55 protein-coding genes (2 of these 55 running past the window's edge) are annotated in these 55,629 nt (G+C 66.8%); 27 read left to right on the forward strand and 28 right to left on the reverse strand.

From position 1 onward, the window contains the following. From L2D00_11010 to trxB, 3 genes are all read right to left on the reverse strand, one after another. Positions 1-713 carry the 5' portion of an ATP-binding cassette domain-containing protein gene (locus L2D00_11010; GenBank protein ID WBQ12373.1) on the reverse strand. It extends 10 nt beyond the left edge of the window, so the window shows 713 of its 723 coding nt (coding positions 1-713); it begins with the start codon at positions 711-713; its stop codon lies off the left edge, out of view. A 51-nt stretch (positions 714-764) separates the two neighbouring features. Continuing rightward, positions 765-1,973 (reverse strand): DUF547 domain-containing protein, encoded by a 1,209-nt coding sequence (locus L2D00_11015; protein ID WBQ12374.1) that lies wholly within the window; start codon positions 1,971-1,973, stop codon positions 765-767. Between the two features lie 94 nt (positions 1,974-2,067). Continuing rightward, positions 2,068-3,039 carry a thioredoxin-disulfide reductase gene (gene trxB / locus L2D00_11020; GenBank protein ID WBQ12375.1) on the reverse strand — a complete coding sequence of 324 codons (972 nt, stop codon included), beginning with the start codon at positions 3,037-3,039 and terminating at the stop codon, positions 2,068-2,070. 477 nt (positions 3,040-3,516) lie between these two features. Here trxB and L2D00_11025 point away from each other — a divergent pair, with 477 nt between their 5' ends. Next, positions 3,517-3,933: a hypothetical protein gene (locus L2D00_11025; GenBank protein WBQ12376.1), complete on the forward strand. Its 417-nt coding sequence runs from the start codon at positions 3,517-3,519 to the stop codon at positions 3,931-3,933. Positions 3,934-4,127: 194 nt separating this feature from the next. Here L2D00_11025 and L2D00_11030 read toward each other — a convergent pair whose 3' ends face one another. Then, positions 4,128-5,009 (reverse strand): mitochondrial fission ELM1 family protein, encoded by an 882-nt coding sequence (locus L2D00_11030; GenBank protein ID WBQ12377.1) that lies wholly within the window; start codon positions 5,007-5,009, stop codon positions 4,128-4,130. Positions 5,010-5,162: 153 nt separating this feature from the next. Between L2D00_11030 and L2D00_11035 the strand changes: the two genes are divergently transcribed. Then, positions 5,163-5,561, forward strand: a complete 399-nt coding sequence (locus L2D00_11035) for a BlaI/MecI/CopY family transcriptional regulator (GenBank protein WBQ12378.1) — start codon at positions 5,163-5,165, stop codon at positions 5,559-5,561. Beyond that, positions 5,561-7,120, forward strand: coding sequence for a M56 family metallopeptidase (locus tag L2D00_11040; protein WBQ12379.1), 1,560 nt, complete (start codon positions 5,561-5,563; stop codon positions 7,118-7,120). Before L2D00_11035 ends, L2D00_11040 begins: the two co-directional genes overlap by 1 nt. Before the next feature lie 67 nt (positions 7,121-7,187). On the opposite strand, the gene greA is transcribed toward L2D00_11040, so the two are convergent. From greA to carA, 7 genes are all read right to left on the reverse strand, one after another. Continuing rightward, on the reverse strand, positions 7,188-7,661 hold the full coding sequence (greA, locus tag L2D00_11045; protein WBQ12380.1) for a transcription elongation factor GreA: 474 nt from the start codon (positions 7,659-7,661) through the stop codon (positions 7,188-7,190). A gap of 61 nt (positions 7,662-7,722) precedes the next feature. Continuing rightward, positions 7,723-10,977 (reverse strand): carbamoyl-phosphate synthase large subunit, encoded by a 3,255-nt coding sequence (gene carB / locus L2D00_11050; GenBank protein WBQ12381.1) that lies wholly within the window; start codon positions 10,975-10,977, stop codon positions 7,723-7,725. A 142-nt stretch (positions 10,978-11,119) separates the two neighbouring features. Continuing rightward, on the reverse strand, positions 11,120-11,590 hold the full coding sequence (locus L2D00_11055) for a DoxX family membrane protein (GenBank protein ID WBQ12382.1): 471 nt from the start codon (positions 11,588-11,590) through the stop codon (positions 11,120-11,122). Positions 11,591-11,754: 164 nt separating this feature from the next. After that, positions 11,755-13,335, reverse strand: coding sequence for a peptide ABC transporter substrate-binding protein (locus L2D00_11060; protein WBQ12383.1), 1,581 nt, complete (start codon positions 13,333-13,335; stop codon positions 11,755-11,757). Further along, on the reverse strand, positions 13,301-14,056 hold the full coding sequence (locus L2D00_11065; GenBank protein WBQ12384.1) for an FkbM family methyltransferase: 756 nt from the start codon (positions 14,054-14,056) through the stop codon (positions 13,301-13,303). Before L2D00_11065 ends, L2D00_11060 begins: the two co-directional genes overlap by 35 nt. Beyond that, a complete protein-coding gene (locus L2D00_11070) occupies positions 14,053-16,395 on the reverse strand; it encodes a S8 family serine peptidase (protein ID WBQ12385.1) in 2,343 nt (780 codons plus the stop codon). The genes L2D00_11065 and L2D00_11070 overlap by 4 nt, the downstream gene beginning before the upstream one ends. A 145-nt stretch (positions 16,396-16,540) precedes the next feature. Then, positions 16,541-17,641 (reverse strand): glutamine-hydrolyzing carbamoyl-phosphate synthase small subunit, encoded by a 1,101-nt coding sequence (gene carA, locus L2D00_11075; protein ID WBQ12386.1) that lies wholly within the window; start codon positions 17,639-17,641, stop codon positions 16,541-16,543. A gap of 275 nt (positions 17,642-17,916) precedes the next feature. On the opposite strand from carA, the gene L2D00_11080 reads away from it, so the two are divergent. The 3 genes from L2D00_11080 to rpoD all read left to right on the forward strand — a co-directional run bounded on the left by L2D00_11080 (position 17,917) and on the right by rpoD (position 22,416). After that, complete coding sequence (locus tag L2D00_11080) at positions 17,917-18,384, forward strand: GatB/YqeY domain-containing protein (protein WBQ12387.1); 468 nt, start codon at positions 17,917-17,919, stop codon at positions 18,382-18,384. A 72-nt stretch (positions 18,385-18,456) separates the two neighbouring features. Beyond that, positions 18,457-20,286, forward strand: a complete 1,830-nt coding sequence (gene dnaG, locus L2D00_11085) for a DNA primase (GenBank protein ID WBQ12388.1) — start codon at positions 18,457-18,459, stop codon at positions 20,284-20,286. Positions 20,287-20,337: 51 nt separating this feature from the next. After that, complete coding sequence (rpoD, locus tag L2D00_11090) at positions 20,338-22,416, forward strand: RNA polymerase sigma factor RpoD (GenBank protein WBQ12389.1); 2,079 nt, start codon at positions 20,338-20,340, stop codon at positions 22,414-22,416. Here the strand turns inward: rpoD and L2D00_11095 are convergent. From L2D00_11095 to L2D00_11105, 3 genes are all read right to left on the reverse strand, one after another. After that, complete coding sequence (locus L2D00_11095; protein ID WBQ12390.1) at positions 22,413-22,637, reverse strand: hypothetical protein; 225 nt, start codon at positions 22,635-22,637, stop codon at positions 22,413-22,415. The two genes, rpoD and L2D00_11095, sit on opposite strands and share 4 nt — an antisense overlap. 221 nt (positions 22,638-22,858) lie before the next feature. Next, positions 22,859-23,521 carry a hypothetical protein gene (locus L2D00_11100; protein ID WBQ12391.1) on the reverse strand — a complete coding sequence of 221 codons (663 nt, stop codon included), beginning with the start codon at positions 23,519-23,521 and terminating at the stop codon, positions 22,859-22,861. Positions 23,522-23,648: 127 nt separating this feature from the next. Further along, complete coding sequence (locus L2D00_11105; protein ID WBQ12392.1) at positions 23,649-24,830, reverse strand: porin; 1,182 nt, start codon at positions 24,828-24,830, stop codon at positions 23,649-23,651. A gap of 362 nt (positions 24,831-25,192) precedes the next feature. On the opposite strand from L2D00_11105, the gene L2D00_11110 reads away from it, so the two are divergent. The 3 genes from L2D00_11110 to holA are packed head-to-tail and all read left to right on the forward strand — an operon-like array spanning position 25,193 to position 27,276. Further along, the gene (locus tag L2D00_11110; protein WBQ12393.1) at positions 25,193-25,693 is read left to right on the forward strand and encodes a DUF3576 domain-containing protein; all 501 of its coding nucleotides are present in this window, start codon (positions 25,193-25,195) and stop codon (positions 25,691-25,693) included. 22 nt (positions 25,694-25,715) lie between these two features. Then, positions 25,716-26,213, forward strand: coding sequence for an LPS assembly lipoprotein LptE (lptE, locus tag L2D00_11115; GenBank protein WBQ12394.1), 498 nt, complete (start codon positions 25,716-25,718; stop codon positions 26,211-26,213). Between the two features lie 13 nt (positions 26,214-26,226). Then, positions 26,227-27,276 (forward strand): DNA polymerase III subunit delta, encoded by a 1,050-nt coding sequence (gene holA, locus L2D00_11120; GenBank protein ID WBQ12395.1) that lies wholly within the window; start codon positions 26,227-26,229, stop codon positions 27,274-27,276. A gap of 9 nt (positions 27,277-27,285) precedes the next feature. Here the strand turns inward: holA and L2D00_11125 are convergent, their stop codons facing one another. The 3 genes from L2D00_11125 to L2D00_11135 form a co-directional block, all read right to left on the reverse strand. Further along, complete coding sequence (locus L2D00_11125; GenBank protein ID WBQ14507.1) at positions 27,286-27,900, reverse strand: superoxide dismutase; 615 nt, start codon at positions 27,898-27,900, stop codon at positions 27,286-27,288. Between the two features lie 233 nt (positions 27,901-28,133). Beyond that, positions 28,134-29,126 (reverse strand): glycerophosphodiester phosphodiesterase family protein, encoded by a 993-nt coding sequence (locus L2D00_11130; protein ID WBQ12396.1) that lies wholly within the window; start codon positions 29,124-29,126, stop codon positions 28,134-28,136. Between the two features lie 5 nt (positions 29,127-29,131). Then, on the reverse strand, positions 29,132-29,812 hold the full coding sequence (locus L2D00_11135) for a dienelactone hydrolase family protein (protein ID WBQ12397.1): 681 nt from the start codon (positions 29,810-29,812) through the stop codon (positions 29,132-29,134). Positions 29,813-29,892: 80 nt separating this feature from the next. Between L2D00_11135 and L2D00_11140 the strand changes: the two genes are divergently transcribed. The 6 genes from L2D00_11140 (at position 29,893) to L2D00_11165 (ending at position 35,863) form a co-directional block, all read left to right on the forward strand. Continuing rightward, positions 29,893-30,129, forward strand: a complete 237-nt coding sequence (locus L2D00_11140) for a DUF6489 family protein (protein ID WBQ12398.1) — start codon at positions 29,893-29,895, stop codon at positions 30,127-30,129. A 7-nt stretch (positions 30,130-30,136) separates the two neighbouring features. Beyond that, positions 30,137-31,465 (forward strand): tRNA uridine-5-carboxymethylaminomethyl(34) synthesis GTPase MnmE, encoded by a 1,329-nt coding sequence (gene mnmE, locus L2D00_11145; protein ID WBQ12399.1) that lies wholly within the window; start codon positions 30,137-30,139, stop codon positions 31,463-31,465. A gap of 113 nt (positions 31,466-31,578) precedes the next feature. After that, the gene (gene mnmG / locus L2D00_11150) at positions 31,579-33,465 is read left to right on the forward strand and encodes a tRNA uridine-5-carboxymethylaminomethyl(34) synthesis enzyme MnmG (protein WBQ12400.1); all 1,887 of its coding nucleotides are present in this window, start codon (positions 31,579-31,581) and stop codon (positions 33,463-33,465) included. A 3-nt stretch (positions 33,466-33,468) separates the two neighbouring features. Further along, on the forward strand, positions 33,469-34,161 hold the full coding sequence (rsmG, locus tag L2D00_11155) for a 16S rRNA (guanine(527)-N(7))-methyltransferase RsmG (protein ID WBQ12401.1): 693 nt from the start codon (positions 33,469-33,471) through the stop codon (positions 34,159-34,161). After that, the gene (locus tag L2D00_11160) at positions 34,098-34,931 is read left to right on the forward strand and encodes an AAA family ATPase (GenBank protein WBQ12402.1); all 834 of its coding nucleotides are present in this window, start codon (positions 34,098-34,100) and stop codon (positions 34,929-34,931) included. Before rsmG ends, L2D00_11160 begins: the two co-directional genes overlap by 64 nt. Beyond that, entirely contained in the window at positions 34,928-35,863 is a 936-nt protein-coding gene (locus tag L2D00_11165) for a ParB/RepB/Spo0J family partition protein (GenBank protein WBQ12403.1), read from the forward strand. Before L2D00_11160 ends, L2D00_11165 begins: the two co-directional genes overlap by 4 nt. A 111-nt stretch (positions 35,864-35,974) precedes the next feature. On the opposite strand, the gene L2D00_11170 is transcribed toward L2D00_11165, so the two are convergent. Further along, positions 35,975-36,838 carry an SDR family NAD(P)-dependent oxidoreductase gene (locus L2D00_11170; protein ID WBQ12404.1) on the reverse strand — a complete coding sequence of 288 codons (864 nt, stop codon included), beginning with the start codon at positions 36,836-36,838 and terminating at the stop codon, positions 35,975-35,977. A gap of 61 nt (positions 36,839-36,899) precedes the next feature. On the opposite strand from L2D00_11170, the gene L2D00_11175 reads away from it, so the two are divergent. Continuing rightward, a complete protein-coding gene (locus L2D00_11175) occupies positions 36,900-37,556 on the forward strand; it encodes a tetratricopeptide repeat protein (protein WBQ12405.1) in 657 nt (218 codons plus the stop codon). Here L2D00_11175 and dnaQ read toward each other — a convergent pair. Genes dnaQ through L2D00_11200 form a run of 5 tightly spaced genes read right to left on the reverse strand, consistent with a single transcriptional unit; the run spans position 37,553 to position 41,109 of the window. Further along, positions 37,553-38,263 carry a DNA polymerase III subunit epsilon gene (dnaQ, locus tag L2D00_11180; GenBank protein ID WBQ12406.1) on the reverse strand — a complete coding sequence of 237 codons (711 nt, stop codon included), beginning with the start codon at positions 38,261-38,263 and terminating at the stop codon, positions 37,553-37,555. The two genes, L2D00_11175 and dnaQ, sit on opposite strands and share 4 nt — an antisense overlap. Beyond that, complete coding sequence (coaE, locus tag L2D00_11185; protein WBQ12407.1) at positions 38,260-38,859, reverse strand: dephospho-CoA kinase; 600 nt, start codon at positions 38,857-38,859, stop codon at positions 38,260-38,262. Before coaE ends, dnaQ begins: the two co-directional genes overlap by 4 nt. Next, positions 38,856-39,680, reverse strand: a complete 825-nt coding sequence (aroE, locus tag L2D00_11190) for a shikimate dehydrogenase (GenBank protein ID WBQ12408.1) — start codon at positions 39,678-39,680, stop codon at positions 38,856-38,858. The genes coaE and aroE overlap by 4 nt, the downstream gene beginning before the upstream one ends. Further along, positions 39,677-40,258, reverse strand: a complete 582-nt coding sequence (locus L2D00_11195; protein ID WBQ12409.1) for a Maf family protein — start codon at positions 40,256-40,258, stop codon at positions 39,677-39,679. Before L2D00_11195 ends, aroE begins: the two co-directional genes overlap by 4 nt. Then, positions 40,255-41,109: a kinase/pyrophosphorylase gene (locus tag L2D00_11200; GenBank protein ID WBQ12410.1), complete on the reverse strand. Its 855-nt coding sequence runs from the start codon at positions 41,107-41,109 to the stop codon at positions 40,255-40,257. The genes L2D00_11195 and L2D00_11200 overlap by 4 nt, the downstream gene beginning before the upstream one ends. 522 nt (positions 41,110-41,631) lie before the next feature. On the opposite strand from L2D00_11200, the gene hemE reads away from it, so the two are divergent. Genes hemE through L2D00_11215 form a run of 3 tightly spaced genes read left to right on the forward strand, consistent with a single transcriptional unit; the run spans position 41,632 to position 44,188 of the window. Continuing rightward, a complete protein-coding gene (gene hemE, locus L2D00_11205) occupies positions 41,632-42,657 on the forward strand; it encodes a uroporphyrinogen decarboxylase (protein WBQ12411.1) in 1,026 nt (341 codons plus the stop codon). A 20-nt stretch (positions 42,658-42,677) separates the two neighbouring features. After that, positions 42,678-43,736: a ferrochelatase gene (hemH, locus tag L2D00_11210; protein ID WBQ12412.1), complete on the forward strand. Its 1,059-nt coding sequence runs from the start codon at positions 42,678-42,680 to the stop codon at positions 43,734-43,736. After that, positions 43,733-44,188 (forward strand): CopD family protein, encoded by a 456-nt coding sequence (locus tag L2D00_11215; GenBank protein ID WBQ12413.1) that lies wholly within the window; start codon positions 43,733-43,735, stop codon positions 44,186-44,188. The genes hemH and L2D00_11215 overlap by 4 nt, the downstream gene beginning before the upstream one ends. Before the next feature lie 3 nt (positions 44,189-44,191). Here the strand turns inward: L2D00_11215 and L2D00_11220 are convergent, their stop codons facing one another. Continuing rightward, positions 44,192-44,938, reverse strand: coding sequence for a hypothetical protein (locus tag L2D00_11220; protein WBQ12414.1), 747 nt, complete (start codon positions 44,936-44,938; stop codon positions 44,192-44,194). A 554-nt stretch (positions 44,939-45,492) separates the two neighbouring features. On the opposite strand from L2D00_11220, the gene rho reads away from it, so the two are divergent. Then, complete coding sequence (rho, locus tag L2D00_11225) at positions 45,493-46,749, forward strand: transcription termination factor Rho (GenBank protein ID WBQ14508.1); 1,257 nt, start codon at positions 45,493-45,495, stop codon at positions 46,747-46,749. Positions 46,750-46,840: 91 nt separating this feature from the next. Here the strand turns inward: rho and secB are convergent, their stop codons facing one another. Beyond that, complete coding sequence (gene secB / locus L2D00_11230) at positions 46,841-47,329, reverse strand: protein-export chaperone SecB (GenBank protein WBQ12415.1); 489 nt, start codon at positions 47,327-47,329, stop codon at positions 46,841-46,843. A gap of 184 nt (positions 47,330-47,513) precedes the next feature. Between secB and L2D00_11235 the strand changes: the two genes are divergently transcribed. Genes L2D00_11235 through L2D00_11245 form a run of 3 tightly spaced genes read left to right on the forward strand, consistent with a single transcriptional unit; the run spans position 47,514 to position 49,982 of the window. Continuing rightward, on the forward strand, positions 47,514-48,185 hold the full coding sequence (locus L2D00_11235; protein WBQ12416.1) for a Tim44/TimA family putative adaptor protein: 672 nt from the start codon (positions 47,514-47,516) through the stop codon (positions 48,183-48,185). Beyond that, complete coding sequence (locus L2D00_11240) at positions 48,133-49,404, forward strand: MltA domain-containing protein (GenBank protein ID WBQ12417.1); 1,272 nt, start codon at positions 48,133-48,135, stop codon at positions 49,402-49,404. The genes L2D00_11235 and L2D00_11240 overlap by 53 nt, the downstream gene beginning before the upstream one ends. After that, on the forward strand, positions 49,404-49,982 hold the full coding sequence (locus L2D00_11245; GenBank protein WBQ12418.1) for a Smr/MutS family protein: 579 nt from the start codon (positions 49,404-49,406) through the stop codon (positions 49,980-49,982). The genes L2D00_11240 and L2D00_11245 overlap by 1 nt, the downstream gene beginning before the upstream one ends. Here L2D00_11245 and L2D00_11250 read toward each other — a convergent pair. Beyond that, positions 49,979-50,593, reverse strand: coding sequence for a TetR/AcrR family transcriptional regulator (locus L2D00_11250; protein WBQ12419.1), 615 nt, complete (start codon positions 50,591-50,593; stop codon positions 49,979-49,981). The genes L2D00_11245 and L2D00_11250 overlap by 4 nt on opposite strands. A gap of 189 nt (positions 50,594-50,782) precedes the next feature. On the opposite strand from L2D00_11250, the gene L2D00_11255 reads away from it, so the two are divergent. Together L2D00_11255 and L2D00_11260 are read left to right on the forward strand one after the other, a co-directional pair. Then, a complete protein-coding gene (locus L2D00_11255; GenBank protein ID WBQ12420.1) occupies positions 50,783-51,904 on the forward strand; it encodes a divergent polysaccharide deacetylase family protein in 1,122 nt (373 codons plus the stop codon). Further along, positions 51,901-52,404, forward strand: a complete 504-nt coding sequence (locus L2D00_11260; GenBank protein ID WBQ12421.1) for an RNA pyrophosphohydrolase — start codon at positions 51,901-51,903, stop codon at positions 52,402-52,404. The genes L2D00_11255 and L2D00_11260 overlap by 4 nt, the downstream gene beginning before the upstream one ends. Positions 52,405-52,476: 72 nt before the next feature. On the opposite strand, the gene L2D00_11265 is transcribed toward L2D00_11260, so the two are convergent. Then, positions 52,477-52,995 (reverse strand): hypothetical protein, encoded by a 519-nt coding sequence (locus tag L2D00_11265; GenBank protein WBQ12422.1) that lies wholly within the window; start codon positions 52,993-52,995, stop codon positions 52,477-52,479. Between the two features lie 117 nt (positions 52,996-53,112). Here L2D00_11265 and L2D00_11270 point away from each other — a divergent pair, with 117 nt between their 5' ends. Further along, positions 53,113-53,745: a hypothetical protein gene (locus L2D00_11270; protein ID WBQ12423.1), complete on the forward strand. Its 633-nt coding sequence runs from the start codon at positions 53,113-53,115 to the stop codon at positions 53,743-53,745. 4 nt (positions 53,746-53,749) lie between these two features. Here the strand turns inward: L2D00_11270 and L2D00_11275 are convergent, their stop codons facing one another. Continuing rightward, positions 53,750-54,733 (reverse strand): cation diffusion facilitator family transporter, encoded by a 984-nt coding sequence (locus L2D00_11275; protein ID WBQ12424.1) that lies wholly within the window; start codon positions 54,731-54,733, stop codon positions 53,750-53,752. 99 nt (positions 54,734-54,832) lie between these two features. On the opposite strand from L2D00_11275, the gene L2D00_11280 reads away from it, so the two are divergent. Further along, on the forward strand, positions 54,833-55,629 hold the 5' portion of the coding sequence (locus tag L2D00_11280; GenBank protein ID WBQ12425.1) for an undecaprenyl-diphosphate phosphatase. It continues 4 nt past the right edge of the window; only the first 797 of its 801 coding nucleotides appear in the window; it begins with the start codon at positions 54,833-54,835; its stop codon lies beyond the right edge, outside the window.

The following is a 55,629-nucleotide window of genomic DNA, read 5'->3' on the forward strand; positions in this document are numbered from 1 at the left end:
ACCCCTGCGCGCTGCACATGGTTGAGCGCGGCGAGGTCTTCGGCGCGGTCAAAATGGCCCGCCAGCGATCCGTCATGACTGACAAAGACCAAAGCTGCGCCCGAGGCGGCGCATTCTTCCATCAGCAGGGTGATGAAGGCATCGCGGCTGTCGGCGTCCAGCGCGCTGGTGGGCTCGTCGGCCAGAATCAGGCCGGGCCTGCCGATGAGGGCGCGGGCCGCCGCCACGCGCTGCTGCTGACCTACCGACAGGGCGCGCGCCGGGCGGTTCCAGACCTGGTCCGGATCAAGGCCCAACCGGGCGAGCAGGCGCCGGCCTTCAGCCTCCAGCGCGGCCGGCCCGTCCGGGCGGCGCTGATCGGAGAAGCGGCCCGGCAGGGTGATATTCGCCCCGGCCGGCAGCCAGGGCAGGAGGTTGAACATCTGAAAGATCACGCCCAGCCGGTCGGCGCGGAAGCGGTCGCGGCGCGCCGCGCTCATGGCCGACAGGTCTTCGCCCAGCACCCGCACACGGCCGTCGCTGGCATCAAGGATCCCGGCGATCAGGCCCAGCAGGGTGGATTTGCCCGAACCGCTGGCGCCTTTGAGGAACACGCGCTCTCCGGCAGACACGGTGAAGCGGTCGATGGCGATCACGGCAGGTGCGCGCCGCCCATAGGCGAAGCGCACCTGGTCAAGATCGATGGCGGGGGCGCCGGGCGGGACAGAATTCATGACCCATCACCTAGCGTGAACGGCCGGTCCGGCCAAGCGCCCCGGTATGCCTCAGTTCGAAATCTCGTCACCCTCGGTGGTGACGCGGCGCGCGCCGCCTTCACTTTCCGGCGTGGTGTCCACATCCCGGATGGTGACCGAGCCGAAGCGTCCCTGACGCAGGAATTCCAGGCGGCGTTCGATGACCGTCACGACAAGGTCGCGGGCATGGGGCGGCAAACCGCTGCACGGGTTGGACGCGGTCGCTCCCATTTCACTGCCCGTCGACACGACGTTGAAGCCGCTATCGCCGCCACAGCGGTGCACGCCATTGGTCAGGTCCGCAATCAGCGTGTCATAGGTCAGGAAATCCGGCAGCTGGCCGATACTGATGGACTGGCGCGCATCCCCGTCGGCGAAGGCGGTCAGATGGCTTTCCAGATCCTGGGGCCATTGCGCGAACAGGCTGTCGCGCCATTCCTGATACAGGGGCGAGATCCGATAGCCCTGGTTGACGTCCTCGACACCGCGCAAGGCGTTCACGAACTCGCCCGCGCCGGCGGACAGCTGGGCCCAGACACGCGCGCCTTCAAACGGCTGGCGCTGAATGCTCGGACCACCGACCGACCCGGAAAAGAAGCCATACATCACGCGCGGATCGGACCAGTTGGCCCCGACCACATTGAAGCGGATATCGTTGAGGCTGAGACGCTGACCTTCGATCGTGACCAGCGGCGCGTCATGCAGCGGCTGGCCGTCAATGCGCAAGCGCGCCACATTCGTCACCGGATAGCGCCGGGCGATTTCATCAATCACCACGATATTGTGCAGGTTCAGCCAGTAGGCCAGCTGCTCGTCGGGAGACAGGCTGGCCAGCGGCACATGGCTGGGCAGGCTTTCCAGCTCGGCGCGATACTGGGAGATGACGTCCTTGTGCTCACGCGACATCGTGTGGAACACGACGCGATTGCCTTCATACCGGTAGCGCGACGTGCTGCCCAGATTGATCCGGGTGCCGGTGCGTTCCACGCGGCCGCGGCCCGGAATGCGGTCCGACCGGCCCACTTCGTAGACACTGCCGCCGAGAATCTCGCTCATGGCAGTATAGTCGATCCGGATGCGGCTGTCCTGATCATGCTCGGCAAAGCGGGCAAAGGCCGGATCGGTGGCGGCCATGGCCGCCGGCGCGCTGACGCCCGCCAGAGCAAGGACGCAAACAGCGGCGGCAGCGTGGCGGCGCCAGCGCTGAAGCGCAGGGCGTTGATCGAGCAAGGCGTTCATGGCGGCAATCCCCAAAAAAGGTTGTAACAGGCGCGCTGTATACGCGGGTCATGCCCGCGTCGTTGTTACACCCCGATGAAATTCGTGTAATTCATCAGGCCGCGTCCGCAGCGGCACCGTGGGCCGCCGCAGCCAGATAGCGCTCGGCCTCGAGCGCAGCCATGCAGCCCATGCCCGCCGCCGTCACCGCCTGGCGGTATTTGTCATCGGTGACATCGCCTGCCGCGAACACGCCGGGGATTGAGGTGGCGGTGGAATCCGGCGCGGTGACCAGATAGCCGCCCGACTTGGTCTCCAGCTGGCCGGCGAACAATTCGGTGGCCGGGGCGTGACCGATGGCAATGAACACGCCGTCGGCGGGAATGTCCTGTGTCACGCCGGTTTTCGCGTGCTTCAGGCGCACGGCCGTCACCCCGCGCACCGGCTCAGTGGTGCCCAGAATTTCATCCAGCTCGCTGTCCCAGATCACCTCGATCTTGGGATGGTTGAACAGCCGGTCCTGCATGATCTTTTCGGCGCGCAGGCTGTCGCGCCGGTGCACGAGCGTGACCTTGGAGGCGAAATTGGTCAGGAACAGCGCTTCTTCCACCGCCGTATTGCCGCCGCCGACGACCACGACTTGCTTGCCGCGATAGAAAAACCCGTCGCAGGTGGCGCAGGCCGACACGCCAAAGCCCTGGAAGGCCTCTTCACTGGGCAGGCCCAGCCATTTGGCGCTGGCACCCGTGGCGATGATCACCGCGTCGGCCGTGTAAATGGTTCCCGAATCGCCCACCAGGCGGAACGGGCGGGCCGACAGATCGGCCTCCATGATCAGGTCCTGGGCAAACTGCGTACCCACATGCTCGGCCTGGGCGCGCATCTGATCCATCAGCCAGGGACCCTGGATGACGTCGGCAAAGCCGGGATAATTCTCCACATCGGTGGTGATGGTCAGCTGGCCGCCCGGCTGCATGCCCGTGATCAGCAGCGGCTCCAGCATGGCGCGTGCGGCATAGATCGCGGCGGTATAGCCGGCCGCGCCCGATCCGATGATGACAAGCTTGGCGTGACGTGTCTGGCTCATGGGCAGTTTCCTTATCAATTCGCCATGCCGGCGGGTTTGGCAGAATGCAGGCAAATCTACTGGGCAGATTCGGGCTCGGGAGTCTCGCTTGCAGGGGTCTGTATATCAGCCTCTCCGTCAGTCTGCGCACGCGCCCATGATTGAGCCGCGCGGGCCAGAGCTGCGCCTTCGCCAGCGACAAGCCGGGCGCGCGGCCGGACGCCCCGGCGCGATATTACAGAACCACAGACATGACCCGATGTCGTTCCCGAAGCCCAACATTTCAAGTTCCCGCTGAACCGGGCAGCTGTGCGCCGCGCGTCGAGCCGCGCAAGACAAGACCGGCCGCAGCGCCGCCTGCGTGACATGGCCGGCCTGTTCCGCGCGCACAGATGCAAGGAGGGGCTGGCAGACCTGCAGACCAGCCCCGTCAAATTTCGTATGACAGGGATCGATGCATAAGTATTTATTTATGTATTAAATTATAATTTTCCGCTCATGAATTCCCACGAAGAATACACCTACATCATTCATACAAACCCCAACATTATTTACACAATGGTGGGCGCTTACGAGCGCCATGACGAAATTGTACGAGATATGCTTGTAATATTATCAGATATTAAAGCAAAACGCATAAGTGGAATGATTATTGATTTCCGCAAGGTAAACAATCCACTAGATCATTATGAGCACATTGATCTTGCCAATCGCACGCGTCTATTTTTCAACGACTACACACCGACAGGATGGATTACTGACGCAGCGGGCGCAGGTCATGCCGGGGATATGGTGCGGCTGCTGCGGGACAGGGGTATGAACACCAGGATGTTTACGAGCTGGGCGGTCCTCACAAAATGGCTGGGCTGCCCGCGGGCGGCTGATCCGTCCATCAAGGATACGCTGGAGCTCTGAAAACTGCGCAGCGGTCTCGCCAACCGCCGTGGCAGCAGGCGCTGGGTCGAACACCGGCGGGGTGCCGGTTTTGATTGACCGCTCCAAAAGCACTCACCTGGTCCGGACACCGTGCGTTCCGGGACGCGTGCCGGCATCCTTCGGTCTGGCCGGTTTCGCGTGCCTGAGTCCCGCCCCGGAGACCCCGCGCCGCATCAGGCGGCTCTCATGCCGCAGCGCGCGTCCAGCATCTCAAGCATGCGCTGCGCCGCCCTCTCGGTTTCGTGAAGCGGGACATAGGTCCAGCGCTCCAGCGCGCCCAGAAAGGGACGCACCGCACCATGACCTTCCAGCGCGGCGTAAAGCCGGCGGAACTTGCCGGGATTCCCGTCCACGCCCAAGCGGTAGACCGGCGTTCCGGTGGCCGCCGCCTCGGTGAGCATGTTGGTGGAATCCTCCGTGACGAAAATCCAGTCGGCGCCCGCGAGAAAGGCGAAATACGGGTTCGGACCGTCGTCCTGGTGCAGCCAGATATCGGGCTGTTGGCCATAGCGCGCGCGGATCAGGGCTGCGAACCCGTCCGGCGTGCGCCGCGACAGGGTGATCAGAAGGCCAATGCGATGCGCGCGCAGCGCCTCGATCCGGTCAATCAGATAGGCGCAGGCGCTTTGCGAAAACCGGTGATGCCTGGACTCCCCGCCGATCAGCACCGCCGCGCGGGGCGCGCGGATCTGAGCCAGCCGGTCGGCAAAGGCGATCCGCTCGGCCTCAAGCAGTTCCGGCGTCACCCGGTTGGGCGAGCCGATGAGGGGCAGCACATTGCGGCCTGCGAGCCGGTCATGATGCGGCGGCACGATGAGATCGAACACCTCATGATGCGCACGGGGATCCTGGATATAGACCATCAGCGCCCTTGGATACGCCGCCCGCACCGACGGCGCGGCGCGCACGGCGGCGCGTCCGCACCCGATCCAGATATCCGGCGCCGGGGCGTCCGGAACCGCCCGAGGCCCGGTGCGCGCCAGCGTGACCGGCGTGATCGCCAGCGGCGTCCGCCGCGCCAGCGCCTGCGCCAGGCCCAGCACCTGGCTGGCCATCCCGGCGCGGCCATCCGAAACGGCCCAACAGATGCGCGGTTTTGTCATAGCGCCATGGTGGCTGCGGGCGCGGCGAGGTCAAGCGAGGAGCGCGCAATTGACAGGTGACGCGCACATGCTACACTTGTCGCGCACGTCAGACTGGAGCCGATGATGACAACACCCGAACCCAATCCCAGTGAGCTGGCCGTACTCAAGGCGCTGTGGAGTGCAGAGCGGCTCAGCGCCCGTGAAATCCATGACCGGATCGGCGCGGATCAGGGCTGGAGCCATTCCACCACCCGCACCGTCATCCAGCGCATGGTCGACAAGGGCCTTGTGCTTCGCGAGAGCCTGCATGGCCTCGCGGTCTTCGCACCTGCCTCGCGCAAGGTGGATCTGATCTCGTCGCTGGTGCGCAGTTTCGCCGCCCGCGTTCTGGAGGCCGACCCCGCCGCCCTGCCCGCCTCAGCCTTCGCCGGCAGCCGCCTGCTCGATGCGGCCGAGCGCGCCGAACTGGAAGCCTTGCTCAAAGCCCAGCCGGACTCACCCACAGATGAGGAGACACTCTGATGACCCTTGCACAGATTCTCACCGCGGCGGCGCTGTGCGTGCCGGCCGCTTTGTGCGCCTGGGCCGCCGCCCGCGCGCTGGAACCGCGCCTGTCGCCACGCGCCGGCGTTCATCTCTGGCGCGCCGCGCGTCTGGCGCTTGCCGCGCCGCTCGCCGCGCTCGCCCTGCCGGCCCTGGCCGGGCTCATGCCCGCGCCTGTGGCGGCGCAAGGCGGCGTCCCGGCCGCCCCGGCCCAGCCTGTCGCCGCCCCGATATTCCAGCCGGCGATCGAGTTTGCCCAGACCCTTGGCGGCGGTATTCCGCAGGGCGTGCTCTGGCTGATCGTGGCGCTTTACGCGGCCGGTTTCGCCTTCGCTGTCTCCCGGGCGGTGTCGCGCCGGGCTGCTCTCGCGAAGCTCACCGCAGGCAGCCGGCCGGCCACCGCCGCCGTTGCCGACATCGCCGTGCGCTGGCGGTCCCGGCTCTCCCTCCCGGACAACATAGCTCCGGTGCGGGTGGCCGATTTTGACGGCTCGCCCTTTGTCGCCGGGCTGCGCCCGGTGATTTTCGCCCCCGCCGCGCTGGCCAATGACCCGGCCTGCGAAGCCGCCCTCGCCCACGAGCTGACCCATGTGAAGCGGGGCGACGAGGCCGACCGCCTGCTGGGCGAAGCGCTGGCGGTGCTGTTCTGGTTCAATCCGGCGGTCTACGTCATTGAACGGCGCCTGGCCGGGGCGCGTGAGCTGGCCTGCGACGCCGAAGTGCTCGACCGGGCCGAACCGGCCCTGCGCCGGGACTATGCTACGGGAATCGCGCAGCTGGCGCCCGGCGAAACGGCGGCGACCGCCTTTCTGTCCGATCTGCCGGATTTGCGGCGGCGCCGGGTGAAAGCCGCCCTCGCCCATGACGGGCGCAGGGCCGGATGCGCCGCCGCAGCGCTGGCAGGGGCGCTGGTGCTCGCAGCGGCTCTACCGGCCGCGGGTCTGGCGGCGGCGCTCAGCGAGCGCGTGCAGGCGGCGACGGACGCGCCGCACACGCTCTCCGCGGGGGTGAACGAGGCGATACTCGACGCGCAAGAGGCGATGGAGGCGAGAGATTACCGGCGCGCGCTCGCCATTCTGGACGGCGCACCGGCATCAACACCCCGAGAGCAGAGCGTGGTTCAGCGGATGCGCGCCAACGCACTCTATCTTCGCACCCGCACCGATGAGGCCGCGCAGGCGCTTGAGGACGCGGTCGACGCGGGCGGGCTGACGCCTGAAGAAGAGCGCTCGGTACGGTCAAGTCTGACAGGGCTCTATATCAGCCAGGGCCACAACGACCGCGCTATCAGCACATTAAATCCGCTGCTGGCGGGTGGTTTCGGGCAGAATCCTCAAGAGGCCCGGAGCGCTGCTCTGTACCTTCTCCAGCTCGGCGAACCGGCCCGGGCGCTACCCTTTATCGGGACATTCCTGAGCACAACCGCGAACCCGATTCACGCTGATCTGAATCTAGCGCGGAGGATCTATCAACAAACAGGGCACGAGGCCGAAGCCGAGGCGATGGCCGCCCGCATCGCGGACCTGTACGGCGAATGATATCAGCCGTTACGCAGCGTCAGACCAAAGACGGCCGGCGCCTTGAAGCGCCGGCCGTTTCTTTTGATTAGACCCACTGCACTTTCAGGATCTCGTACGTTTTCACGCCGCCGGGCGCGGTGACTTCCACCACGTCGCCGGTTTCCTTGTTGATCAGGGCGCGCGCGATGGGCGAGGAGATGGAGATCTTGCCCGATTTCACGTCCGCCTCGTCATCGCCGACGATCTTGTAGGTCGCCTCGGCGTCGGTGTCCTCGTCCACCACGGTGACCGTGGCGCCGAACTTCACCGTGTCGCCCGACAGCTTGGAGGTGTCGATGACCTGGGCGCGCGCCAGCTTGTCCTCAAGCTCCTGGAGGCGGCCTTCAATCCAGCCCTGGCGCTCCTTGGCGGCGTGATACTCGGCGTTTTCCGACAGATCGCCATGGTCGCGCGCTTCGGAAATCGCCTGGATCACCGCCGGGCGCTCCACGGACTTGAGGTGCCTGAGTTCATCGTCGATGGCCTTGTGGCCCTCGGCGGTCATGGGGATCTTCTGCATGGATGTCCCGTTTCGCGTATTGAACGCCTGTAAATCAAAGCCTGCCCGGATCAGGGCAGGCTCATTGCGATCTACTAGAATAGGATTGGAGCGAGCGCGGTTCAAGCTGGCCGGCATCAATCACCGCAATTGACTTGATCGCGGCGCGCGCCGCCGAGGCGGTGGTGTAGCACGGAACGCGCATGTCCAGCGCCGTGCGGCGGATGGAATAGCTGTCGATCAGCGAGCGCTGGCCCTCGGTTGTGTTGAAGGCGAGCTGGACCTCGCCATTCTTGATCGCGTCGACGATATGGGGCCGGCCTTCAAACACCTTGTTGACCCGGCGCACCGCCACGCCCGCCGCTTCCAGCACGTCCGCCGTGCCGCCCGTGGCCAGCACTTCAAAACCCAGCCCGGTGAGGGTGCGGCATGGTTCGATCATCGCCGCCTTGTCGGAGTCTTTGAGCGAGACGAACACCCCGCCCGTGCGGGGCAAATTCACCCCGGCGCCCAGCTGGGCCTTGGCGAAGGCGGCCTCGAAACGGGCATCAATGCCCATCACCTCGCCGGTGGAGCGCATTTCCGGGCCCAGCACCGGGTCCACGCCGGGGAAGCGCGCGAACGGCATCACCGCCTCTTTCACCGACACATGCTTGGGATCGCCTTTGGGCAGGTCAAAGCTGCTCAGCATGCGTCCTGCCATCACCTGGGCGGCGATGCGCGCCACAGGGGCACCGATGGCCTTGGCCACGAAGGGCACGGTGCGGCTGGCGCGCGGATTGACCTCAAGCAGGAAAATCTCGCCGTCCTTGACCGCGAACTGCACGTTCATAAGCCCCTTCACCTTGATCGCGCGGGCCAGGGCCTCGGTTTCACGACGCAGTTCGGCCACGGTCCCGGCCGACAGCGAATAGGGCGGCAGGACGCAGGCGCTGTCGCCCGAATGCACCCCGGCCTCCTCGATATGCTCCATGATCCCGGCGACCCAGACGGTCTCGCCGTCACACACCGCGTCCACATCCACTTCCGAGGCGTCAGACAGATAGCGGTCCAGTAGGAGCGGCGATTTGCCCGACACATGCACCGCCTCGCGGATATAGCGCTCGAAGCTTTCCTGTTCGCGTACGATCTCCATGCCCCGTCCGCCCAGAACGTGGGAGGGGCGCAGCACCAGCGGGAAGCCCAGCGTGCGCGCTGCTACCGTGGCTTCTTCCACCGAGCGGGCGATGACGTTGGGCGGCTGTTTCAGGCCCAGCTCGTCCAGCAGCGCCTTGAAGCGCTCGCGGTCTTCGGCCAGATCGATGGCGTCCGGGCTGGTGCCCAGGATCGGGATGCCCGCAGCCTCCAGGTCGGCGGAGAGCTTCAGCGGGGTCTGGCCGCCATACTGCACGACCACGCCGATGAGCTCGCCGTTGGCGCGCTCGGTCTCGATCAGCTCGATCACATCCTCGGCGGTCAGCGGCTCGAAATACAGCCGGTCGGCGGTGTCATAGTCTGTCGAGACGGTCTCGGGGTTGCAGTTCACCATGATGGACTCGATGTCCATGTCGGCGAACGCGAACGCCGCGTGACAGCAGCAATAATCAAACTCGATGCCCTGACCGATGCGGTTCGGACCGCCGCCCAGGATGATCGCCTTCTTGCGGCCTGTGGGCTCGCTCTCGCAGGCTCCGCCGGTCTCGTAGGTGGAGTACATGTACGGCGTCACCGCCGCGAACTCCGCTGCGCAGGTATCCACCCGTTTGTAGACCGGACGCACGCCCAGTGCGCGGCGCGCCGACGCGACCCCGGCTTCGGCGGTGCCCGTGATGGCGGCCAGGCGCGCATCGGAAAAGCCCATGGCTTTGAGACGGCGCATGCCGTCGGCATCGCCGGGCAAGCCCAGCATACGTACATCCTCTTCTGCCGCCACGATCTCCTCGATCTGGCGCAGGAACCAGGGCTCATAGGCGCAGGCGGCCTGGATGCTCTCCATGCTCAGCCCCTCGCGGAACGCCTGGGCGATCACGCGCAGCCGGTCCGGGGTGGGCAGCGACAGCGCCGCCAGCACCGCCTGGCGGCGCGCCGCATCATCCTCGGCGGTGTCGACGCCGGGGATCGCAATCTCGTCAAAACCCGACAGGCCGGTCTCCAGGCTACGCAGCGCCTTCTGGACGCTTTCCTGGAAGCAACGGCCAATGGCCATGGCCTCGCCCACCGATTTCATCGACGTGGTCAGGCTGTCCTTGGCACCGGGATATTTCTCGAAGGCAAAGCGCGGGATTTTCGTGACCACATAATCAATGGCCGGCTCGAAGCTGGCCGGCGTCGCGCCGCCGGTGATGTCATTGTCGATCTCGTCCAGCGTATAGCCCACGGCCAGCTTGGCGGCGACACGGGCAATGGGAAAGCCGGTAGCCTTGGACGCCAGCGCCGAGGAGCGCGACACGCGCGGGTTCATCTCGATGACCAGCATGCGGCCATCAGCCGGATTGACGGCGAACTGCACATTGGAGCCGCCGGTCTCCACCCCGATCTCGCGCAGCACGGCGATCGAGGCCGAGCGCATGCGCTGGTATTCCTTGTCCGTGAGGGTGAGCGCCGGTGCCACGGTAATGGAATCGCCCGTATGCACGCCCATGGGATCGATATTTTCGATGGAGCACACGATGATGCAATTGTCCGCACGGTCGCGGACCACCTCCATCTCGTATTCCTTCCAGCCAACCACGCTCTCCTCGATCAGCACTTCGGTGACCGGGGAGTTGTAGAGGCCCGAGGCGACGATCTCGCGAAATTCCTCGACATTATAGGCGATGCCCCCGCCCGTGCCGCCCATGGTGAAGGAGGGGCGGATCACCGCCGGCAGACCCAGCTCCTCCAGCACGATCTCGGCTTCGGCCAGGGTGTGGGCGGTGCGCGATTTGGGGCTTTCCAGCCCGATGGAATCCATGGCGTTGCGAAAACGCTCGCGGTTCTCGGCCTTGTCGATGACGTCGGCGCGTGCGCCGATCATTTCCACCCCGAACAGCTCCAGCACGCCGCGACGGTCCAGTTCCAGCGCGCAGTTGAGGGCGGTCTGCCCGCCCATGGTAGGAAGGAGCGCGTCAGGGCGCTCCTTCTCGATCACCTTGGCGACCATTTCCGGCGTGATCGGCTCGATATAGGTGGCGTCGGCGAGCCCGGGATCGGTCATGATCGTGGCCGGGTTGGAGTTCACCAGAATCACCCGGTAGCCCTCTTCCTTCAGCGCCTTGACCGCCTGCACGCCCGAATAGTCGAACTCGCAGGCCTGACCGATCACGATGGGCCCCGCGCCGATGATCAGGATGGACTGGATGTCAGTGCGTCTGGGCATGGGCTCGGCCTTTCAGTCAGACGCGCGCAAACCCGGCCCCCGGATGGGTCCCGGGAGGGGCGTGCGGCGCGGGTTCAATCGCTGAAACCCGTGTCTAACGCCTGCCGCCGCGCTTGGCGAGAGCCGGTTTACAGGGCCGGGCTCAGCCCGTCTTCAGCCGCGCCCCGGCTAGGGCCAGCCAGAGGGCGATGGCAGCCAGGAAGACCTGATATTCCATGCCGCCCATGGGGTGGGTTTCGGTGGCCATGAAGGCCCACTGACCCCAGTGAAGGGTCGCAATCGCGCCCAGCAGAACCGGCAGGGCCGCCAGGCCGGCCAGCCGCGTGGCCAGCGCACCGGCTGCGCCGCTGATGAGCCCGCCGGCCAGGATCGCGGCACCGGCGAAGAGCTCGGCAAACGCGACAAGGCCCGCCAGTACGAGCGCGGGGACGCCCTCCACGCCGAAGTTCGGCGTGATCATCATCATGGCGAACGGCTCGAGGCCCATGCCAAACAGCTTGCCCAGCCCCTTGTGCAGGAATACAGCGGCGAATCCGGCGCGCAGCACCCAGTGGGCGGCGGGCAGGGCGGGCGCGGCCGCGCGGTTGAACAGGGTTTCGGCTCTGGCGAACATGACAGTCTCCTGATGAATAGCGATGGCGCAGGGCCTTTCCCCGCGCCGCGGGGGCAAACTCGCCCACGCGCTGCTCACTTGGAAATCAGCTCTCGGAGAGCCGGGCGTGACAATGGCTCACGCCGCTGTGACGGGGCGGGGCCAGCGCCCCGGCCCCCATCGCCCTACCCCAACCGCAAATCCCGCCACAGATGGGGCGGGATGTCATCGCGGGCGCGCACGCGCGGGGCGACCAGCCACCAGGCGCGTTCGTGCAGGAGCGGGATGTTCGGCATATCGGCGAGCAGCTCGGCCTCGGCCTCGCGGTGCAGCTGCGCGCGGCGGGTGCGGTCGAGCTCGCCGCGCGCCTCGCGCATCAGCGCATCAAAGGCGGGGCGCCGTCCGCCTTCCCAGTTGGTATTGTCGGCAAAGCCCTCGCGGGCGAACGGCTGAAGCATGAAATCCGGATCGGATTTCAGCCCGCGGTCAAAGCGCGCGAGCGCCAGATCATACTCACCGCCATCCACTGCCGCATACAGGTCCAGCGGATAGGTGGCCAGAAGCTCGCAGGCCACTCCGGCCCGGCGCCAGTCATCAATGATCGCCAGCGCCACCCGGTCGCGGTCACCGGCACTGGCACGCAAGGTGAGGCGCAGCGGATTGCCCGGGCCATACCCGGCGTCCTCCAGACGCGCGCGCGCCGCGTCCAGGTCCGGCCCGGCGCTTTCGGCCTCGGGATCGGGGATAACGCGGTCTGCAGGCGTGGACAGGCCGTGGAAGAAATGGGTGTTGAGATAGGCCCGGTCGATGGCCAGGCTCAGCGCCTGGCGCACGCGGACATCGCGCAGGCGCGGGCTGGCGCAATTGACCTTGATATAGGTGAGGATCGGCGCGGGAAAGCTGCGCAGCTGGTCGCCGATACGCTCGCGCAACAGGCCCAGCTGGTCGCCCGGCGGGCGGTCCACCAGATCGTAATCGCCCGCGCGGAACCGGCGGGCGCGCGCGGCACCGTCATCGATCACATCCACGCGGATGGTGCCGATGCGCACGCCTTCAACGCCGGCAAAGCGCGGGTTCTTCTCCAGCCGGTAGCTCATGGCGCCCTGGTCGGCCAGCAGATAGGGCCCGGCGCTGACCCAGTGCTCAGGGCGCGTCCAGTCATCGGGCCGCGCCTCCACGGCGTGGCGCGGCAGGGGATAGAACTCGCGCATCAGGACCGGAAACAGGCTGACGGGCCGGTCAAGCTCGAACACCACCGTGTGCGCGTCCGGCGCGCTGACACCAATCTCTTCAGGCGCGATCTGGCCGAGCAGCGCTGCGCGCGCGCCCCTTACCGCGAAGAAATCGCCCAGATCCGCGAACCCCGTGCGCGGGTCCACCGCGCGGCGGGCTGTCCAGACTACATCGTCGGACGTGATCGGCGCGCCGTCGGACCAGACCAGGCCCGGCGTCAGACCGAAGGTCCAGGTGCGGGCATCGTCGCTGCGCCACGACGCCGCCAGGCCCGGTGCCAGCCCGCCTGACGGCGAATACTCTGTCAGGGGCGCGTGCAGCTGCTTGTACAAAAGCGCCGCGGAGGCGAACTGGCCCTTCAGGGGGTCAAGGCTGTCGGCTTCGGAATCGATGGCCACACGCAGCATGTCCGAGGGATCGCCGCTCTTGCCGCAGGCGGCCGCGCCTGCCAGCGCCAGAGACGAGGCCACCAGACCCCGCCGGGTCAGGCGTGCCTGCTCAGGCCACCGGCCGGAAAATGAAATTATTGACATAGCCCGCCTCTCCCGCCCGTCCGCGATGGTCGCGCGCCACATCCAGCGCCTCACGGCTGATGACCGTACGGTCGCGGATCGCCTGCGTGATGTAGCCAAGCGACTCGACAAAATCGAGGGCCGAGTCGAGATCGCTGCCGGTATGGCGCTCCTCGATTTCGATAATCATCACCGGCCGGTCACGGATGATGACGCCGCGCGCGCCCTCCAGAACGGCCCGCTCATGGCCCTCCACATCAATCTTCATGAAGCCCACGGGTGGCGGATCAAGCGCATCCAGCGGCGCGGCGCGCACCGGGACACACATATGGGCCGCGCCGGCGATCTTGTCCGGGTTCAGAGACGCACCCTGGTTGGAATAGCGCCCGTCCGCGCCGGGGATCATCAGCTCGGCTTCGCCGTCTGCGTCCGACAGGGCGATGGCGTGGCAGGTCACGCGCGGACCAGCCGCGCGGTGCAGGAAGTCATAGAGCTTCGGGTTCGGCTCGAACGCCCAGACCGCCGGGCAGAGCCGGGCCATCTCATGGGCCCAGATACCGCGATTGGCACCGATATCGACGGCCAGGCGGTCAGGGTCGACCAGATCGGGCAAAAGCCGCAGGCCGTACTCGCCCTTGTGCCGCTCGCGCGCAACAATGCGTTTGAGCTCCAGCCGCGGGGGCACGAGCGCGCGCTTGAGGCGCTCCTCCAGAGTCAGCGGCGGGCCGGACGCCCGGGTCACCACTGGGTCCGGATTCCCGCCCAGAGCAGGCCTTCGGACGGGGCGCCGGCGATATGGCCGGGTTCACGCGTCAGGCGGGCAGCCAGGCTGGCGGCGGTCGCGCCGCCAAGCTGTACCCGCCAGGCGGCCTCCATGGAGATCTCACGTCCCGACGGGGCGAGACTGGCGTAGCGGCGCTCGTACAGGGTCACATTGTCTTCATCCACCAGCACCGGCACCAGCGCTGACACGGCCCCGCGCTCCACGCGCAGGGGCTGGGCCAGGGTGAACCCCAGACGCCCGCCCGCGAACGCCCGGTCCGCGCCGATGCTCCACGCGCTGGCACCCAGCGCCTGTTCACGCTGCAGGGCCAGCGGCAGGGCGATCTCGCCGGTGACATGTTCGACGCGTGCTGCGCCGCGCCAGCCCAGAGGCAGCGCGCCGCTCCACAGCCCGGCGGCGAAGCGCGTTTCCGATCCGTCCTGCTCGCCAAAGCGCGCCGCCAGGAACCCGCCCAGCGACCGGTAGGTCTCGCGGCCCGAGCCGGTCTCGAAGCCAAGGGTCTGACCCTCGCGCGTGAAGGTCAGCGCCGCAGCCTGGAAGGCCGAGGCGTCACCGCCTGACGCGCGCACATGGAAGCCCAGAGCGCCATCCAGCACCGGCGTACGGTAGCTCACCGCCGCCCAGTCGCGCTGGCCGGTCAGGCGCGCCACCGCGCCGGAAAACTGGGTCTCTGACAGGACGGACACGCCCGCCCCGCCCGCCGGCGCGGGCGTTGCAAAGCCCCGGCCCGCCTGCAGGCTGAGCCCGCCCTGACGGAAGGCGAAGGAGAGATCAGGCTGGGTCTGATAGATGTCGCTGGGCAGATTGCGCAGGGCGTGCGGCCGGTCCGGGGTCAGACGCATCATCACTTCAGCCGGGCCCGCGCGCGTCACGCCGGTACGCGCCAGGCTGGACGCCGCCGCGCTTTCCATGGCGTCCATGGCGCTGGCGTTGGAGACCGCATCGGGGCGCGCGGCGTCAAAGCGGAACGGCCGGCGGAATTTGTCGCGCAGAACCGCGCCCTCCACCAGGCCACTGCGCCACATCCAGTCGCCATAAGGCCCCGTCGGCGCCTGCAGCAACGCCCCCAGCGGCACGGCCTCTGCCGTGGCGAAGCTCACCGAAGAGCTGCCCACAGGCTGGAAAGCGGCGGCCAGATCAATCAGGCCCCGGCCATAGACTTCGTCCGTTCCGGGATCGCCGAGATCGCGCGCAGTCTCGAACAGGATTTGCAGCGCCTCATTGCCCCGAAGATGCGGGAAGGCCTGCAGCAGCAGCGCCAGCGCCCCCGCCACATGGGGTGCAGAGAAGCTGGTGCCGGAATAGCGGGCGAGCTGGGGGTCGCCATCCTCGTTATTGAGGAAGGGCGTCAGGATGCGGCTGCCCGGTGCCATCAGGTAGACGCCGGCCGAGCCGCCCGCGCGGTTCGAGAAAGGCGTGATCACGGCCTCGTCGGGCGAACAGCCCAGCTCCCGGCCGGGACATTCCACCGCGCCGACCGCCACGGCAAAGCCCATGGCCTCGGCGGTGCGGGCAAAATTGGCGGGATAGTTCGGGTTGGTGGCGTCTGCCTCGTCGTCCTCACCGTCATTACCCGCAGAGATGACGAGGAATATTCCGGCGTTGACCGCCCGGCGCATGGCCGCAAAGGTCCGCGACAGCGCGTCATTGTCCCCGACCTCGCGGCCCAGCGACAGGTTGATCACCCGGGCCCCGTTATCGATCGCGTAATCGATGGCGGCCGCGACATTGGTGTCCGAATACCGGCAGCCACCATCTTCCTCATCGTCGTTTTCGCAGCTGTCCGGGGTGTCGGCGCGCAGCGCCATCACAGAGCTCTGGAACGCAACGCCATGGCCGCCACGATTATTCTTGTTGGCAGCGATCACGCCGGCCACGCCGGTTCCGTGGCCGTCAGTATCCTCAAGACTGACGCGTGAGCCGACAATGTCTGTACTGGTGGGGTGGATGCGCCCGGTCAGTTCGGGATGCTCCTGGACGATGCCCGTATCCACCACGGCAACGATTATGCCCTCTCCGGTCGCACCGGCAGCATAGGCGGTCGAGGCGTTGATCAGACCCAGACCGTATTGCTCGTTGTATTCCCCGGTTTCAAACGAGGCCGGGTTGCCCGGTGGCGGCGGTGGCGGTGGCGGTGGTGGCGGGGGAGGCGGCGGTGGCGGAGGCGGTGGCGGCGCAGGACTCGCGATCGGCCCGGAGGCCCCGCCGCCGCCGCCACACCCGGTCACGACGACCGCCGCAGCGGCTGTGAACACCGCCGCCAGCAGCGCCCGGCGCAGGCCCTTGGAGTCAGTCATTGTGCGTCTCCCGCAAGCACGGATATCCCGTAACCGCGCGCATGAAGCCCCTCATCCAAGTGGAGGCTAGACCGCCCAGGGGCCCGGTGCCAAACGGTAACTGCTGTTTCAGGAGACGTCGCTTGCGCCCAGGGCTGATCGCCGGTTAACGCAAACCAGCGACGAACTGGTCAAAGACCGCATAACTGTCCTGTGGGCCCGGGCTGGCTTCCGGGTGATGCTGCACGGCGGAGACTGGCTTGTCGGTGAGCCGGAAGCCGCAATTGGTGCCGTCGAAGAGCGAGACATGGGTCTCGACGGCCGTCGCGGGGAGACTGTCGCGGTCCACGGCAAAGCCGTGATTCATCGACACGATCTCAACCTGGCCGGTCTCGAGATTCTTCACCGGATGGTTGGCCCCATGGTGTCCCTGGGTCATCTTCAGGGTCTTTGCGCCGATAGCGAGCGCGAGCATCTGGTGACCGAGACAAATGCCCAGAACCGGCACGCCTGCATTGATCACGCCGCGCAGCGTGTCCAGCGCATAGGCACCTGTGGCCGCCGGATCGCCCGGCCCGTTGGAGACCACCACGCCCGCAGGCTTCATGGCCAGCACATCAGCCGCCGAGGCCGATCCCGGCGCGATGCGCACGCGGGCACCGGCGCTGACGAGGCGGCGCAGGATATTGGCCTTCACACCGTAATCGAGCACCACCACCAGCGGGCCGGCTTCAGGCCCGCCGGTGTAACCGGCCGGCCAGTCCCATCCGCCTTCAGACCAATCGGCATTTTCGGTATTGGCGACGGCGCGGGCCAGCTCGCGGCCCTCCATGGACGGCGCACCGGCGGCCAAAGCGGTCAGGGCGTCGATATCAAACTGGCCGTCACGGGCATGCTGCAGTGCGGCCATGGGCATGCCGGTTTCGCGAATGCGCCGGGTGATGGCGCGGGTGTCAACCCCGGTGATGGCGGCGATGGCGCGCGAGGCGAGCCATTCATCAAAACCCTGCTCGGCACGCCAGCTGGCCGGCGCGGTGATAGGCGCACGCGCGACCATGCCCACGGCGGCCTTGCGGCCCGGCGCACTGGCTGATTCCTCGTCCTGGGCATTGGCACCCACATTGCCCACATGCGGGAAGGTGAAGCAGACGATCTGTCCGGCATAGGACGGGTCGGCCAGAACTTCCTGATGACCCGTCATGGCGGTGTTGAAGCACAGCTCGCCCACGACAGTTCCGGACGCGCCGGCCCCCTGTCCGTAGAACACGGTTCCGTCCGCCAGAACCAAGGCCGCACTGGCACCTGGAGGGGCCGCGCTCACAGGCCCGGACGAGGGACGGTCTTGATTCTGGACCGCTGATGCCATAACTCACCGCCTCCACGCCGCCCGCGCGCTTCCCGGATGGGAAGGGACCCGGCGGTCAAACGCGCGGACCCTACGCGCGCCACGGGCGCGGGTCAAGAATGTGCTGCGTGCGCGAAGACGTTATATTTCAAGGGCTTGACTTGAATGTACAGGCGGCCCTCACACCCGGGTGAACCATGTCGCTCAGAGAGCGGATTACTTCGGACCTGACCGACGCGATGCGCGCGCGCGACGCCGTGCGCCTGTCGACGTTGCGCCTGATCCAGGCTGCCATCAAGGATCGCGACATCGCGGCACGCGCCGAAGACCGGTGCAAGGGCTGCGGCGAGGATGAGATCCTCGCCATCCTGCAAAAACTGGTCAAGCAGCGCGAGGACAGCGCCGCGGTCTATGAGACTGCCGGACGGCTGGATCTCGCCGAGCGCGAGCAGCGCGAAGCGGAGATCGTGCTCAGCTATCTGCCCGAACCCATGGATGACCGCGCGATTGCGCTGGCCGCCCGCGAAGTGGTTGCCGATCTCGGCGCGGCTGGTCTCAAGGATATGGGCCGCTGCATGGGCGAGCTGAAAGACCGCTATACCGGGCGCATGGATTTTTCGCGCGCCGGCAAGGAAGTGCGCGCCCTGTTGCAAAAGCCCGCCTGACGCGCAGGGCGGGTGCGTTCTGGCACCAAGCGCGCTAAAGTCCGCGATCATGCGGGAGCGGCAGCATACAGTATGGCGATACCCGACGGCTTCATTGACGAGATCAAGGCGCGCATTCGCCCGTCCGAACTGATCGGGCGGACGGTGGCGCTCAAGCGTCAGGGGCGCGAATTTGCAGGTCTGTCCCCGTTCAAGAAAGAGCGCACTGCGTCGTTTTTCGTCAATGATGACAAGGGATTCTACCATTGCTTCGCCAGTCAGGAGCATGGCGACATCTTCACCTGGCTGCAAAAAACCCAAGGCCTGAGCTTCATGGAAGCGGTTGAAACGCTGGCTCAGGAGGCCGGGCTGGACGTGCCCAGGTCCGAGCCCGCTGACCCCGAGCGCGAGGCCCGCCGCCAGCGCACGCTGGACTGGAATGAAGCCGCCCAGGAATGGTTTGCCCGCCAGCTGGCTTCGCCAACCGGGTCTGCAGCGCGCGCCTATCTGGAAGGCCGGGGCCTGAAAGCGGCCGATTTCGCCCGGTTCGAGCTGGGCTTTGCCCCTGAATCCCGCCGGGGCCTGACCCAGGCCCTGATGCAGAAAGGGGCCAGCGTGCGCGATCTGGCCGAGGCCGGCCTGGTGATCGAGCCGGACGATGGCGGCGAGGCTTATGACCGGTTCCGCGGGCGGATCACGTTTGCCATCCGCGATCCGCGCGGGCGCATGGTGGCGTTCGGGGCGCGCGCCCTGTCCAGGGACCAGCGTGCGAAATACCTCAACTCGCCCGAGACGGCGCTGTTTCACAAGGGCTCGACCCTCTACCGCTATCCCGAAGCACGGGCCGCTGCCAGCGATCCCAAGTCCGGCGCCTCGGGCCTGATCGTGGCGGAAGGCTATATGGACGTGATCGCATTTGCCCGCGCCGGCCTGAGCCATGCCGTGGCACCGCTCGGCACAGCACTGACGGAAAACCAGATGGCGCTGCTCTGGCGCGCCGGCGGCGAGCCTGTGATCTGTCTGGATGGCGACGGGGCGGGCCAGCGCGCCGCCGCGCTGGCGGCTGAACGCGCGCTGCCGCTGATCGCGCCGGGCAAGACACTGCGCTTTGTCTTTCTGCCCGACGGGGCTGACCCCGATGATCTGTTGCGCGACAAGGGGGCCAGCGCGCTGCGCGACGCGGTATCCCAGCCCCGCCCGCTGATCGATGTGTTGTGGGAGCGCGAACTGAATGCCGGCCCGCTGGACGATCCTGATCGGCGCGCGGCCTTCCGCAAACGGCTGCGCGAGCTCACCGCGCGGATCACCGATCCGGATATGCGCGCGGAGTACCGCGCCGAGTTCGACGCCCGCGTCAACACCCTGTTCGCCCGCGCGCCCCGCCAAACTGCCCGGACCGACCGGCGGTCTGGACGCTTTGAGCCGCCGCCCGCACCGGGTCAGGATGTGGTGAATTCGGCACGTATGGCGGACTCCGAACGCGCTGCGCCCATGGCGCGCCAGCTGCTGGCCGGGGCCGTCGAATACCCGCAGATCGCTGCCGCCGAGGCCGAGACTTTGGCCGAATTGCCTTTCGGGCCGCTTGACAGCCTGCGCGATGCAGTTCTAGACGCCTGCCTCGATCCGGCGTTCGAGCCGGAAGAGGGATTGGCCACGAGGCTGGCAGCGCGCGGGTTTTCCGGTGCGCTGGCCCGTCTGTCTGCCGACCGGGCCGCGGCCCGGGCCGGTCTTGGGGGAGAGGACGCCAGCGCCGATGACCGTCTTGAGGCTTGGCGCAGGCTTTCGGCTTCCTATATGGAGCAAGTTGCATTCGTAGTCCGCAAAGCCGAGGATCGCGCCCGCATCGAGGACGCCTTCAACAGCGGCGACCCTGACGCCTTCAAATCGTGCCTCGCCGCCTTGCGGCGGGGCAAAACGCGTTAGCGCGCCTCACGCCGCGCTTATAAAGCCGCCCATTGGGAGCCCGACCCCCGCATGACGAAAGCCGCTGCCGAGACGCCTGACGCCCCCGCCGAGACCCAGGACGGGCCGCTGCTGGATCTGACCGATTCCACCGTCAAGGCGATGATCAAGGCGGCGCGCAAGCGCGGCTATGTCACCCATGACGAGCTGAACAAGGTCCTGCCCAGCGAAGAGTTCAGCTCCGAGCAGATCGAGGATATCCTCGCTCAGCTCTCGGAAATGGGCATTACGGTGGTGGATTCCGAAGACGACGTGGAAACCGATGAAGCGGCGCCCGAAGAGGCCGAGGACGACGACGACGAGTCCCGCCCGCGCGCCGTCGCCAAGAAGGCCAAGTCGGAAGTCGCCGGTCAGAACACCACATCCGCCCAGGACCGCACCGATGACCCGGTGCGCATGTATTTGCGCGAGATGGGCACGGTGGAGCTGTTGTCGCGCGAGGGCGAAATCGCCATCGCCAAGCGCATCGAGGCCGGCCGCAATGCGATGATCCGCGGGCTGTGTGAAAGCCCGCTGACATTTGAAGCCATCATGGTCTGGCGCGACGAGCTGCAGTCCGGTCAGGTGCTGCTGCGCGACATCATCGATCTGGATGCCACACTGGGCGGCATTCGCGGTGAAGCCGCCGCCGCCGAAGCGGCTGATGACGACGAGGACGCTGACAGCGACGGCGATGACGCCGCCAGCGCAAAGCCGGCCGGCGAGGCCCGCACCGCCGAGGCCAAGAAGGCCGGTGACGACAGCGCGAGCGAAGACGACGGCGACGGCGACGGCGAGAAGACCGGTCGCGAAAGCACAGACGACGACGATGAGGATGACGGCGCCAACATGTCGCTGGCCGCCATGGAGGCCGAGCTGCGCGACGGCGTGATGGTCACCCTGGACGCCATCGCAGTGGATTTCGACGCCTTCCGCCGCCTTCAGGACAAGCTCGTTGCCCTGCGTGTCGCCGGCAAGGATCTGTCGGCCAAGGATCGCGAGACCTATGACGGCGTGTTCGAGCGCATCGTGGCCAATCTCAACTCTCTGCATTTGAACAATGCGCGCATCGAGGCACTGGTCGAACAGCTGGACGCGATCAACAAGCGCCTGGTGGGCCTGGAAGGCAAGCTGTTGCGCATGGCCGAAGCCCATGGCGTGCCGCGCGGTGACTTCCTGGCGGTGTATCAGGGCCACGAGCTGGACCCGGCCTGGCTGGACGATGCCAATGGCCGCTCTGCGGCCTGGACGCGCTTCATCCAGCGCGAAGCGAGCGAAGCCGGCGCCATCCGCGACGAAATCTCGTCGCTGGCGCAGGAATCAGGCGTGCCGGTGGATGATTTCCGCCGCATCGTCGCGACTGTCCAGAAAGGCGCGCGCGAGGCGCGCATCGCCAAGAAGGAGATGGTCGAGGCCAATCTGCGCCTGGTGATCTCGATTGCGAAGAAATACACCAATCGCGGCCTGCAATTCCTGGATCTGATCCAGGAGGGCAATATCGGCCTGATGAAGGCGGTGGATAAATTCGAATACCGCCGCGGCTATAAATTCTCCACCTATGCCACCTGGTGGATCCGGCAGGCCATCACGCGGTCCATCGCCGATCAGGCGCGCACCATCCGCATTCCGGTGCACATGATCGAGACGATCAACAAGATCGTGCGCACCAGCCGCCAGATGCTCCACGAGATCGGCCGCGAGCCGACCCCGGAGGAACTGGCCGAAAAGCTCTCCATGCCCCTGGAAAAAGTGCGCAAGGTGATGAAGATCGCCAAGGAGCCGATCAGCCTTGAAACGCCCATCGGCGACGAGGAAGACAGCCATCTGGGCGACTTCATCGAGGACAAGAACGCGGTCCTGCCCATCGATGCGGCGATCCACTCCAACTTGCGTGAAACCACCACGCTGGTGCTCGCCAGCCTGACCCCGCGTGAAGAGCGCGTGCTGCGCATGCGCTTTGGCATCGGCATGAACACCGACCACACGCTGGAAGAAGTGGGCCAGCAGTTCAGCGTGACCCGCGAACGGATCCGCCAGATCGAAGCCAAGGCCCTGCGCAAGCTGAAACACCCGAGCCGGTCACGCAAACTGCGCAGCTTCCTCGACAGCTAAGGGGCTGCCGCCGGTCCTGCGTCACGAATGTGAGGCGGCTGGCCGGTTTGCTCAGACGCGGCCGCCCGGTCTTGCTGGTTGTGCAGGCGGGCGCGGTCCGATCCGGCGGCGTAGGCGATGGCGAACACCATCGCGACCGTCACCCAGAACCGGCCTGCGAACACGGCGCGCCATAGCGCTGGCAGGGCATCAGCGATGGTCGGACCGTGTGAGCGGCGCATGGCTGTCCTCACGCCTTGGAACGGTTGGAAAGGGGCAAACTTCATGCTGATTGCCCGCGCCGCTACAGGCTTGGCGCGTGTCTTTTGCAAACCCGGATTTCAACGCGACCGAACATATGAGTCAAGCGGGTGAATATCGTGGCCAAGTTGTCCGGCACGCAACCGTTTTCAGGCGCACGCCAGAGGGCGCGCGGCTCAATCAACCCATCAAAAACTGAAATCTAGAACCGGAATGCCGACTCAAAGCGGATTTCCGGGCGGCGCTCATCGCCCTCTTCACCGAAAATCTCGTCTTCGGGGGAGGTGAAGCGCACCTGGCCGCCCAGACGCACCCGGTCGGACAGGCTGAAAAAGGCACCGGCGGAGAAATCTTCAAGGCCGAAACTCTGCTGGCGCCGCTCGCTGTCGGCATAGCCCAGCGTGACACCCCAGCGCGCACCCGCCTGGATCTGGAATTCCTGCACCGAACGATTACCCCAGACCGAGCGGGTTTCCGCCGGCGCGAGGGTGAAGCGCTGATACCAGGGCAGAGCCGAGGCCGAGCCTGTATCGTCGAGGCCGGTCGCGGGCGTCAGCTCGGACGCGCGCTCTTGCGCCTCGCGCGCTGCCTCGGATGCGGCAGCGGCGGCGCGCAGGGCTTCGAACACATCGGTGTCGATATCCGCACCCGTCGCCGGGGCGGCCGCGTCGATCAGGCGCTGCAGATTGGCTTGTTCGCCGGACTGGCGCGAGAGGTCCGGCGCCAGGCGCACGCTGTTCGGAGAGGCCAGGCCCGACAGGGACAGGCGGACGCCGCCCTGATCCTCAAAGGCATGGGCCGACGGCGCCGCCCAAAGCAGGGCGGCGGCGCAGACACTCAGCAAAACAGGTCGTGCCATAGACATGACGGACCGGGCTCCAGCCCTTGATTGCTTGGCGCACACGGCGCTTGGATCAATGATCTATATCGCATCGGGTTTCACGATGTAAGCATAACCCGCTGCAGCACGCGCCGAGTCCCGGCGGACCGTGTCAAAAACGCAACCCTGCCTCCAAGGCAAGCCGCGCGCGGTGCCGGTCTTGCAAGCCGGGGCCTGCTTCGTCGGCCAGGCTGGCGGCCAGTCCGATGACCGCATGATCACCGACAAGGCGCGAGGCGGACAGCTGGACGCTCCGTCCCTCCCGGGGCGCCAGGCCGGCGCGCGCGGTTCCCGCCTCGGCGCTGAACAGCCAGTCGCCGCGTTCCAGCGAGGCCGAGGCGCTCAGCGCCTCGTAATCTGCGCCCGCCAACCCATCATTGGTCTTGAGCCAGGCAAGCCCCAGCGAGACATCGCCTTCAGAGCGCGCCAGCCGCGCCGACACGGCCCAGGGATCGCGCAGCAGGGCCGCATCCGGCCCGGCCGCGCGCCCGGTTTCCGCGCCGGCATAGGCGCGCCAGCGCACGCCGCTTTGCGGGCTGCGCCGGTCGAAGGACGCGGCCAGCGCCCAGACATTGCGCACATCGGCGCGCACACGGTCCGGGCCCGCAGCCCGGGACCGCCCGGCGCTGCGCCAGCCGGCATCCGGGGTGTAAGAGGCCGTCGCGCGCAAGCCGATCAGGCGGCGGGTCTGGATCGACACACCGGGCGCGGGGCCGGCAAGAGACAGCCCGGTATCCACAAGCGCCAACCCTGTTGGATCAATCAGCCCGCCATCGGCGCGCAGCGTGCGCACGGCACCGGGCCGGTCCGGGCGTTCCTGCCCGGCCGCACCTTCGGCAATCCCGGCGCGCATGCGCACAAAGCCGGTCTGCACCCAGACCGCGGCCTGAGACAGGCCAGCCGCTCCGCTGGCAGGCGCGCTGCCCGTTTGACCGGACAGACCGGTGACCAGGCCGGACAGAGCACGGCCATCGGCCGCCCGGGGGCATGCTGAGCAATCAGTGAGCGAGCGTGCCAGACCGCGGCGGCCATCGCCCGAGACCGCTTCGCCCGCCAGATCGATCCCCCACCGCAGGCCCGAGGGCCGCACGGCGTCCGCGCTCCAGCGCAGGGCCACAGCGCCATAGGGTGACGGCCGCGGCGCGCCCGAGCCAGGCACCAGCACCAGATCCACATCGGCCTGCGCCGTCGCCTGAAGGCCTGCGGGCAAGTCCGCACCATGGAGGCCGGGCGTAATCAGGGCCGTCAAAACCGCCGCGCTGCAGGCGGCGGCGAGGCGGGCGGATCGGGTCATGAAGGGGTCCGGTCGGCTAAGGGGCGGCGGAGGGGGCCTGTCTGGCGGTGTCAGGCCCGCTTAGCGGCAAACGTACACGGACCGCGCCGGGTGGGCCATGATTTCCCTGTGCGCGCGGTCCGCGCCGCTCAGCCCCGTCCCCCCGGACGTGCGACGAGAGTTGTGCAGAGCCTGGCAGGCGCTGGTCAAGCCTGTGCACGGGGATGAAGGCGAGCACGCGCGGATCCTGTGGCGCCCAGGACACGGTTCCCGAGTGTATGCAGCCCCCGCGCGCGGCGCTGGCCAGCCCCGTCCAGCATGGTATAACCCTGCAGCATCAGACCTGTTTTTTTTGGCCGCGCCCTGTCCGGAGACGCCACCGCATGACCCTGTCCCGCCTGCCTGCTCTCACCGCCGCCGCGCTGGCTTGCGCCCTTACCGTCACCGCCTGCGGCACCCGCGAGCGCCCCGCCGAGTCGGCGTCTGCCGGAGAGCAAGGCTTTCTGGGCGGATTGTTCAATCGCGGCGCGGCCAGCAATGCCGATGGCAGCGAGGCCGGAATCGGTGTGAACAGCCTGCTCTGGCGTGCGAGCCTTGAAGTGCTGCACTTCATGCCGGTCAGCGAGGCCGACCCGTTCGGCGGCGTCATCATTACCGACTGGTATGCCATCCCCGAAGCGCCGTCCGAGCGGTTCCGCGCTACGGTGTATATTCTGGATACACGCCTGCGCGCCGACGCGCTGAGTGTGCAACTGTTCAAGCAGGTGCGCGCAGATGAAGGCGAATGGCGCGACGCTTCGGTGGACGCTGCGACCCGCCTGCAGGTGGAAAACGCGATCCTGACCCGGGCCCGGCAGCTGCGGATTCAGAATATTCCCAACTGACGGCGAGCCGGAGGCTGCATCCATGATCCGATTCCTGCCTTCTGGTGCCGCCCTGGCTGCCGGGCTGGCCTTGCTAACGGCAGGCGGATGCGGCTTCCAGCCACTCTATGCCGGTGCGGGGTACGCCGCGCTGCCCGGCCTTGCCATCCAGTCGGGTGAAGACCGGATCGACTATCTGGTCGACGCCGCGCTGCGCCGGCACCTGGGAGACGGGGACAGCCCCTATCGTCTTGCACTTGCCACCACATCGCAGGAGGCCCCCATCGGCATTTCCGCCAGTGGTGTGGCCTCGCGCTATAACCTCACAGCGGTCACCCGGTATTCGCTGGAACGCGACGGTGCGGCACCCATACGCGGCCGAATCAGTGAAACCGTCCAGTTTGATGCGCCCGGCGACCCGGCTGCTCTGATTGCGGCGCGCAGCGATGCCGAAGCGCGCGCGGCGCGCGCAATTGCCGAACGCCTGGCCCAGACGCTGGCTGTAGAGCTGCGGCGGCGCGCACCCGCTTCAAACCGGTGATGAAGGCCACACCGTGAAGGTTCAGGCTCGCGACGCCGACCGCATGATCGCCAAGCCCGCGCCGGACGGGACGGTCTTCCTGGTCTATGGGCCTGACGGCGGTCTGGTGCGCGAGCGCGCCACCCAGCTGGCCGCGGCCCTGGTTCCGGATCTGGACGATCCGTTCTGCGTCACCCGGCTCACCGACGATGATCTAAAAGCCGATCCAGCTGCCCTGGCTGACGCCATGGCGGCCCTTTCCCTGACCGGCGGGGACCGGCTGGTGCGCCTGCGCCTGTCCGGCGATATGGCGGCGGTCGCCGGATTTCTGGCCGAGCTGGACTCAGGAGCCGCGCCGGCTGAAGCGCGCCTGGTGATCGAGGCGGGCGATCTCAAAAAGGGATCAAAACTGCGCAAGGCGGCCGAGGACGGGCGCACCAGCTACGCCATTGCCTGCTATGCCGATGAGGCCCGCGATCTGTTGCAGCTGGCCGATGCCATGCTAGCCGAAGAAGGTCTGCGCCTGGAGCCGGATGCGCGTGCCGTGCTCGCACCCTATCTCGAGGGCGACCGGGCCCTGGCCCGTGGCGAGATTGAAAAGCTTGTTGTTTACAAGGGCCTGAAGGCGCAGCGTGGCGAGGCGGACAGCGCTGTGACCCGTGAGGACATCGCGGCCATTTCTGCGGTGGGGTCAGACGCAGCCATGGACCAGATCCTCGATGCAGCCCTGAGCGGCGACGCCGCGCGGGCCGATCTCGCCTATGCGCGGGCCATGGGCGGCGGACTGTCAGCGGTGGGCGTCTTGCGCGCGCTTCAACGGCGGCTCGATCAATTCGATCAGGTACACGCCGCAGGCGGCGACCCCCAGGCGATGATGCGCGCGGGTGCGCCGCGCTTCGGGCCGCCCGCCGATGCGTTCAAACAGGGCCTGCGCGCCTGGCGCGGCCGCCGTCTCGACCAGGCGCGCCAGCGGGCCTTCGAGACCGAGCGGGCGGTCAAGCGCACCGGCGCGCCAGCCGAGGCGATTGTGGGCGATCTGCTCGCCCGCCTCGCCCTGGCCGCCGCGCCGCAAGGCAATCGCTAGGTCCCGGCGCTAGTCCTGAACCGCGGCCGCGTAGCGCTCGCTGGCCACCGACCAGTCCACCACATCCCACCAGGCGCTCAGATAATCGCCGCGCCGGTTACGGTACTGGACGTAGTACGCATGCTCCCAGACATCATTGCCCAGGATCGGCGTGCCGCGCACCGGGGCCACGTCCATCAACGGATTGTCCTGATTGGGCGTGGCAGTGACTTCCAGCGCGCCCGCGTCATTGACGATCAGCCAGGCCCAGCCGGATCCGAACTGGCTGCCGCCGGCGCGGTTGAAGGCGTCCTTCATTGCGTCGAGCGAGCCGAAAGCCTCTTCAATGGCACCCGACAGCTCCGCTGACGGTTCGCCGCCGGTTCCCGGCGCGGTCATCGAGGTCCAGAAGAAATCATGGTTCCAGTGGCCGCCGCCATGATTGCGGAACGCTCCCGGAAGGCCGGAAACCTGCGCCAGAATGTCTTCAAGGGCCACGCCCTGCAGGTCGGGCCGCGCTTCGAGAGCAGCATTGAGCCCGTTCACATAGGCCTGATGGTGGCGGCCATGGTGCAGCTCCATGGTCTCGGCATCGATCACAGGGGCCAGCGCATCAAAGGCATAGGGCAGCGGGGCCAGCGTGATGCGCCAGTCGGCCTGCCCGTGATCATCGCTGGAAACGGCCCCGGCGCTGGCCGCGAAGCCTGCTGAACTGGCAGCCGCGCCGGCCGGTGTCTGGCTCGCCTCACCGCAAGCCGCGGCCGTGACAAGGCCGGCGGACGCCAGCGCCCCCAGCGTGGTGCGCAATAGATCGTGTCGGGTCATGGATCGGCCCTCCTGTTTGGATATTCTGATGGTGTTAAGTGGCGTGCGGCGCGTCAGAGTCCACCCCGGGCGGCGGGACAGGCCTCCAGAAGGGCGCGCGATCGTGCGCGGGCGTCGAGCGCGGCGGCGGCGGCTGGCACATTGTCCACCGAGATGACCTCCACACCGGTTCGCGCCCAGACGGTGTGATCGGCGGCACCTTCGCGCTCGGCGCGGAAATTGCCGAAACTGGTCTCGACGCCCTTTTCGGCCAGCGCCGCATCCAGCGCGGCATTGCCTTCGCCCAGTCCCAGCCAGGCGACAATCCGGGTGAGATCCACGCCGGCCTCTTCCAGCGTGGCGAGGTCCTCCAGCGAGCGGATGCCCGCCGAGATCATGACTTCGGGTGCCATCTCATGCAGCGCGATGGCCTGATCGAGGCGATAGGTGATGACCAGCACACGATCCAGCGCATCCAGCGCGCGCACATCCTGCATCAGGCGCTCATGGGTGAGCGAGCCCTTCAGGTCGAGCTGCGCGATGGCCCGGCCATCGATCTCGGCCATGAATTCTTGAAATTCGTCCGCTCTGCCGTCCAGCGCCTTGCCGTCATTATCCACCAGGCGGAAGGCCGCGATCTCGTCGAACGTCATGTCTTCCACGCGGCCGGTGCCAGTGGTGGTTCGCTCAAGGGTGCGGTCATGCATCAGCACCAGACGGTCGTCGGCGGTGAGGCCGATATCGAATTCCACGAAGACCGCCCCGTCGGCAGCTGATTGCAGCGCCGATTCATGATCATTCTCCGCAAAACCCGGACGTGGTCCGGTGCGGTGAGCGCTGAGCAGCGTGACGCCCTGCTCCCGGGCGCAATCGAGATAGGCCCCCACATCAATGCCGGCCAGCCAGCGGTCAGCTTCAGCCCGGCTCTCTTCTTCCGGCGCCTGCAGCTGCTCCATGGCCGGAGGCGGCGGCGGGGGCGCGTCCGGCGGGGGTGCCGCCTCGGGACCGCATGCGGCGAGCAGAGCCAGGAATGGCAGGCTGGAGGTACAGACGAGGAAGCGGGTCATGGGTCTCATTTCAGATGGGTCTGGAAAAAGGCGCGGGTGCGCGTGTTGGCGAGATCGGCGTCGCCGGCGTGATAATGCGCACCGCCCACCCGGGCAAAGGCATGATCGCGTTCAGGATAGTCATGGATCGTGACGTGAGGATGATCATCCAGAGCGGCGTGGATCTGCGCCTGGGCCTCGGGCGGCACGTATTCATCCTTGCCCGCCACATGGAGCATGAGCGGGCTTGTGATGTGCGCCGCCTCGTCCAGACGGGTCTGGATATTGACGCCGTAATAGCCCACGGCCGCGTCCGCATTGGTGCGGCAGGCCGTCAAATAGGCCAACTGGCCGCCGAGGCAGTAGCCGAGCGCGCCGACCTTGCCGGTGCCGGCACGGCGCGCATGATCGATCGTGGCAGCAAGGTCTTTCAGGCTCGCGTCCACATCGAATTTTCCAAAAAGATCAAAGGCCTGCTTCCATTCCGCATCTGTCTTGTCGGTGATCTGGATGCCCGGCTCGATCCGCCAGAACAGGTCCGGACAGAGGGCCAGCCAGCCCTGGGCGGCGAGATCGTCACAGATGGCGCGCATCACATGATTGACGCCGAATATCTCCTGCAACACAACAATGGCCGGACCCGATCCGGCGGCGTAGGCGGAGAAAGACCCGTCCGGGCCGGTGATGGTGATGTCCTTGGCGGGCATGGAAGCTCCCTTCACGATCGCTTTGAGCGGTGTGTCGGCTATGATAGGGCTGGGAGCCCGGACAGTGAAGCGAGGCCCCCATGAAGGTCAATGTTGAAATCGACTGCACGCCGCAGGAGGCGCGCGCCTTCTTCGGTCTGCCCGATGTGACGCCCCTTAACGAGCAGCTCGTGGAAGAAATGAGCAAGCGCATGAGCGCCAATATGGAGGCGTTGGAGCCCGAGGCGCTGATGCGCGGCTGGATGACATTTGGCGGCGAATGGCAAAAGCAGTTCATGGACCTGATGGGCAAGGCTGCCGGCGGCACCGGGCGCTGAACCCGTCATGAGGGAGACGATCTTTGCCCTGGCCAGCGCGCCCGGCCGGGCCGGGGTGGCGGTAATGCGCCTGAGCGGCCCCAATGCCGGTCCGGCTTTGGACGCCCTCACCGGCCTGCCCCGGCCGGCACCGCGCCGCGCCGTCCTGCGCCGGTTTCACGCAGAGGACGGCGGCGAGATCGATCAGGGCCTAGCAATCTGGTTTCCGGGACCGGCCAGCTTTACCGGCGAGGATTGCGCCGAGCTGCACGTGCATGGCGGGCCAGCGGTAATCGGCGCTCTGGCCAATGCGCTCCTGGTGCTGGACCTGTCACCGGCGGGGCCGGGTGATTTCACACGCCGCGCCTTCGAGCGCGGCAAGCTGGACCTGACGGAGGCTGAAGGGCTCGCCGACCTCATCGACGCCGAGACCGAAGGCCAGCGCGCCCAGGCTCTGGCCCAGATGACCGGGGCCCTGCGCACGCTCTATGACGGTTGGCGCGAACAGCTGATTTCCGTGCTGGCGTCGCTTGAGGGCGAGATCGATTTTCCTGACGAGGACGACGTGCCCGACAGCCTGTCGGACGCGGCGGCTGCGCCGCTGGATGACCTGATCGCCGCGCTGGATGCTCATCTGGATGATGCGAGACGCGGCGAGCGGGTGCGCGAGGGCTTTGCCATCGCCCTGATCGGCGCGCCCAATGCCGGTAAATCCTCGCTTTTGAACGCGCTGGCCCGGCGCGATGCGGCCATCGTCACCGATATTCCCGGCACCACGCGCGATGTGGTGGAGGTGCGCCTCGTCCTTTCCGGTTTCCCGGTGATCCTGGCGGACACCGCCGGCCTGCGCGAGGCCGCCGACCGGGTAGAGGCCGAGGGCGTGCGCCGGGCGCTGGCCCGCGCCGAGGACGCCGATCTGCGCATCGGCGTGGTAGATGTTTCACGTGAAACATCCCTCGCCGCCCTCGCCGGGCATTTGAGGTTCGGGGATGCGCTGGCGCTGAACAAAACCGATCTCGCCAAACCCCAGCTCGCGGCGCCAGACGGCGTGGTGGCGTTCGCCATGTCCGCCGCGTCCGGAGACGGGCTGACCAAGCTGGAGGCCTGGCTGGAGCGTGAGGTGCAAGCCCGGTTGGGCAATCGCGAAGCCCCCGCCCTGTCGCGCGCCCGTCATCGCGAAGGGGTGAGCCGGGCGCTGGACCATTTGCGCAGCGCGCGCGCCAGCCTCGCGCGCGGGCCTGAGCTGGCGTCCGCCGATGTGCACCTGGCCTTGCGGGCGCTGGAGAGCCTGACCGGCCGGGTGGATGTGGAGGACGTTCTGGACCGCGTGTTCAGCCAGTTCTGCATCGGCAAATAAGGCTCCCTCCAAGCCCGGCGCCTCGACTCTGCCGCGATCATCGCCTATGTGAGCGGCACTGGCGGGCGCGCTGACCGCAGACGCGCCCGGACTGGCGAACCGGACCTTTATCCATGACCCTCGACCTCAACCCCGTCCCGGCCCGCGCCTGGGATGTCATCGTCATCGGCGGCGGCCATGCCGGGTGCGAGGCCGCGAGTGCCTCCGCACGTCTGGGCGCGGCGACGCTATTGCTCACCCACAAGGCCGTCACAATCGGCGAGATGAGCTGCAATCCGGCCATTGGCGGGCTCGGCAAGGGTCATCTGGTGCGCGAGGTGGACGCATTGGACGGGTTGATGGGGCGGGTGGCGGACGCGTCGGGCATCCAGTTCCGCATGCTCAACCGCTCCAAGGGCCCCGCCGTGCGGGGGCCCCGCACCCAGTCCGACCGCAAACTCTACCGCGAAGCCATGCAGGCAGCGCTGCGCGAGACCGCCAACCTCGCCATCGTCGAGGCGGCCGCCGAGGATCTGATCATCGAGGACGGCGCATGCGCCGGGGTCATTGATGCGCAGGGACGCGAGTGGCGCGCCGGCGCGGTGGTGCTAACCACCGGCACGTTCCTCAAGGGCGTGATCCATCGCGGGGCCGAGCGCATTCCCGCGGGCCGCGATGGCGAGGCACCGGCCATCGGCCTGTCGGACCGGCTCTACGGGCTGGGTGTGCGCATGGGGCGGCTGAAAACCGGCACGCCGGCGCGCCTGGATGGCCGCACCATTGACTGGGCGTCGCTGGAAATGCAGGCGGCGGATGCCGAGCCGGTCCCGTTCTCCTTCCTGACAGACAGAATCACGGTCCCCCAGATCGCCTGCGGCATCACCCGCACCACAGAGGCGACCCACGCGATCATTGCCGCCAATCTGCAGCACTCGGCGGTTTATGGCGGCGCGATTGCGGGGCGGGGTCCGCGCTATTGCCCGTCCATTGAGGACAAGGTGGTGCGCTTCGCCGACCGCACCGGGCACCAGGTGTTTCTGGAGCCAGAGGGGCTGGATGACGATACGGTCTATCCCAATGGCATCTCCACCTCCCTGCCCGCGGACGTTCAGGACGCCTTCCTGAAGACCATTCCGGGTCTGGAGCACGCGAAAGTGCGCCGCTACGCCTACGCCATCGAGTATGATTATGTGGATCCGCGCGAGCTGTCCGCCACGCTGGAAGTGCGCCGCATGCCGCGCCTGTGGCTGGCCGGCCAGATCAACGGCACGACAGGCTATGAGGAAGCGGCGGCTCAAGGCCTGATGGCGGGCTTCAACGCCGCGCTGGCCGTCTCGGATAGCGCGCCCTTCATTCTGGACCGCTCCGAAGCCTATATCGGCGTGATGATCGACGATCTGATCACGCGCGGCGTCACCGAACCCTATCGCATGTTCACCTCGCGCGCCGAATACCGGCTCACCCTGCGCGCCGACAATGCCGACCAGCGCCTGACCGACAAGGCGATCGCCCTGGGCGCGGCCAGTGTTTCACGTGAAACATCCTGGCGCGCCCGGTCCGACGCGCTGGCCTGCGCCCGCGCCTTGGCCCGCGAGCTGAGCCTGACGCCCGCCGAAGCGGCCCGCGCCGGGCTCAAGGTCAATCAGGACGGCAAGCGCCGGGATTTGCTGGAGCTGTTGTCCTATCCGTCGATCCGCTGGGGCGATGTGGTTCAGGTCTGGCCGCAGCTCCATGACCTGCCCGCCCCCATCGCCGAGCAGATCGAGATTGATGCGGTGTATCACGGCTATCTCGACCGGCAGGACGCCGACATTCTCGCCTTCCGCCGCGATGAGGGCGTGCGCATTCCGGCCGGCTTTGATTATACGGCGGTCGGCGGGCTCTCCAACGAGGTGCGCGAGAAGCTCGTGGCGGCCTCGCCCGCCACGCTGGGCCAGGCGGCGCGGATCGAGGGCGTGACGCCCGGCGCGCTCACGGCATTGCTGGCCCACCTCAAGCGCGCCGACCGGCGCTCGGCCTGAGCCATGACCGATCTCTATGACGCTGCCGCCTTTCACGCCGAAACCGGTGTTTCACGTGAAACAATCGCCCGGTTCGAGCGCTGGCGCGATCTGCTGGCAGAGACCAACGCCCACACCAATCTGGTGGGCCGGTCCACGCTGGAGGATTTCTGGTTCCGCCACGCGCTGGATTCCTGGCAGATCTATCAACTGGCCCCGCAGGCCGTCCGCTGGGCCGATCTGGGGGCCGGGGCCGGGTTTCCGGGCTTCGCGATCGCCTACGGGCTGATGCAGTCGGGCTTGCCCGGCGCTCATGTGACACTGGTGGAATCGGTCCAGAAGAAAGCGCAATTCCTCAAAGCCGTCGCCGCGTCCACGGGCGCGCCCGTGACCGTCCTGCCGGTGCGGGTCGAGACCCTCGCTGACGTCCCCGCGGTGGATGTTGTCACGGCGCGGGCCATGGCCCCCCTGGAGACTTTATTGGGCTATGTGCATCCTTTTGTGGAAAAGGGGGCGCGCGCCCTCCTCCCCAAGGGCGCAAAGTACCGCGAGGAATTGACCCGGGCACGGAAAAGCTGGACGTTTGATCTTGAGGTCATACCCAGCCGGACCTCCCGCGATGCCGCCATCCTGTCCATCAGGGAGTTAGCCCCATGTCCTCCGACCGCGCCGCGCCGCCCAAAGTCATCGCCATCGCCAACCAGAAGGGGGGCGTAGGCAAGACCACCACCGCCATCAATCTGGCAACGGCCCTCGCCGCCATCGGCCAGCGCGTGGTGGTGCTTGATCTGGATCCCCAGGGCAATGCCTCCACCGGACTGGGTGTGTCCCGCGCGCAGCGCAAGGCGACCTCCTATGATGTGCTGGTCTCCGAGCGGCCCATGGACGAGGCGCTGATCGAGACCAGCGTGCCCAGTCTGTCCCTGATCCCGTCGGATGCCGACCTGTCGGGCGTGGAGCTGGAGCTGGCCAGCGCGCCGCGCCGGTCCTACCGCTTGCGCCACGCCATCGACCGCTTCCGCCGCACACTGAGCGCGCGCGGGGAGACCTGTCACTACGTGCTGATTGATTGCCCGCCCTCGCTCAATCTCCTGACGGTGAACGCCATGACCGCCGCAGATTCGGTGCTGGTGCCGCTGCAATGCGAATTCTTCGCGCTGGAAGGTCTGACCCAGCTCATGCGGACCATTGAGCTGGTCCGCGGCAACCTCAATAAAGACCTCGAAATTCAAGGTGTTGTGCTGACAATGTATGACAAGCGCAATAACCTCTCCGCCCAGGTCGCCGCCGATGTCCGCACGCATTTCGGTGACAAGGTGTATGACACGGTCATACCGCGCAATGTCCGCGTCTCGGAGGCCCCCAGCTTCGGCAAGCCGGTCCTGCTCTACGATCTCGCCTGCTCGGGCTCGCAGGCCTATCTGGGCCTCGCCCGTGAAGTGGTCCGCCAGGAGCGCCGGGCCGCTGACATGATGGCGCCGGCATGAGCGGCGCTGACGATCGCCCGCGCAATCGCGGCCTCGGCCGCGGCCTGTCTGCCTTGTTGGGCGAGGGCGAAGAGGCCGACGCCCTGCGCGCCGATGAAGCCGAGACCACACGCGCCGGCGGCGCAGGTCCACGCACGTTGCCCGTTGCGCTTCTGAGCCCCAATCCCGACCAGCCGCGCAAGCAGTTTGACGAGGCCGAGCTCGAGGCGCTGGCCGGCAGTATTGCCGGGCAGGGCCTGTTGCAGCCCCTGCTGGTGCGGCCCATGCCGGGCGATGACGGGCGCTACCAGATCGTCGCCGGTGAACGCCGCTGGCGGGCCGCCCAGCGCGCCGGCCTGCATGATGTGCCTGTGGTGATACGCGAGCTTACCGATCGCGAGACGCTGGAAATCGCCATTGTCGAGAACGTCCAGCGCGCCGACCTTAATCCTGTGGAAGAAGCTCAGGCCTTGCGCCAGCTGGTAGACCGCTTCGGTCATACCCAGGAAGACGTCGCCCGCGCCATCGGCAAATCACGTGCCCATGTGGCGAACATGCTGCGCCTGCTGGCACTGCCGGGTGCCGTTCTGGAGCTGTTGCAATCGGGCGCCCTGACCGCGGGTCATGCCCGGGCGGTGGCGGCAAGCTCCGATCCCGAGGGGCTGGCCCGGCGCATTGTCGAGGGCGGATTGTCGGTCCGGGCAGCCGAGCAGCTCGCACGCGACGCTGTTGGAAAACCCGCGGCGGGAAAGGCCGCCCCCGAACGCAAGTCGATCGCCAAGGATCCTGACACCCGCGCGCTGGAAGCCGACCTCTCCGAGCACCTTGGTCTCACCGTTGACATCCGACATAGCGGCGAGCGCGGTGCAGTCCAGATTCACTTCTCGACATTGGAGCAGCTGGACGAGGTCTGCCGTCGGCTCACCGCCAGCGTGAGTTCAGGTGCGTACTGATACCGAAAATTGCGGCGCTCAGAGGCGCTGAAATCTCATCAAGCGCACCGGTATAGGGCTCAGGCGCTGAAAACGGCGATTTTGCAACGGTAAATCTCCAAGCTACTGATTTTATTTCTTCTTTTCTTCAGTCAAAATCGCCTTTAGACCGGTTTTCCAGTGCGGATAGGCCGGACGCCAGCCCAGGAGCGCTTTCGCACGAACGTTCGAAACACGTCGGCACTCACGATAAAAGCTCGCGAGCATCGGGCTGACAGCGCCAGGATCGAACGTACGCTCTTTCAACGGACGTTCGTTTAACAGCTCTGCCGCGCCGTGAGCGACCTCTGCCTGATCCGATGGCCAATCATCGACCAGGTTAAACACACCCTGCGCATTCGGCTGCTCGAGCGCCGCGACCAGCGCTGCCGCGATATCGTCCACGTGAATGCGCCCGAACACCTGACCCGGCTTCACCCAGACGGACCGCTCTCCGGCACGCACCCGGTCCAGCGCGCTGCGTCCGGGCCCATAAATACCGCCCAGGCGGAATACCCGTGCGCCGAGCGCCTGCCAGCCCGCCTCGGCATGCGCACGGGCCATCGAGCGTGGCTCGCCCGGCGTCGGCGCTTCCCACTCAAACGCCCATCCGCCCTGACGATCCCCATACACGCCGGTGGTCGAGAGATAACCCAGCCAGGTGCCGCCCGACGCCAACCCCAGCAGCGCCGGCAGGACCGGATCGCCGCCTTGACCCGGCGGAACGCTGGAGATCGCCGCGTCATGAGCCTCGACGGAAGCGCGCAGCGCGGCGCATCCTGCTGGCAGGGCAGGATCGGCACGCACCACCGCCACACCGTCAGCCTCCACCAGTGCTGCAGCCTCCCCGGAGCGCGCGGTCGCAGACACGCGCCACCCCGCTGCGTTCAGCCGCGCGGCTGTGGCCCGGGCGACATACCCGTAACCTATGAGCAGGCATGAGCGGGCCTGTGTCATGGACGCATCCTCCCTTTAGGCGCTAGCCTTAGGTGAGAGACCATCCGGAGGGAAGCCCGCCATGAGACGCCTCGTCCTTGCCGCTCTGATCGCGGGCACGCTGCCATCGGCCGCCTCCGCCCTCCAGGACGACGACCGCTACCGCGCCTGTCTCGACCGCGTGTCGACCGATCCCGCCGCAGCCTATGAAGATGCATTGATCTGGCGCGCCCAGGGCGGAGGCTGGGCATCAGAGCATTGCGCCGGCCTGGCGCAGATCGCCGAGGGCTGGTCGGCGACCGGTGCCGCCCGCTTGCGCGCAACCGCTGAAGGCGCAACCGCTGCCAGCGACATGAGCCGGGCCATCCTGTTCGGCCAGGCTGCCGATGGATTCATGCGCGCCCGGCAGTTCGACGAAGCGGCCCGCGCTTTCGCCCGCGGACTGGATTTCGCACCCCGCGATGCCGGCCTTGCCCGCGGTCTGGCCGATGCCGCCTATGCCAGCGGCGATCTGAACGAAGCCGTGGCCGCCGCGGACGCAGCCCTGGTGCTCAATCCGGGTGAGCCGGGTGCACTGGGTGTGCGCGCCGCTGCCCGGCTCGAGCTGGGCGAGTTTGACGCCGCCGCTGCCGACCTCAATCAGGCCCTGGCGTCCGATCCGGACAATGTCGAGCTTCTGGTGCTGCGCGGGCGGCTCAATGAAGCCCGGCGCACGGGCCAGATCCCTGAACGGACCTAGTTGGCCCGCCCATGCGTGTCTGCCAAAACCCGGTCCCAGACAGGGTTTTTGAGCTCCGCCACGAAGCGGGCATGGGCTTCGGCTTCCGCCGCCGTGATCCGCGCGCTGAGAGCCTGAGGGCGCGGACGCCTCGGGGCGAACACCACCACCCCGCCAGCCCTCGCCTCACCAAGAAGCCCCAAAGCCTGTTCGCGCCCGCCGTGCAGCTCCAGCCAGACCTCTGCCAGCAGATAGGAATCCACCAGCGCCCCGTGCTTGGTCCGGTTGTCGAGGGAGATGTTGAAGCGCTTGCACAGCGCGTCGAGGCTGGCCGGTGAGCCGGGAAATTTCTCCCGGGCCAGCGCCGCACTGTCGATAAAGCGCGCCGCGTCCAGTGGTGCCCGCCCGCAGCGGCTCAGCTCCATATTGATGAAGCCCATATCGAAGCTGGCATTGTGGGCAATGATCGGACTGTCCGCGAAGAAATCGAGCACCTGATCGGCCACGGCCGCAAATTTGGGCTTGTCGCGCAGCATGGCCCGCGTCAGGCCGGTGATGCGTTCAGCGTCCGCGTCAATATCGCGCTCGGGATTGACCAGAAGGCGCAGGTCCCGGCCGGTCGGAACCAGATCGACCAACTCCACACAGCCGATTTCAGTGATCCGATGGCCCTCTTCGGGGTGCAGACCCGTGGTCTCGGTATCGAAAATCACCTGCCGGCCGGTCATGCCCGCTCTCCTGTCAGTGCCATGATAACGGCGCGCACCTGCGCGCGGGCCGAGTCGACCCCCTGGCTGGTATCGATCACATAATGGGCCTCAGCCCGCTTGTGCGAATCAGGGGTCTGGCGGGCCAGTATGGCGGCAAGCTTGTCCGCATTCATCCCGTCCCGCCCCAGCACCCGTTCGCGCTGCACATCTTCGGGGGCGCTGACCACGACAATGGCATCCACCCGCTCATGCTGGCCGGTCTCGAACAGGAGCGGCACATCCAGCACGGCCAGCCCGCGGCCCTCGGCCTTCGCCCTGGCGAAAAACGCCTGGCGCTCAGCCTCCACCAGCGGATGAATCAGGGCCTCCAGGCGCGCAAAGCCGGACGGATCCGCCTGCAGCGATGCTGACAGCGCTGCCCGGTCCACGCCGGTGTCCAGGTCCGCACAACCTGGAAAGCCCTGCGCCACTGCCGCCGTCCCCGCGCCGCCGGGCGCGTAGAGTTCTGCAACAGCCGCATCCGCATCGAACACAGCCGCGCCTTCCTCGGCAAACAGGCGCGCAGTGGTGGTTTTGCCCATGCCGATAGAGCCTGTAAGCCCGACAATGATCATCCCCGCCCCTCCAGTACCGATTCCAGACGGGCCCGGACGCCGTCCCCGGCCGGGGCGGGCGTCCCGAAGAAGGCCTCAAACGCCGGGCGCGCCTGACCGATCAGCATGCCCAGACCATCAGCTGTGCGCAGGCCGAGCGTGTCTGCGTCCCGGAGAAGTGCTGTGCGCAGGGGCGTGTAGACCATGTCAAAGACCAGCGCGCCGCGCGCGGCAGCCTCAAGGCTGGCGTGGAGGGGTGGCTGACCTGTCATGCCCAGCACGCTCGCATTGATGATCAGCCGCGCGTCCTCCAGCGCCTGGGCATCTGCCGCCTGATGGATGGCGGCGTCCACGCCGAACGCCTCTGCCAGCGCCTCGGCCCGGGCCGCCGTACGGTTCACGATGCGCACCTCGCGGCCCTGACGCGCCAGCCGCCACATGGCCGCCCGCGCGGCACCACCCGCGCCGATAAGCACCGCCGGACCCGTCCCGTCATCCTCTGCCAGGGCCGCGTCGAGGCCGGTGATATCGGTATTGTCGGCGCAGATGCGGCCGTTGCGGAACACCAACAGGTTGGCTGCGCCAACCGCACGCGCGCGGTCGCTCGCCTCATCGCTCAGCTCAAGCGCCGCCTGTTTGTGGGGCACGGTAACATTGAGGCCGGAGAAACCCTCGTCGAGACGCGCACGCACACAATCGGCGAAGTCCTCCGGACGCGCCGGCACATGGACATACCGTCCGGCCAGGCCCGCCTCACCAAGCCACACACTCATCATCACCGGCGACAGGGAATGTGCCACAGGCCAGCCGCACACACCGGCGATCAGCGCATCCGACATCATGTCTGCAGCACGCCCTGCTGGCGCAGGAATTCCAGCAAAGGCAGCAAAGGCAGCCCAAGGACCGCGTAGTAATCGCCCTCAACCATGTCGAACAATTGCGCCCCCAGGCCTTCGAAGGCATATCCACCGACGGTGCTGGTCAGATAGTCCCCGGCCTCACGGCGATAGCGGTCAAGAAACGCGTCCGACACCGGACGGACCCGCAGGGCACAACTGCTGCGATAGCGCCAGATGATCTCTCCACCGCGCGCCGCGCTCAGGCCACCGCGCAGATAATGGGTCTCTCCCCGCCACGCACGCAGACGCTTGATCGCAGTCTCGGGATCGGGTGCCTTGTCATAGGCTTCACCGTCGAACTCCAAGACCTGATCGGCACCCAGCACCAGATCACCGCGCCGGCCTGATACCGCCAGCGCCTTGGCATCGGCCAGGACCTGCGCCAGCGCAGACGCCTCCCCGGTAAACCCGCTTTTGATGGCCGCCTCGTCCACCCCGGCCGGATCAACCTCGAACGCCACGCCGGCACCCTCGAGAATCGCCCGGCGCGAGGCCGAGCCGGAGGCCAATACCAGGGTCATGATTTCAGCGTTTCCCGGTGCTCGGTCAGCAGGTTGATCACCTTGGCCGCCGTCTCTTCGATGGACCGGCGGGTCACATCAATCGACGGCCAATTATGACGGGCAAACAGACGCCGGGCGTGCACCAGCTCATCCTTGACGGTTTCCGCATCGATATAGCTGGTGGGCGCTTCCTCGCCCAGATTGACGAGGCGGTTGCGCCGGATCTGTATGATCCGCTCCGGGCTCGCGGTCAGCCCGACAATGAGCGGCTTTTTCAACAGCTCCAGCCCTGCGGGCAGGGCCGCGCCGGGCACCAGCGGGATATTCGCCGTGCGGATCCCGCGATTGCCCAGATAGACGCTGGTCGGGGTTTTCGACGTCCGGCTAATGCCCAGCAGGATCACATCCGCACTGGCCAGATCCTCGCCCTGGCCGTCATCATGAGCCATGCAGTAATTCATCGCCTCGATGCGGCGGTAATAGTCTGCATCCAGCACACGCTGCGCACCCGCCTTGCCTTGAGCCGGCGCGCCCAGAAAGCCTGACAATGTCGCCTCGATGGGATCGAGCACCGCCACAGCCGGAACCCGCAGCTCGGCGCAGCGATCCTCCAGTGTGCGGCGCAAATCCTGATTGACCAGGGTGAACATCACCACGCCGGGATGGGCTTCGATATGGTCCAGCACGCGGTCCATCTGGCGCGGCGAGCGGACCAGAGCAAACAAATGCTCGATCGGATGCACGCCGGGAAACTGGGCCACCGAAGCGCGCATCACGGCCATCAGCGTCTCGCCGGTGGAATCAGAGACCATATGGACGTGGAAGTGCAGCCCGTCGGCTTCGGACTGGACCAGGCCGGATGTCGTCATGCGCACGTTCCGTCTGTGAACCGGTCAAGCCGGCGCGGACTCCATCGATAAACCAGCCCCGCGCCCCTGTGAACATCCGCGCGCTTGCGCCGTGCATAAATGCGGTCTTGTTCACACCCAGCGCGGCTGGACCCGAAATCCTCCACATCCACGTTTCCGGGCGCCCGGACACAGGCACCCTGGCGCCCGGATCCTGTTGACAGGCGGGGTGTGTGGAAAGCCGCCGGCCGACAGCGCCAAGCCACTCCTGTCTGTCACGCCGGCGCGTGCGTTAACCTCCCGTCAACTCTGGTTAACGCATGGTTAACACGGATGGATGCAGCCGCGACCGCGCGGTGGACAGAGCGTCTCAACACCCTGTGAACGGCGGGCGCCGCGGTCGACAAACCCCTTTGTCCACATTGGCGCCCAGCCTTGCTACTGATCCCCCTCTTTCATTCTTTCAGGAAATAAAGATAAGGAAGGACCACTTACCTGTGGGGACGTGACGTGCCCCGCCCTCTCAGGACAGTGAAGATCGCCATGACCGATAAACCGCTTCTCCAGGTGCTTACCGGCCAGCCCCTCGCGCGCCCTCCGGTGTGGCTTATGCGTCAGGCAGGCCGATACCTGCCCGAATACCGGGCGGTGCGCGCCCAGCAGCCTGATTTCATCGCGTTTTGCCTGAACCCGGAAGCAGCCTGCGAAGTCACGATGCAGCCGATCCGGCGCTATGGTTTCGATGCCGCCATTGTGTTCGCCGATATTCTGCTCCTGCCCTACGGGCTGGGTCAGAAAGTCTGGTTTGAAGCCGGCGAGGGTCCCAAGCTCGAGCCGGTCACACCTGCCGATCTCGGGCGTCTGTCTGAAGACCGGGCCCGCGATGTGCTGGCACCAGTGTGCGACACGCTGACGCGCCTGCGTGCTGCCCTGCCGGCTGAAACGACCCTCATCGGCTTTGCCGGTTCGCCCTGGACGGTGGCCACCTACATGATCGAGGGTGGCGGATCGAAAGACAGGTTCAAGGCGCGCGCCATGGCCTGGAGCGATCCGGCCGGGTTCGACGCGCTGCTCGATCTTCTGGCAGACGCCACCACCACCTATCTCGCCGACCAGGTGAAGGCCGGCGCAGATGTCGTCAAACTCTTTGATTCATGGGCTGACAGCCTGCCCGATCCCCTGTTTGACCGGGTGGTGATCCGCCCGACCAAGCGCATTGTGGACGGCTTGCGGGCCCAGGGCATTACCGCGCCGGTGATCGGTTTTCCGCGTGGCGCCGGGCCCCAGGCCTTGCGCTATGCGCGTGAGACCGGCGTGACCGCCCTGGCGCTGGACCATGGCATGGATACTGAGTGGGCAGCATCTGCCCTGCCCAAAACCCTGCCGGTTCAGGGCCAGCTGGACCCTGCGGTGCTGCATGCGGGCGGCGCTGCGCTGGACAAAGAAGTCGACCGCCTGCTTTCCGCATGGGCGGACCGGCCCTATGTGTTCAATCTCGGACACGGCATCAATCTCGAGACCCCGCCTGAGCATGTGACCCGTCTGATGGCGCGTCTGCGGCAGGGATAACAAGCCGCAAAAGGACGACCATGACCCGGCGCATTGCAGTGGTGCTGTTCAATCTGGGCGGTCCGGACGGGCCCGACGACGTGCGCCCGTTTTTGCGCAATCTGTTCCGCGACCCAGCAATCATCGGAGCCCCGGGTTTCATCCGCGAGCCGCTGGCATGGTTCATCTCCACCACGCGCGCTCCGTCGGCGAAAGAGAATTACGCCAAGATGGGTGGCGGCTCGCCGCTGGTACCCGAAACGCGCAAACAGGCCGACGCCCTGAGCCGGGCGCTGTCCGATGCCCTGCCCGGTGACGAGGTCAAGGTCATCCTGGCCATGCGCTACTGGCGTCCGTTCGTGAAAGACGCGGTCAAGGAGGTCGCCGCCTTCGAGCCCGATGAGATCGTCATCCTGCCGCTCTATCCCCAGTTCTCCACAACCACCACAGCCTCTTCGCTCAAAGCTTGGCATGATGCAGGCGGGCCTCCGGCGCGTGTCGTGTGCTGCTATCCGCAAGAGGCCGACTTCATCGCCGCTCATGCCCAACTGATCGAAGACAGCTGGCGCAAGGCGGGATCACCGGCCAATGCACGGGTGCTGTTCTCCGCCCATGGCCTGCCGGAAATCGTGGTCAAGCGCGGCGACAGCTATCAGTGGCAGGTCGAGCAGACGGCAGCCGCCGTGGCAGCGCGCCTGCCTGAGGGCCTGAGTGATCACGAGATCTGCTATCAGTCGCGGGTCGGACCGCTCAACTGGATCGGCCCCTCCACCGAAGACGCCATCGAACGCGCCTGCACCGACGAGCGCCATATTCTATTGTCACCCATCGCCTTTGTGTCCGAGCATATCGAGACATTGGTAGAGCTGGACGAGGAATATGCCGAGCTGGCTGAAGAGTATGGTGCCAAGGGCTATGATCGGGTGCCGGCACTGGGCCACCATCCCGGTTTCATCAAGGCGCTGGCCGGGCTCGCGGTCTCGGCGCTGGACGGGCCCAACGGGCTCAAACCCCCGGGCGGTCAGATGATCTGCCCGGCCGGCTTTGGACGCTGCCCGTGCCGTGAGGCCGGGATGGGGCAAGAGGAGGCGGCGGCATGATCGGTTTTCTGGCTCCCGGCGGCGGTGCCTATGAGATCATCAAGGGCCTGCATATCGCCGCCGTGATCTTCTGGATGGCGGGGATGCTCTATCTGCCGCGCCTGTTTGTGTATCATCACCAGGCGATTGCCGGCGGTGAGCTGGAAGGCGCACTGCTGACCCAGGAACGCAACCTGCTCGGGATTATCCTGAACCCGGCGCTGATCGCGGTCTGGCTGCTGGCCATTGTCATGCTGGTGGCCAATCCCGGCCTGTTTTCACAGGGCTGGATGCATGTGAAGCTGCTCCTGGTGCTGGCGCTCAGCGGCGTGCACGGCTTCTACGCCGCCAGCGCGCGCAAGTTTGCTAATGGTGCGCGTCCGAGGACGGAAAAATTCTGGCGCCTGATCAATGAAGTCCCGGCGATCGCGGCGATCATCATCGCCGTGCTGGCGGTGTGGAAGCCGTTCTGAGCCTTACTCGCTGAACATCCAGCGCAGGCCCGCGCGGTAGGCGTCGGCGCTATTGGCGGCATGAGTGCCGCCGGGTATGGTGTGAACACGCGCGCCCCATGGCCGATCCGGACGCTCATCCCACGCTGCGCCCCAATGCAACGCTGCTTGGCGCAAGACCGGCCAGTCATTTTCGCCACTGGCGATCATCAGCTTCAGGTCCGGGCGCGAGGCTGTTTGCGGCTCGGCGAAGAAAAAGTCCCCTGTCGGGGCGAAGGCCGGATTGCTGGCGATACGTCCCCAGAACAGGTCCGGATCGGTAAAGGCCGAATACAGCACGAAACTGCCGCCGCACGACTGGCCGAACAAAATCCGGCGGCCGGGATCAGCGCGGTAGCGCGCCTCGATCAGCGGCAGCAACTCGGCGGCCAGAAACTGCGCAAAGGCCGGCGCTCCCACCTCGCGCCCCTCCGTGCCGGGTGGCATGAAGTCCACGCCGCGCGCATTGATCTCAGGCGAGAACGAACCGTAGGCGATGCCCACGACAATCGCTTCAGGCAGGCCGTCATCATAGGTCAGGAACAAATGGTTCGCCGCCAGGATCGGCCACAGCGAATCCCCGTCCAGCACATAGACCACCGGATAGATTTGCGCGCCCTGCGGGTCGTACCCGTCCGGTACGCGCACATGGATGTGGTAGGTCCGCCCGGTATGCACTGAGGCGAGCGGGAAATGGGCGCCGGTGAGGGCTGGCAGATGGGCGAGCGCCACCGGCCTGTCAGCGGACGCAGGCAGGACGGGCACCGATGCGCAGCTGCCTACGACACAGACCGACACAGCGATCGCACAACACCGCGCCAGAGTGCGCGCCCCATACATTCTCAACATGCTCCGGCCTCGCCTATACGTAACGGTGGCCATCATGCCTCATGGCGCGCATCCGGGCGAGCCGATTGACGGCGGGTCATGGTGCGTCAACGCCGCTTCACCTTGACGCGCGCCCCTGCCTGTGGCACGGATTTTCGGGAAACCTGACATCAGGTTCCCTTCCTTCACCTGCGGCGGCGGCGTTTTGGCGCGCTCCCGGGTCAACCAACACGAAGTCATGTCCCGGGCATCCCGCCTGGCCGGTGCAGTCGGGGCCATATCTGGTCCGGCGTTGAGGCTGGCCCCGCGCGAGTCCCGGCCGCCTTCCGCCCTTTTTCCCATTCGCCTTTGCTCCCGAGATGATCATGAACGACGACCACCGCTACGATGACGATATGGACGATGATGCCGGCGACGAGGACAACGTGTCATCGGATCAGAGCCGCGCCGGCGAGCGCATGTCGCTGCAGGAGCTGAAGGAAAAGAGCCCGGCCGAGCTGGTGGCTCTAGCCGAACAGCTTGACATCGAGAACGCGGCCAGCCTGCGCAAGCAGGGCATGATGTTCGCGATCCTCAAGGCGCTGGCCGAAGAAGGTGCCTCGATCTTTGGCGGCGGCACGCTGGAAGTGCTGCAGGACGGGTTCGGCTTCCTGCGCGCGCCGGAATCCAATTATCTGCCCGGTCCCGATGACATCTATGTCTCGCCCAGCCAGATCCGGCGCTTCGGCCTGCGCACCGGCGATACGGTTGAGGGCGAGATCCGCTCGCCGCGCGACAATGAGCGGTATTTTGCGCTCCTGAAAGTCGCCAGCATCAATTTCGAGGACCCCGAACAGACCCGTCACAAGGTTCATTTCGACAATCTGACCCCGCTCTATCCCGAGCAGCGTTTCCAGATCGAGAACCCCGACCCGACCCGCAAGGACCGCACGGGCCGTGTGATCGACATCGTGTCGCCGATCGGCAAGGGCCAGCGCGCCCTGATCGTGGCGCCGCCGCGCACCGGCAAGACCATGGTGCTGCAGAACATCGCCCACGCCATCGAAACCAATCATCCCGAATGCTTCCTCATGGTGCTGCTCATCGACGAGCGCCCCGAGGAAGTCACCGACATGCAGCGCACGGTGAAGGGTGAGGTGGTGGCCTCGACCTTCGACGAACCGGCTACGCGCCACGTGCAGGTCGCTGAAATGGTGATCGAAAAGGCCAAGCGCCTGGTCGAACACAAGCGCGATGTGGTGATCCTGCTCGATTCCATCACGCGTCTGGGCCGCGCCTACAACACCGTGGTGCCGAGCTCGGGCAAGGTGCTGACGGGCGGCGTGGACGCCAACGCGCTCCAGCGTCCCAAGCGCTTCTTCGGCGCCGCGCGCAATATCGAGGAAGGCGGCTCGCTGACCATCATCGCCACGGCGCTGATCGACACGGGCAGCCGCATGGACGAGGTGATTTTCGAAGAGTTCAAGGGCACGGGCAATTCGGAGATCATTCTGGACCGGAAAGTCGCCGACAAGCGCGTCTTCCCGGCCATCGACATCCTCAAGTCCGGCACCCGCAAGGAAGAGCTGCTCATCGGGCGCACCGAATTGCAAAAGACCTATGTTCTGCGCCGCATCCTCAATCCGATGGGCACCCAGGACGCGATCGATTTCCTTCTGTCCAAGCTCAAGGAAACCAAGAACAATTCGGACTTCTTCGATTCCATGAACACCTGACGCGCACGCTTGCCGCGCCAGGCCTGAACATGAAAACGCCCTCTCCGGACCGGAGAGGGCGTTTGTCGTTACAGCCTGGAGAATTCAGCGCTCAGGCCGTGCCGTGCGGCTCGGCTCCGGCCGGCTTGCCGGCCAGCTGCTGGCGGTAGAGCGCAGCGAAATCCACCGGCTCCAGCATCAGTGGCGGGAAGCCGCCATCGCGGGTGGCGTCAGCCAGAATGCGCCGCGCGAAGGGGAAGATCAGGCGCGGGCATTCGATCAGCAGGAAGGGCTCGCGCGCGCGCTCTTCCAGATTGCGGATCGAAAACAGGCCGGCATAGGTGAGCTCGGCGATGAAGAGCTGCGAGCCGCTCGACGAGGCATTGGCGCTGAGTACCAGCTCGACCTCGAAGGTCTCGGCGTCCAGGCTGCGCGCGCGCACATCCACCGACAGATCGATCTCCGGCTGGCCCTGCCCGCGCAGGCTGTCAGGGGCGTTGGGGTTCTCGAAGGAGAGATCCTTCACATACTGGCCAAGAACGCGAATCATCAGCGCGGAACCGGCCTCGCCGCCGGGCTGGGGTGCAGGAGCATCGGTCATGGGAAATCCATCTCTTTTCAAGGTCTGGCCGGGCGCAGGCGCTCCGGGCGAAAACGGCAGGTGCGGGCCGGTAGCACGCCGCTGTTGCTGCGGCAAGCGCAGCCCCGGCGTGACGCGGCGCGTGCGAATGACTATATCAGGGGGAGAGATCCGCAGTGCGCAATGATGACAGGCCCGATCCGCCATGAATATGGACGTTCTCCAGCTCTTGTTCTTCGCCGGCCTCGCCGTGTTTCTGGGCGTGCGTCTCTACATGCTTCTGGGCAAGCCGTCAGGACGCACCCATGAAGATCACATGCGTGAAGAGCGTGAACGTGCCGCCGCTGCAGGCCGCGCGCCGCGCCCGGCGGGTCCGGTGGGCCCGGCCGGTGCCGAGCTGTCACCTGAAGCGCCGGTCTATACCGGACCCGCTGCGGCTGGTCTTGCAGCGATCGCCGCGGCTGATGGCGGATTTGACCAGGATGGCTTCGTGTCCGGCGCGCGCGAGGCCTACAAGATGATCGTTACTGCCTATGCGGCGGCCGACAAAGATACACTGGGCCCGCTCTTGAGCGAGAAGGTGATGGCCGCGTGGGGTGCGTCCATTGATGCGCGCGCCGACAAGAAGCTGACCATGACCACTGAGATTGACCGGCTGAAGAGCGCCGAGATCGTGGAAGCCTCTCTTAACGATAACCGGGCCAGGGTGAAGGTCGCGTTCAGCGCAGAAATTGCCAGCGAGACCCGCGATGCCGATGGCACTATCGTGGAGGGCGATCTGACCACGCTGAAGACAGTGGACGAGATCTGGAGCTTCGAGCGTGATGTCACCAGCCCCAACCCGAACTGGTATCTGGCGGGCGTGCGCTCAGCCTAGAGCGCTGGGTGTCGGCCTGATCGCGCTTGTGCTGGCAGGCTGCGCCAGCGCACCGCCGGACGGGACCGCAACGGCACCATCGCGGCCCGTTCCCGGCACAGCCAGCCCGTCCCCCGATCACACACACCGGGCGCCGGACCTCAGCCCGGTTCGTTTCGCCGCCCTGCCCGGCTGGTCCGGGACCGATACGCGCCCGGCGCTGGCGGCGTTTGTGGAAAGCTGCCGCCGGGTGGAGGCGCGGCCGGATCATGAGCCGCTGGCGCGCAACGCTCCTTACGCTGGCCGCACCGGTGACTGGCGCGAGGCCTGTCTGGAAGCCTCGATGCTGGCCGGGCGGGCCGATGCAGACGCGGCGCGCAGCTTCTTCGAGCGCCAGTTCACGCCCATGCGCCTGGGCGCTGAAGGCCGCCTCACCGGCTATTACGAGCCCTATGTCGAGGTGCGCGAAGTCCCCGACCGGGAGTTCTCCATGGCGATCAGGGGCCGGCCGGGCGATCTGCTCACCGGGGATCTGGGGCAGTTTATTGCCGGTCTCGAGGGCCAGCGCATTGTCGGGCGCGCCTCGGATCAGCGATTTGAACCCTACCGCCCGCGCGCCGAAATCGAAGCACTGAATCTGGGTGTGCCGCTGGCGTGGGGCCGGCCCATCGATGTGTTTTTCCTGCAGATTCAGGGCTCGGGCCGGCTGGTCTACCGCGATGGCGGTCAGGCGCGGGTGCGCTTTGCAGCCCATAACGGCCTGCCCTATGTTTCCATCGGGCGCATCCTCATCGACCGGGGCGAGCTGCCATCTCATGGCGCGTCCAAGCAGGAGATCGAGCGCTGGCTGCAGCAGCGGGGGCCGGACGCCTGGACGGCGCTGTTTAACGAGAATCCGCGCTATGTGTTTTTCAGCCTCGATGTTCTCAATGACCCCGACGAAGGCCCGCTGGGCGCTCAGGGTGCGCCGCTGACGCCGATGGCGTCCATGGCGGTGGACCCGGCCTATCACGCCTGGGGTGCGCCGGTGTTTGTGCAGGCGGCCCTGCCGGGCGCACCGGACTGGTCGGGACTGGTCATTGCCCAGGATGCGGGCGGCGCCATCACCGGACCGGCGCGCGGCGATCTGTTCTTCGGCTGGGGGCCGCAGGCGGGTGAGCGCGCCGGGCGTCAGAATGATCCGGCGGCGCAATGGACAATCCTCGTGCCGCGCGCTCTGGCCCGGCGCCTGACCAGCTGATGGCACGCCGCCCGTCAAGGCCCCTGCGCCCGGACGAGCGCGAACTGTGGCGCCGCTTTGCCAGCGGCGTGCGGCCACTGGACGCCAAGCGTATGAAGGCGCTGGACGAGGCTGCCCCCCCGCCCGAGCCTGTGCTGGAGACCCGGCCTTTGCCTATGCCGGGGCAAGGCCCGCGCGATATTCCCCGGCCGCCCGACACCGGCACCCGGCCGCCCGTTGATCGCTCGTCCGACCGACGCCTGCGCCGCGGCCGGGTGGAGGTGGAGGCGCGGCTCGACCTCCATGGCCTGACCGCGCGGGCGGCGCGGGGCGAGCTGTTGCGCTTCCTCATGCGGGCGCGGGCTCAGGGCTTTGGCGCGGTGCTGGTCATCACCGGCAAGGGCGCAGGTGCCCGCGCGCAGGATGAAAGCCGGTTCGAGCCGTGGAGTGTGGATGCGCGGCCCTTGCCAGGAGTGTTGCGGCGCGCCTTCACCGACTGGATGGGTGAACCGGATTTCGCGCCCTTGTGCGCCGGCTACAGCCCTGCCCACGCCCGCCATGGCGGTTCGGGTGCCTTCTACGTCATTCTGCGCCACTAGGCGGACAGTGCCTGGCGCACAATGTGAGACAGCGCGGCGCGCGCGCGCGCCCAGGCCGCGTCCTGCTCCGGGCTGTCTGGCCGTCCGGCCCGCGAGGCCCGGCGTGCCAGCATAATCTGGTGCACCGTAGCGATCAGCAGCGCATTGACCGCCAGCGCATCGATGCCTTCGGGCGGCGTCAGCCGGCCCTGATACCGTGCGATCCATCCGGCGAGCGCTCTGGCGCGTGATCGTGCAAAGCCGGCGAGGGCGGGTGCGGGCTCCGACAACTCCCACAGAACAAGCGTCTGCGCGGCCGGGTTTGCCGTCAAAGCATCCAGATAGGCCAGTACCAGGTGTTCGATGAGACCGGCGTAATCTGAAGCGGGGTGGGGCGGGACCTGTGCCTCCAGCGCTGCCGCCAACGTATCGCTTTCCTTGACACAGAGCGCCGTTACAAGCCCCTCCAGACCCCCGAAATAGCGGTAGATGAGCTGCTTGTCACAGCCCGCTTCGCGCGCCACGGCGTTGACGCCGAAGGCCTGGAATCCATCGCGGACCAGAACCTCCCGGGCGGCTTGGACCAGACGGTCTTGCGTGGTGGCGCGGCTGCGGATCAGAGTTTCGGCCACGGTCAGAATCCCTGGCTGTGAATAATGTCACTGCAAGGTGATATCATGCATCACCGCGCGGTGACATCTGTCCGCGCGCAGGTTGATCCGGGTGCAAACCGGCAAGCCCGTCTTCGTTAACGATTCTTTACGCCAGCCGGGGCAAGGTGATATCGCGAATCATCCTGTTCAAACGGATATATCCGGCCCATGCCTGCGCCGAAGCCAGATCGCTCTCCCTTGCGCGCCCCTCTGCTGGCGGGGCTGGCGGCGGCGTGCCTGGTCATCGCCGGAGCGGCCGCGCTGTCGGTGTTCTCCGGCGGTGTGCCCGGACCTGTCAGTGCCGAGACCGATATTGCGCAGCGCCCCGAACCGGTGGCGCTGGCTGAGGCCGAAGCGCTGACGGACGCAACCGGACCGGCACCCTTTGAATTCGCGCCGGACGACGATGTGTCCCTGCCCGGTGTCAGCGATACGGAAGCGGCGCTCAATGCGCCCGCCGGTCCGCCTGCCCCGCGCGCCCCGGCCGCCCCGCTGCCGGGCCTGTTCGAGGATGGTCCGGGCGGGCCGTTGCCTGTGATCGGCCCCGATGGCCGGCGCCCCGATGAGGCCTATGCCCGATCCCATGCGGCGCGCACCGGTCCGGTGGTGGCGTTGATCGTGGGAGGTCTGGGCATGTCCGAGCGCCTGACCGCCCAGGCCATCGAGACGCTGCCGCCGGAAGTCACGCTGAGTTTTGCGCCCTATGCCGGTGATCTGCAGGGATGGATTGATCGCGCCCGCGCGGCCGGACACGAAGTGCTGATCGAGCTGCCCATGGAGCCGTTCGACTACCCCAACAACGATCCTGGTCCCCACACCTTGCTGGCCGACGCGTCCGAGGCCGAGAACGCGCGGCGCCTGGCCTGGCTCCTGTCGCGTTCGGCGGGTTATACCGGGGTGATCAATTATCAGGGCGCGCGCCTGGGCGCCGCGCCTGCGCCCCTGTCGCGGATTTTCGCCCGGCTGGAGGCGCGCGGTCTGACCATGTTCCATGACGGGGCGGGCCGGCGTCAGGTGATCGAGGCGGCCGGACGCGAGGCCAATGCCCGGCTGGTGCTGGCCGACCGGGTGATTGACGCGGACCCCAGCCCGGAGGCGGTGGAGACGCGGCTGCTGGAACTGGAGGCGCTGGCGCTGCAGAACGGATCGGCACTGGGCTCGGGCTTTGCCTATCCGGTTACCGTCGAGGCCGCCGCCAATTGGGCTGAGGGCCTGTCCCGGCGTGGCTATGTGCTGGCCCCGGCCAGTCATGTCGCGCGTCTGCGCCGCGACGACGCCAGCGGGACATGAGCCGGCCGCACGACCTGTACCCCGAGCATCGTCCGAATGCCGGGATGGTATTGTTCGACCGGCGCGGCCTGGTCTGGATGGGCCGGCGCTACGCCCAGGGCGGCCCCTGGATCTGGCAGTTTCCCCAAGGCGGGCTGGATCCGGGTGAGGACCCGCAAGCGGGCGCCCTGCGTGAGCTCTACGAAGAGACGGGAATCACCGAGGACCTGGCCGAGCTGATCGGTGAGATCCCCGGTTGGCTCGCCTATGATTTTCCGCCCGAAGTGCTGGCCCAGCGCCGCCGCAATGCCTGGAAAGGCCAGAAGCAGCGCTGGTTCGCCTATCGCTATCACGGCACCGATGCGGCATTTGACCTGCAGGCCGTGCCGCCCCAGGAATTTGAGTCCTTCCGCTGGGTCGCGCTGGCTGAGACACCCGCACTGATCATTCCGTGGAAGCGGCCGGTCTACGAAGCGGTGGCCCAAGGCTTTGCGCACCTGGCGGGTCCGGCGGGTTCCTGAATGCGGCTGTTTTATGCCAGGCAGCAGGAGGACGCCTGATGCGCACTTCCCATCCGCCTGCCCATCTGCCTCTCAGCGGCCCGGCGCGCGGGCCACGGGACCAAGATTATTGACCACCTGGCGGGCGTCGAAGGCGTCAGGGCCGCCCGGCGATTGGCCTCGCACCAGTACGATTTCCGCGCTGGCTTCGAAGCGTGTCACTTCGCGCACATGGACATCATCCCAGAACGGATCACGCCAGCCATACCAGCCAAAGCGCGGGTGGAAGTAATTATAGCCGAACCCGTAGCGCGAGCGGAACGGGTCGCTGGTGCCCACAAAGCGCCGGTCCGTGTCGGTATCCCGGCGCGCCAGCACGAAATGGTCTGCGCCGCGCTCCAGCGTCAGCTCGGCCGCGCGCAGCAGGAGATAGGTCTCCACTGTTTCGCGGTCTGTCAGCGTGTTGCCGCGGAAGCTGACGGTGAAACGGTTGTCCTCGATCTGTTGCTGGCTGAAACCGAACCCGCCGCGCTCGGCACTCTGATAGGGCGTGGGGGTGGCGCAGGCCGTCAGCGCGCCTGCCAGCCCGATGATCGTCAATAGCCTCAACATGGCTCTTCATCCTTCTGACTCGCCCCCGGAGCCTTAAGTATGGTTAACTTGGCGCGGGGTGGGAAGCCCACAGCCGAGGTTTCGGCGGATCGTGGCAGCGAGATGATGCAGATGGACATGGCGATGCGCTCCTTTCTGCTGGCCGGCGTGCTGGCGCTGATCGTGGCGGCGGGGCTGGCCGGATGGTGGGTCTTTGGCCGTGACGCTGCGCCCCGGCCCGATGAACCGTTCGCACAAAGCGAGCAGGACCGGCTGGAAGGCTCGTTGTTCGACGAGTTTGGCGAGACCGGCTCTGGCCTGGAGCGCGATGAAATCCGGATCACGGTCGGCCAGGGGCTGGCCGGAACCGGCCGAGGGCAATCAGCGATGGACGCACCGCCGCGCTTTGCCGGCACCCAGGACGCCGAGGCGGAGCCGTGGTGGCGCACCGTTCCGGGAGCCGGCTCCGCCCCCGGCGTTTTCGAATCATCGGCCCCCTTGCCGCGCGGAACCGCTGAAGAGCGGGTCGAGGCCGATTGCCGCTATCGCGGAGGACGGTCCTGGGCTTGCCGCTGCCTCGTGCGTGTGGCGCGTGCAAGGCTGGATGCCGCGCAATTTGACTTCCTGTCGCTCGCCGAGGAACAGGATGGCAGGCCGGAGCGCCTAAGCCGCTCGGGGCTGGACGGGCGCGCCTTGCCTTCGCTCTCGGCGGCCCTTGTTGGCGTGCATGTGGAGGCGGACCGGCGCTGCGGGGCCGGCCTTACCCCCTGATGCCTTATCTGTCTGTCCCGGTTTGCGGCTCTGGCGGGCCTTTGTCCGGAGTGAGGAACAGGGTCTGGCCGTGATCGGCGTCAATGCCCGACGGTTCAGGATGAATGATCACGTCGGCGGCCGGCCACTGGGCGGCAATACGATTTTCCGCATCGGTCAGAATGGCATGGGCCTCAGCCAGCGACAGGGCCGGGTCCAGGGTCATGTGCATCTGTACATGGACGAAGGGTCCTGAGGCGCGGCTGCGCAGCTGGGTGACGCCCTGAACCCTCGGATCGGCCTTGGCCAGCGCCAGAATCTGGGCCCGGTCCCTCTCGGGCAACTCGCGGTCCATCAGATTCTCGATCGCCTTGAACCCGATGGTCAGAGCGGTCCAGACCAGCCAGACCGCCACACCGGCCGCAATCAGCGGGTCAGCCGCCTCAAACCCTGCCACCGCCAGCCCGATCGCCGCCATCACGGCGAGATTGGCACCCAGATCAGACAGGTAATGGGCCCGGTCTCCGGCCACCGCGATCGAACCGGTGCGTGCCACCGCCCGTGCCTGGGCCCGCACCAGCAACACGGTCGCCACGGTCGAGATCACCATTACACCCAGCGCGATGGTGCCGGCCGAGACCGGCTGGGGATCCAGAAACCGCAGCCAGGCTTCGCGAAGCAGCAAGGCCGCGGAAAATGCCACCAGCACCGCCTGGAACAACCCCGCCAGCGCCTCCGCCTTGCCATGTCCGAACCGGTGCTCGCAATCAGCCGGACTGGCGGCGTAGCGCAGGGCGAAGAACGTGATGAGGGACGCCGCAAGATCAAGCGCGCTGTCAGCCAGCGAGGCCAGCATGGCGACCGACCCGGACAGAATGAAGGCGACCGCCTTCAGGGCGATCAGGCTTGCCGCCGTCAGTACGGACCAGCGGGCAATGCGCGAGGTGATGGCGCGCGCTTCCAGCGGGGCAAGCTTGCCCGGACCGCCGGGCGCGGCGTCATTTGGCATAGTGGGGCTCCAGGCAGTCTGCGCTTGCGCACTTGGATCATGGCCCGTATCAGCCCAGCATCGCGCTGTCATCTGTTAGTCCCTCAAAAGAGGCCGGTCATGAGCCTGTTCACCCTGATCCTGCTGGCTGTAGTGCAGGGGCTGACCGAGTTCCTTCCCGTTTCTTCCTCCGCCCATCTCATCCTGGCCCCTGAGGCAGCCGGGTTCGAGGATCAGGGCGTGCTGATCGATCTGATGGCCCATGTGGGGTCGCTGGCGGCGGTGATGATCTATTTCCGCAAGGATGTGGCGGCGGTAGTGATGGGCAAGATTGCGCTCGTGCAAGGGCGCATCACGCCGGGCGGGCGGCTGGTTCTGCTGATTGCCGCAGCCACACCGCCGGTCCTGTTGGCGGGCGCGGTGTTGTATTTTTCAGGGCTTGCAGACGCGCTGCGCTCGCCCGTCCTGATCGCCTGGATGATGATGGGCTTTGCCATTCCGCTGTGGGCCGCGGACCATTTCGGGCGCAAAATGGTCACAACCGAAACCCTGGGCTTTCGCTCCGCCATCCTGATCGGCTTGGCGCAGGCTTTGGCTCTGCTGCCCGGTGCCAGCCGGTCCGGGGTCACCATGACCGCGGCGCGCGCCGTGGGTATGGACCGCGAAGAGTCCGCGCGCTTTTCCATGCTCATGTCGATCCCGGTGATCGGTGCCTTCGGCCTGATCGGTGTCATTGAACTGGCCCGCGGCGCGAATCTGGGTGCCAGCCTGACCGACGGGCTGGTCATGGCCGGGCTGTCGTTCGCCGCCGCCTACGCCTCCATTGCGGTGCTGATGCGCTTCGTGGCCCGCATCGGCTTCCTGCCCTTCGTGATCTACCGCGTCGCACTGGGCGCGCTGATCCTCTGGCTGCTGGT

The sequence above is a fragment of the Hyphomonadaceae bacterium BL14 genome (assembly GCA_027627705.1).
Lineage (GTDB): Bacteria > Pseudomonadota > Alphaproteobacteria > Caulobacterales > Maricaulaceae > Oceanicaulis.

Excerpts from the sequence above, each read along its gene's own strand:
- L2D00_11100 (WBQ12391.1), bottom strand. The coding sequence starts at position 23,521 with ATGTCTATGGCACGACCTGTTTTGCTGAGTGTCTGCGCCGCCGCCCTG.
- hemH (WBQ12412.1), top strand. The coding sequence starts at position 42,678 with ATGACCCGGCGCATTGCAGTGGTGCTGTTCAATCTGGGCGGTCCGGAC.
- L2D00_11080 (WBQ12387.1), top strand. The coding sequence starts at position 17,917 with ATGTCGCTCAGAGAGCGGATTACTTCGGACCTGACCGACGCGATGCGC.
- aroE (WBQ12408.1), bottom strand. The coding sequence starts at position 39,680 with ATGATGTCGGATGCGCTGATCGCCGGTGTGTGCGGCTGGCCTGTGGCA.
- L2D00_11070 (WBQ12385.1), bottom strand. The coding sequence starts at position 16,395 with ATGACTGACTCCAAGGGCCTGCGCCGGGCGCTGCTGGCGGCGGTGTTC.
- carB (WBQ12381.1), bottom strand. The coding sequence starts at position 10,977 with ATGCCCAGACGCACTGACATCCAGTCCATCCTGATCATCGGCGCGGGG.
- L2D00_11260 (WBQ12421.1), top strand. The coding sequence starts at position 51,901 with ATGAGCCGGCCGCACGACCTGTACCCCGAGCATCGTCCGAATGCCGGG.
- L2D00_11240 (WBQ12417.1), top strand. The coding sequence starts at position 48,133 with ATGTCACCAGCCCCAACCCGAACTGGTATCTGGCGGGCGTGCGCTCAG.
- rho (WBQ14508.1), top strand. The coding sequence starts at position 45,493 with ATGTCGCTGCAGGAGCTGAAGGAAAAGAGCCCGGCCGAGCTGGTGGCT.
- secB (WBQ12415.1), bottom strand. The coding sequence starts at position 47,329 with ATGACCGATGCTCCTGCACCCCAGCCCGGCGGCGAGGCCGGTTCCGCG.
- L2D00_11140 (WBQ12398.1), top strand. The coding sequence starts at position 29,893 with ATGAAGGTCAATGTTGAAATCGACTGCACGCCGCAGGAGGCGCGCGCC.
- mnmG (WBQ12400.1), top strand. The coding sequence starts at position 31,579 with ATGACCCTCGACCTCAACCCCGTCCCGGCCCGCGCCTGGGATGTCATC.
- trxB (WBQ12375.1), bottom strand. The coding sequence starts at position 3,039 with ATGAGCCAGACACGTCACGCCAAGCTTGTCATCATCGGATCGGGCGCG.
- coaE (WBQ12407.1), bottom strand. The coding sequence starts at position 38,859 with ATGATCATTGTCGGGCTTACAGGCTCTATCGGCATGGGCAAAACCACC.
- L2D00_11175 (WBQ12405.1), top strand. The coding sequence starts at position 36,900 with ATGAGACGCCTCGTCCTTGCCGCTCTGATCGCGGGCACGCTGCCATCG.
- L2D00_11245 (WBQ12418.1), top strand. The coding sequence starts at position 49,404 with ATGGCACGCCGCCCGTCAAGGCCCCTGCGCCCGGACGAGCGCGAACTG.
- greA (WBQ12380.1), bottom strand. The coding sequence starts at position 7,661 with ATGCAGAAGATCCCCATGACCGCCGAGGGCCACAAGGCCATCGACGAT.
- L2D00_11135 (WBQ12397.1), bottom strand. The coding sequence starts at position 29,812 with ATGCCCGCCAAGGACATCACCATCACCGGCCCGGACGGGTCTTTCTCC.
- L2D00_11030 (WBQ12377.1), bottom strand. The coding sequence starts at position 5,009 with ATGGCCAGCCAGGTGCTGGGCCTGGCGCAGGCGCTGGCGCGGCGGACG.
- L2D00_11195 (WBQ12409.1), bottom strand. The coding sequence starts at position 40,258 with ATGACCCTGGTATTGGCCTCCGGCTCGGCCTCGCGCCGGGCGATTCTC.
- rpoD (WBQ12389.1), top strand. The coding sequence starts at position 20,338 with ATGACGAAAGCCGCTGCCGAGACGCCTGACGCCCCCGCCGAGACCCAG.
- L2D00_11110 (WBQ12393.1), top strand. The coding sequence starts at position 25,193 with ATGACCCTGTCCCGCCTGCCTGCTCTCACCGCCGCCGCGCTGGCTTGC.
- L2D00_11270 (WBQ12423.1), top strand. The coding sequence starts at position 53,113 with ATGGCGATGCGCTCCTTTCTGCTGGCCGGCGTGCTGGCGCTGATCGTG.
- L2D00_11170 (WBQ12404.1), bottom strand. The coding sequence starts at position 36,838 with ATGACACAGGCCCGCTCATGCCTGCTCATAGGTTACGGGTATGTCGCC.
- L2D00_11200 (WBQ12410.1), bottom strand. The coding sequence starts at position 41,109 with ATGACGACATCCGGCCTGGTCCAGTCCGAAGCCGACGGGCTGCACTTC.
- L2D00_11130 (WBQ12396.1), bottom strand. The coding sequence starts at position 29,126 with ATGACCCGCTTCCTCGTCTGTACCTCCAGCCTGCCATTCCTGGCTCTG.
- lptE (WBQ12394.1), top strand. The coding sequence starts at position 25,716 with ATGATCCGATTCCTGCCTTCTGGTGCCGCCCTGGCTGCCGGGCTGGCC.
- L2D00_11025 (WBQ12376.1), top strand. The coding sequence starts at position 3,517 with ATGAATTCCCACGAAGAATACACCTACATCATTCATACAAACCCCAAC.
- rsmG (WBQ12401.1), top strand. The coding sequence starts at position 33,469 with ATGACCGATCTCTATGACGCTGCCGCCTTTCACGCCGAAACCGGTGTT.
- L2D00_11055 (WBQ12382.1), bottom strand. The coding sequence starts at position 11,590 with ATGTTCGCCAGAGCCGAAACCCTGTTCAACCGCGCGGCCGCGCCCGCC.
- L2D00_11215 (WBQ12413.1), top strand. The coding sequence starts at position 43,733 with ATGATCGGTTTTCTGGCTCCCGGCGGCGGTGCCTATGAGATCATCAAG.
- L2D00_11165 (WBQ12403.1), top strand. The coding sequence starts at position 34,928 with ATGAGCGGCGCTGACGATCGCCCGCGCAATCGCGGCCTCGGCCGCGGC.
- L2D00_11255 (WBQ12420.1), top strand. The coding sequence starts at position 50,783 with ATGCCTGCGCCGAAGCCAGATCGCTCTCCCTTGCGCGCCCCTCTGCTG.
- L2D00_11015 (WBQ12374.1), bottom strand. The coding sequence starts at position 1,973 with ATGAACGCCTTGCTCGATCAACGCCCTGCGCTTCAGCGCTGGCGCCGC.
- L2D00_11095 (WBQ12390.1), bottom strand. The coding sequence starts at position 22,637 with ATGCGCCGCTCACACGGTCCGACCATCGCTGATGCCCTGCCAGCGCTA.
- L2D00_11060 (WBQ12383.1), bottom strand. The coding sequence starts at position 13,335 with ATGTCAATAATTTCATTTTCCGGCCGGTGGCCTGAGCAGGCACGCCTG.
- L2D00_11105 (WBQ12392.1), bottom strand. The coding sequence starts at position 24,830 with ATGACCCGATCCGCCCGCCTCGCCGCCGCCTGCAGCGCGGCGGTTTTG.
- L2D00_11275 (WBQ12424.1), bottom strand. The coding sequence starts at position 54,733 with ATGCCAAATGACGCCGCGCCCGGCGGTCCGGGCAAGCTTGCCCCGCTG.
- L2D00_11160 (WBQ12402.1), top strand. The coding sequence starts at position 34,098 with ATGTCCTCCGACCGCGCCGCGCCGCCCAAAGTCATCGCCATCGCCAAC.
- L2D00_11040 (WBQ12379.1), top strand. The coding sequence starts at position 5,561 with ATGACCCTTGCACAGATTCTCACCGCGGCGGCGCTGTGCGTGCCGGCC.
- L2D00_11265 (WBQ12422.1), bottom strand. The coding sequence starts at position 52,995 with ATGTTGAGGCTATTGACGATCATCGGGCTGGCAGGCGCGCTGACGGCC.
- L2D00_11235 (WBQ12416.1), top strand. The coding sequence starts at position 47,514 with ATGAATATGGACGTTCTCCAGCTCTTGTTCTTCGCCGGCCTCGCCGTG.
- dnaQ (WBQ12406.1), bottom strand. The coding sequence starts at position 38,263 with ATGACCGGCCGGCAGGTGATTTTCGATACCGAGACCACGGGTCTGCAC.
- dnaG (WBQ12388.1), top strand. The coding sequence starts at position 18,457 with ATGGCGATACCCGACGGCTTCATTGACGAGATCAAGGCGCGCATTCGC.
- L2D00_11035 (WBQ12378.1), top strand. The coding sequence starts at position 5,163 with ATGACAACACCCGAACCCAATCCCAGTGAGCTGGCCGTACTCAAGGCG.
- hemE (WBQ12411.1), top strand. The coding sequence starts at position 41,632 with ATGACCGATAAACCGCTTCTCCAGGTGCTTACCGGCCAGCCCCTCGCG.
- mnmE (WBQ12399.1), top strand. The coding sequence starts at position 30,137 with ATGAGGGAGACGATCTTTGCCCTGGCCAGCGCGCCCGGCCGGGCCGGG.